Genomic DNA, 43007 nt, shown 5'->3' with positions numbered 1-43007 from the left:
GGGGGGGGGTGAGTGCCTTCTAGACCTAAATCCGCACAAGAAGATCAAGTGATCGACGTACAGCCAAACAATATTAAGCAAATCTTAAATGATCAATTGGTCAGTAAAGTCATCGATTGGGGCTTTAAAAATAGGGTAGATGAGGGTAACGTCGCCGAATTTCGCTGGAACCTTGAGGATAAGGCCTTACTAAAGAAGATATTTGATGACCCTAATCGGGTTGGTTTGGGCGAGCCCATGCGGGATACAAAGTTTCGTCGCTTTGTACACAGCATTATTGAAAACGGTTTGAACTCAACTGATGTTGCGCTGTTTCAGCGTTTTAAACATCGTTTGCCCCTGCGGTCGCTGGGACTCTCGCACGACCTCAATGACTTTACCTACAGTAAGCGCGATGGTCATGGGTTGTTTACGTCAAAAGCGCCTTTCCAGCACGGGTACTACATGCTTGAGGCAACAGTAGACCCACGCCACTTCAGCGCACGCATACAAGTCGACACGCGGGTCGATTACCTCAACACGCAAGGTTCGACGCGCCCAAGAGCGAGCAGCCACGAAGACTGCCCTTTGCGTGTGAAGAGCGCGACGATGGGTAAGCGCCTGCTTTGGCTAAAGCGGGATGGCGACTTAGCGATTGCGGTCAGCGCACCCGGTGCCACTCACGTACTCAAGGCGGAAGTGACGCATTTGCGCCTTGCCAGATTGACGCGCAATTTCTTTTTAAGCCGCCTGTATAAAAAGCTTGGATTAACGTTTGATATCAAGCGGGACAGTAAAATATCCAACGCGCAGGTTGCGGACTATTGGCAGCAGTATGAGCAACGTTTTGCACCGGAAGCGGCGCATAGACCTCATGGCGTACCACGACCCATTGCAGCAACACCTAGCGCCAACGAACAGTTGCAAGAAATCTTGCGTCTTCTAGCGGCACGACGTTGAGTAGAAAGCAATTACGCCCAACATTGACATACCTCTGGTCGCCTGAGCGGGTGGGCGAGCCGTTTGTTTGGGATGAGAAGTGTTTTTTGCAGACGCTTGATTCGGTCATGAACCAAAGTGTCCCGATGTGGCAGCTACAGATTTGTGTCACAGCGCAGCTAGCGCGCAAGATCCAAGCGCTTTTGAATGTCCATGCATCTGCGCAAAAAAGTAAAAATATCTCCGTCGTTGTTCGCTCTGAAAGAGGGGCGCTCAAGCGGCTAGCGGGCGCACTTGAAGGCATTGCGACGGAATGGGTCGCTGTGATCAACGGCTGCGATGTCCTAGCACCAACCGCCACGTACCTCTTATTAAAAGCGGCACTCGAAGGTCCGACCCCGAACGTTATTTATGGGGATCATGGCTTTGTATCCGGCACCACCAAACTGCCACTCGTGCATGCTAAACCGGCCTTCTCTGAAGATCTGCTTTGTAGTCAACAATATATAGGCGATTTTTTTGCTGTACGCGCCGAGGCGATCAAGGCCATTGGCGGCGTGAAGGCAGAATTTAGCTCTGCGTGGGCGCATGATTTGTTGTTGCGCCTCACGCAAGCTACGAACGCTGTGTCACAGCCCGTTATGCATGTACCAGAGATCTTGCACTATAGGCGACGGGCCAAGCTGAGTGCGACCCATCGGCGCGAGTGGAATGAACACACGGTCAGAGCAGTGCGGCGGCACTTCGCACGGCAACGACGACGAGTGCAAACAAGCGTATGTCGTTCTGACGTGCTGAGAAACAAATGGCCTGTTCCTTCTGCGCAGCCCAAGGTGAGTTTGATTATTCCTACGCGGGATGGCTACAAGATATTAAAGGCTTGCGTTGAGTCGATTTTGCAAGGCACGTCGTACACGAATTATGAAATTCTGATCGTCGACAACCAGTCAACAGAGCTGCAAACGCTGCGCTACTTGCGGCAACTCAGTAAAAGACATCCGCATATCCGGGTGCTGCCCTACGCCCACGCCTTTAATTATTCAGCTATTAACAACTACGCTGTCGAGCAGTGCTCGGGGTCAATTGTTGGTTTCATTAATAATGATGTCGAAGTACTCAATAACGATTGGCTGACCGAACTGGTGAGCCATGCGCTGCGGCCCGAGGTGGGGGTGGTCGGTGCGTTATTGTTATATCCGGACTACACCGTACAGCACGGAGGTGTGGTGGTTGGTATGCATGGTGTGGCGGATCACGCCTTCAAAGGTGTTCGACTCAATGACAAGCGGGCGGACCCCTTTGGGATGTTGCAGTCCGTGCATAATCCAGATGCCGTCACGGCAGCTGCGATGGTGATGCGCAAAGAGTTGTTTCAAGCAGCGGGTGGTTTTGATGCGCAACACCTTGTTGTTGCGTTTAATGATGTCGACTTATGTCTAAAACTGCGTCAACGGGGACAGCGTATTGTATTTACTCCCCACGCTCGGCTGATTCATCATGAGTCTAAGTCGCGCAACCTGGATCAGTCCAGCGCCTCTGACCAACGCGAGCGCTATGAGCACGCCATCATGAAGGCGCGCTGGGGTACCGACCGTGTCCCGAAAGCCAATCCCTTGTTGAGTGCCTACGCATGAAGAAAAAGAAAAAAAGTATCGAAGGCTTAGTGATTTTTTTGATCACTGTTGTGATCCCGACTGCGATCGCCGTCTTTTATTATGCAACCTACGCTTCTAATATTTATATTAGCGAGTCCCGTTTTGTGGTGCGTAGCCCGCAGAAGCAAGGCGGGTCGGTGACGGATTTTTTTAGCAAGGTGGGCATCTCTAAATCTGACGATGATTCTTACATTGTGCGTGACTATATTTTGTCGCGTGATGCGATGGATATTCTGATTAAAGAACTTGATATCAAAGAGCAGTACTCGAGCCCCACTATTGATATGCTTGCGCGTTTTCCTGGCTTACGCTATTGGGAAACCAGTGGTGAGTCGTTCTATCGCTATTATCAAAAGCAAGTAGGCGTGTTGGTTGAGGCTGGTTCGTCGATCGCGAGCTTAACGGTTCGATCCTTTGATCCCGAATCGGCAATGCGTATTAACAAGAAGCTGTTGGAATTGAGCGAAGGTTTTGTGAACAGGTTGAACGAACGCGCCCGAACCGATATCGTGAAAATGGCGCAAAAAGAAGTAGACCTGGCACAGACACGGCTAGAAGCTAAAGCATTACAGCTAACCGCGATGCGCACTGCCAAGCAAACGCTTGATGGCGATAGACAGGTTATCTTGGCACAACGTCTTTTATTAGAAAAAGAATTTGCGGATAAGCAGTTGGCAGCCGCCATGGCTGCACTTGAGCAAGCGCGCTCAGAGGCCTTGCGCCAGCAGTTATACATCGAACGTGTTGCGCAGCCCCAAGTCCCTGATAGCTCGCTTGAGCCTGATCGCGTGCGTGGGATTCTGACGACATTTGTGCTGGGTTTGCTCTTCTGGGGAATCGTTTCCCTGCTCGTTTCTGGTGTGCGTGAGCACAATGTCTGACAGCAGTCGCGTCCGGATTGGTCAGACTTCGTTTTTGCAAAGTCTAGCCATTCAGCGCCGCGTGATCCACGGCCTAGTATTACGCGAGATATTGACCCGTTATGGTCGCCATAATATTGGTTTTTTATGGCTGTTTATAGAGCCTATGCTGTTTTCGGTGGGTATCGCGATTCTTTGGACGTACACAGGGTTATCCAAAGGTTCCATCTCGGCCGCGGGCTTTGCACTGACGGGTTATTCATCACTTGTCTTGTGGCGTAATACGGTGAATAAGATGGCTGGTGCTGCATCGTCAAACAAAGGCTTGCTGTATCACCAGCAAGTCAAAATATTAGATATTGTGCTGGCCCGCAGTCTATTAGAGTTCGCGAGTGTCACGACGTCGTTGGTGATTCTGACGATTGTGTTTCAACAACTTGGGCTGATGGAAATGCCCTCAGCACCCTTGACGGCGGTGATAGGCTGGTTTTATCTGATGTGGTTTGTATTTGGTGTTGGAATGATAGCGGCATATCTTGGTGTGGTATCGGAACTCTTTGATCGGATTTGGCACGTAGCCCTTTATCTGACGATACCGTTTACGGGTGCACTTTCGATGACGGCGTGGTTGCCTCCAGAGGCGCAAGATATTTTGTTGTGGTCTCCCATGGTGAACGCCGTTGAGATGCTTCGAGAAGGCTATTTTGGTACTGAAATCCAGGTCGTGTATTCCATTCAATACCTCGTGAAAGCTAATGCTGGCGTGACTTTACTCGGGCTGTTACTGGTACGCAAAATACGTAGAGGCCTCGAAGATGAATAGGCTTCCGCGCTCTCAATGGACGATCCAGCGGTGATTCGTGTCGAAGGTGTATCCAAATCCTATGAGGTGCGTGGTGGCTGGCGCACCGTTCTTCACGGCATCAATTTGAACGTTGAGCAGGGTCAAAAAATTGGTGTCTTAGGTCTAAACGGAGCAGGCAAGTCGACACTAATCCGATTGTTAGGCGGCGTCAGCTTGCCCGATTCAGGCACGATCGAGCGTGGGATGAGTGTCTCGTGGCCCCTAGCTTTAGATGGTGGATTTCAAGGCTCGCTGACTGGGTATGACAACCTTAAGTTTATCTGCCGTATTTATGGCGCGGACATTGATTCAGTGCTGCCGTTTGTTGAAGACTTTGCGGAACTGGGCAAGTACCTCCACGAGCCCGCTAAATCTTATTCCGCGGGTATGCGATCGCGGCTTGGTTTTGCGATTTCGATGGCGATTGAGTTTGATTGCTATTTAATCGACGAGACCCTGGCGGTTGGTGACGAACGTTTTCGTGCGCGCTGCCATGAAGAATTGATTGTGAAGCGTGCGGATCGCTCTTTAGTGTTGGTGTCCCATCAAGCTGAAACGATTCGTGAACTCTGTGACAAAGCTTGTGTGCTGCACGAGCAGACCTTGCATCATTTTGACGATATTGATAGCGCGTATGCGTTTTACCGGAGTATTTTGCAATGAATGCCTTAGCAAAAATTTCGATTAGTGTATTGCTTCCCGTGCTAAGCGCGTGCTCGCACTGGTTGCCGGCCTCGGGTCCATCCACCATCAAAATGAACGAGGCCGCTGAGGCAGATACGTCAATAATCCAGCTGGTTGACATTACCCCAACGGTTACGCAACGGCTGGCTCTTAGCCAAAAGAAGCAGTCTTTCGCAGAGTCCTTCACAGAGCGTCGCGTGAATTCCTACCTTGTGAACCCGGGTGATGTTATTGAAGTTAGCATCTGGGAGGCAAGCCCCGCGATGCTGTTTGGTGTGGCGCCAGCCGCGGCCGCCTTCAGCGCAAGCTCTGGCAGCAAGGCAAGCACCTTGCCTGAGCAAATGGTGGGCGCAGATGGCTATATCAACGTACCGTTTGCAGGCCGTGTCAAGGTTGCGGGCAAAGACTTGCAGAAAATTGAAACCGATATAGCGAAGGCCTTGGAGGGTAAAGCCAATTATCCGCAAGTAATTGTGCGCATGACACGCAACACGACCTCAAACGTGACCGTAGTGGGCGAAGTCACGCAAAGTGCGCTCCTACCTATTACGCCCCGCGGTGAACGCTTGCTCGATGCGATTGCCGCCGCAGGCGGAGTGAGACAGCCTGTTAATAAAATCACACTGCAACTGTCCAGAGGCAGTGTCGTCAGAGACATTGCACTGGAAAAAGTCATTCAAGATCCCAAACAAAATATCCAGCTTTATCCTGGTGATGTCGTGACGGCGTACTATCAACCCCTTAGCTTTACCGCCTTGGGTGCCACCGGTAAAAATGACGAGATTAATTTTGAGGCACAAGGCGTCACGCTCGCACAAGCAATCGGCAGGGTCGGCGGTGTGCAAGACGCGCGCGCCAACGCGTCGGGTGTGTATGTTTTCCGTTTTGAAAGCAGAGATGCCGTTGGCGCAGAGTTCATTGCAAAAGTGGCGAATAGCGAAGGTAAGTTACCGATCGTTTATCGGCTCGACATGAGCGACCCCGCCGCTTTCTTTGTGGCGCAGAACTTTGAGATACGCAACCGGGATGTGCTGTACGTCTCCAATGCTTCAGCCGTTGAGCTACAGAAATTTTTGAACATCTTGGTTTCAGTGATCTATCCCATTGTTAATGTGGGGAATATTGTTAATGGCTTCTGATCTTGAGAAGACGACTCTCTTAATGAGTCTTGAATTGTTACCTACGACTGTACGCATCTTATGAAAACACTCTGCATTACTGGTGTGAATCCAGCCGAGCTATCGTTTATTGAGGGCATCTTCGTACAAGCTGGGATGGCTCTGCCCCGACCTGCGCAGCGTGACGAGACGCTCACGATAGGCCGTTGGCACGAGAAGATTCAGAGTCGAGTCAAAGAGATCGCTACCGAGCAAGGCCCTGCAGAGCTGGGGCGGGTGTGGGAGCAACTGGCCAGCGACTTGTTTGTATCTAACCTAGAACAGCCAGTGTGGGGATGGTCAAACGCGCAGTCAATCGCGCTGTTGGATTTTTGGCAGGCGTTTGATCCGCAATTGCGGTTTATCTTGGTGGCATGCTCGGCACAGCGGTTTATTGCCAGCGCCCTGGAGTCAGGTGAAGCTGTTCCAACGACCAGTGTTTTGCTTGAGCAGTGGGCCGCACAACACCTGCAGATGCTTCATTTTTATCATCGCTTTCCGCAAAAAGCTGTGCTGGTGGATATTGATCACTGTATTGACAACCCGGCCGGGCTGCTTAAAGTGTGCCAACAGTCCTGGCAACTGGGTTTAAGCAAAGTGCATTTTCCGAGCCAACCTGCACCGACTTTGTCGGTTATGTCGCGGTTTCTGGCGGAGAATCTGAGTCAAACAGATCCGCTGTGGCTGCCGCTACAAAATGAACTGTCATCGAGTGCAACAGCGATCGGCACCCTTTGGAAAAAACCATCGCGTATCGATATAGCCGACGCGGTACATGCCTATCGCGATGAAAAGTATCTAAAAATTGAGCCGAGCGTTTCTGCTAAAGAGATTGAACTGCTCAACGCTGCGCAACAGGCGCTGATCGAGTGGCAGACTAAGAATCAGGACCTTAACACCGAGTTAACGGAGACGCGAGCGAAACATGCAGCTGATTTGGAAGCGTTAACAGCTCAATTACACGACGCCAAAGAAGAAGCAAACTTGCTACTTGCACAGTTGCATCAAGTGCGAGAAGAGCTTGAAAATTATTTCCTTGAGCTGCAAAATTCTAAAAAGAATATTGAGATGGCGGAGCGCTCAGTCGGAGTTTTGAGTGAAGAAAACAATTCATTAAAAGAGCAGCTGGGTCGAAGCCTGGCAGATTTAGAAAAATCGAAATCCGCTTTACTGGCTGCCCAAGTACAATCGAACGAGGCACAAGAAAGGGTCGGGTTGTTGTTATCGCAACTGCCTCAAGTGCAAGAAGAGTTAAAAAATAATTTCCTTGAGCTGCAAAATTCTAAAAAGAATATTGAGATGGCGGAGCGCTCAGTCGGAGTTTCGAGTGAAGAAAACAATTCATTAAAAGAGCAGCTGGGCCGAAGCCTGGCAGATTCAGAAAAATCTGTATCTGCTCTTAGCATTGCACAACATCAGTTGACAGAGCAGCAGGCCGTAGAACAGGCGCTTAACACCCTCCTCAATGACGAACGCACACAACGGGAGGATGCGGCTGCTCGATTAAAGGGTACTCAGGCGCAACTTAAGGATACTCAGGAAGAGTCGGAGCTCTTGCTTGCGCAACTGCATCAAGTGCAAGAAGAGTTAGAACATTATTTCCTCAAGTACCAGGATTCTGAACAAGAGCTTGAGGCCGCAGCGTTGCGTTGGAAGCGCATGTTACAAAGAACGCCTGATTATTTCGACCTCGAGTCCATAGAGGTGCAGAGCATTGAAGGGGTCAGTGCTGAGACCTTAAGGTGGCATTTAAAGGGTTTAGAGGCGGCTGGACGCAAACTGCCAGAACTTGAATTGACCACCTTTGTCGTGGATGGCATTGCAGGGTTAGAGTTACCACGCAAAATGGGCGGACACAATATCATCCAGCGCTGGCCTGCTGTGGTTGCGTCTGACGAGACCCTCGTCGTTGCCTGGCTTGGCGATGCGAACGCAGATGAGAAGCTGACCCAAACACTCCGACAATTAGGGCGCAGCGATTGGGATTTGATCCAAGTGATCATCACAGCACTGCGTACCTCGCTGAATACTCCCGGAATATTAAAGCGTACTGGTGTCGTTGTTACGGAGAATACCCTCCCGGCGCTTGGTGCGTTGCAGTCCAAGCTGAGCCAAATGCCCAGAGTTTTCCGGTTTGACGAACTGACACTAATGCGCGAGCAAGTGAATCACGATTACGAACATTTGTGGCTAAATTTCCGGCATGTCGCGATTGGTGATAGACGGTTATTTGATTTTGATTTTAGGGTTTCGTGCGCGAATCTACGCCCGAATGTTTTTGGGAGGCATCCGAAACTAGAGTTTCCAGAAACAAGTGGCCGGGCGGCTTTCACTGAGTGGTTTGATGAATCGTATGATGATTTTGGCCCGAAGCTTGAGTTGCGATTTGCCCTGCCAGCTGCCATGGATATAGAGGTATGGGGACGACTTTCATTATCGGATAGAGCGTTTCTTGAGGAACTTGTGCAGAATATGCCTGCATTTCTATCTGAGCTAGAAATGTCTGGTGTAAAACTTAAGCGTGACTGGGAAGATTGGCGGCAGTTAGTGCGCGATGTTGCTCGCATCTTGAAGGGGGGCTCTGAAAGCCCTTTGTTACAAGTGTCTACACCGTTGACGCCAAAACGCACAGCATCCCGCGCTAAAAAAGGTGTGCGTAAATGAAACCACTTGTAGTGAGCTTACGCACCACCAGCCCTTTGGGTGGATCAGGGCAGTCTTTATCGGTATGGCTTAACGCTTTGGCAGTCGTTCAGCGACCGACACGGATTGTGCATATTGGGATCGGTGATGGCAAAGGCGAGTCCTGTGTTTGGACTGACTGGCCGTTAACCAAAGCGTTAGCGATTGACGCTGACCCTCAGACCCAAGAGGTCATTGAGGTGCAATCCCACGTGATCGGTGAAACTGAAGGTAGGGTTGCTTATTTTGTAGCAAGCAACCCCTCTGAGAATGGTTTGATTGATCCCAGTCTACTCAGAATGGTTTGGCCAAGCCTGACACTTTCGCATCAAGTTCAGCGGGATTCCAGCACGCTTGATCGTGCTGCAGCAGAAATGTTGGATACAGCTATTGATGTGGGCGCCGAGCCCTTGTGGTTAATTGTTGATGCGCTACCTGCGGTAAGCATCTTAAGTGGTGGTACGAAGTTGCTCGATGTGAGCAGTTTGGTGTGTGTGCGAGCGCTAGCCGAAGCCGGGTTTCGGGGTGAGCCAGCCGGGGCTGATCTTGCAGCAGTTGATCGTTTTCTGGAAGAAAAGGGATTTATACGAGTCATTTACCTTCCCGGCTTAAACCCAAAGGTTGGCCATGCGCTATATGCACGTAAACGAAGTATTCAGGTAAAAAGCCCGATTGAATCGGAGGCTTCACTTCAGCTTTCGCAGGTTCAACAAGCTGCCGAAGCGTTGACAGTATCCTTGCAGCAGACATCGGAAAGCCTGCAAGCTACACAAGCTAAGTTAGACGTAACACTTCAGGAGCGTGACGCAGCTCAAGCGGCGGCAGAGGCAACTTTTCAAGAGCGCGATTCAGTGAGAGCGAGCAGTGCTGCGTTAGGAGCCCAGCTACACGAACAAACGCAAGAAAAAGAGCAGGCATTGCAACAGCTTGAGGAGGCAAAACAATCTACGCACGCCTTAACCGCCTCTCTGCAGCAGTCCGCCGAAGGTCTGAAAGCTACACAAGCTAAGTTAGACGCCACACTTCAAGAGCGTGACGCAGCGCGCGCGACGTTGGACGTAACGCTTAAAGAGCGCGATGCAGCGCAAGCGACCAGTGCTGCGCTAGGAGCCCAGCTACACGAACAAACGCAAGAAAAAGAGCAGGCATTGCAACAGCTTGAGGAGGCAAAACAATCTATGCACGCCTTAACCGCCTCTCTGCAGCAGTCCGCCGAAGGTCTGAAAGCTACACAAGCTAAGTTAGACGTCACGCTTCAAGAGCGAGACGCATCGAGAGCGACTAGTGCTGCGCTAGACTTGCAGCTTCAAGAGCAAATAGAAGTGAAGGATGTAGCATTGAATGAGCTCGCGGAGATAAATAAATCTGCCGAAGCGTTAACTGCATGCCTACTAAAGGCATCCGAAGATCAGCAAGTGTTGCAAGCCAAGCTAGATACGACACAGTTGGAGCGTGATACTGTTCAGGCTAGTAGTGCTGCGCTAGGAGCCCAGCTAAAAGAACAAACGCAAGCAAAAGAGCAGGCCTTGCACCAGCTTGCGGATATGCGGCAGTCGTGCGATGCTTTAACGGCTACGCTTAAAGCCAAAGAAATAGCCCTTGAGTCAGAGCTCTTGCAAGTACAGCGCCTCACGGCGGAAAACAACGAGTTAACGCATCGACAAAAATTGATGAATGAAGAGCTTGTGAAGGCCGAGGGACAAATCACCCTGATTAAGGACCTGCTGCTAAGAGAGCAGGGTCTCTAAGTATATAAACGCTAAGAATGATTGATCCTCAAGATGTTGTTAACGCCTATCGACTCATTCTCGGTCGTGAGCCTGAAAGTCAGGAGTCAGTGAATCGATACGCAACAGAGCTCTCTGACCTGAATGCCTTACGCGATATGTTTTTGAGTTCGAATGAGTTTCGGCAAAAGTTTGAGCACATTCACGCCCCGAAACGTTCTCGCAGAGGCTTTTACGGCCCCGTCATGAAGGTAGAGCTCAAAGCAACGGACGAACAGTTGGCAATGCTCTATGTTAAGACAGCTGCTCAGTGGCATCATCTTGGAGAGACCGAGCCGTATTGGTCTGTCATCACGCAAGAAAGCTACTTGCAAAGTCATTTCCAACAAAGCAGGGAAGTCTTTTACGCCACTGGCGAGCAAGAAATTCAATTGCTAGACAGCACGCTTGAGCGCCATTTTCTTGAACATCGTCCGTTAGGGCGTTGTATCGAACTGGGTTGCGGCGTTGGGCGCGTTACTGCTGCGTTGGCGAAACGCTATCAAGAGGTGATTGCGGTTGATATCTCGGAACCACACTTGCGTCTTGCGGAACAAGAGCTATCTATGCGGGGTGTCAGTAACGTGACATACCAGCATTTGACATCTCTTGAGCAGACTGAAGGGTATGGTCCGATTGATCTTTTTTACTCAAAGATTGTTCTCCAGCATAACCCTCCGCCTGTGATGGACGTCTTGCTTAAAAACTTACTTACTGCTTTAAGACCAGGCGGAATCGGTTTTTTTCAGATCCCTGTTTTTAAAGCGGGGTATAAGTTTTTGCTCGAGTCGTATCTACAAGAAGATAATCAAACCGATATGGAGATGCACTTCTTCCCCCAGGCTGAACTTCTAAATTTGGTCGCAAACGCCGGGTGTCGAGTTTGTGAACTTTACGAAGACGACTCCATTGGCGCGTCTGCATCGATGGTTTCAAACACTTTACTCGTCCAAAAACTAGATTAAGCGCTATGTTTAATTGGTTACTACGTTTGTTCCGTAAAGCTCAGCCCTCTGAGGACTTGCAATCTTCGCTCGCAGAAAAAGGGATGCACTCCTCGGTAGACCCATCTCGCGAAGCTTCGGTTGTCAATAGAGAGGCTACGATAGATACGGAGGCAATCACTCCCGAGGGAGTATCTTGGGTTGCCTTCGACGAAAGCTTACTAGAGCGTGCCCGTACCCAATGGCAGTTCGGTGACTGGGAAAGCTTGGCGTCGATTTCCAGAGAATCTCTTCAGCACCACCCCGAGCGCGCAAGGCTTGCTGTATTAGTGGCCGCTGGGCACGGTCAGCGAGGTAATCAAGAAAAACTTCAGCAATTTATCCGCTTAGCTCAAGACTGGGGTTGTTCGCGTAAATTAATTAGCCAAGTGCTGATTTCAGGAGTGCAAAATAGCCTCGGGCTGGCATCTCTCGCAGCAGGGCAAACCGATCGGGCTAAATTGTTTTTCGAACAGTCAGTTCGGACGGGGATGCCGGGAGCAGACCTTAAATTGCTGTCCGGTGCCCGAGTACGCCAACAGCGTCAGCTTCTTGGACTTCATGTCAGCAACTGAATACCATTAACAGAATATCACCAAGCATTCTGAATCGCTACCAATTTACCAGACATTCGCTAGCCTCTGAATAAACTACTGATCGTATTTTATCGGTGACAAACCGTCGTTGTGACTGTGATAGTGAATAGAGTTGAAAAATTTCTATTTAGTCGAAGATGTTTTGACGGGCTTGATCTCGACTCGCCTATGTCTGACGTTTGATTTGCCCAAGCTTGGGAAACTGAAAAGCCTTCCACTAGCGCATTGTCATGACAGTTTCCACACCAGCCCATGCTTGCAACTATGTTTTGCTGTTCCGAGAATCCTTGCCACTCATAATCTGAGAGTTGACTGCCTTGGTCGGCGTGAACCATGACGGTTTGATTTGATGTACGCTCTCGAAAAGGATCTATAAAACGAGTAACGATTCAATTCAGAGATCCTACAGACAATGGAATTTGTGAAGCACTTAACGACAGAATGAGAGAGTAGTGTTTGAATGTTCATCCGTTTAAAACGATCGAGCACTTCGCCACTTTTTGCAATAGCCGCAGGAACGATTTTTACCGTCAACCGTTCTTAGATCTATATAGGCTTGTGTCATCGATTCGTTTCTTCGAGGGCTTTCATTTGGAGCATTGTTGGTATGTGCATACCGCTGCACTTTAATCGCAAATGATGGAATGGTGTACGACTTATGACAGGCTCTCGATGTAAATCAAGAGAGGTAATGCCCAGTTTTTTAAAGTACACATAAATGAATGAAAATGTTTTTTTCAAAAAATATATGAAGGTGCTATTGATGTGCCCGTGGTCTGTACGGAGATTTTTAAAATGAGGGTATTGGTTATTGGTGCAAATGGGATGCTTGGGAATGCGATTTTTAGATTGCTGAACGAAAATTCTCAGTGGGAGATATTCGGTACTGCCCGCTCGGAGAGCGTCAAGAAGTTATTTAATCCAGCACTTAGTAATCGTCTTATTTTCGGAATTGATCTTAACCAGCAAGATTCGCTTATTGACGTTCTCAGTCACATTCGTCCAGATGTCGTCGTTAATTGTGTGGGCTTAATTAAGCAACTGGCTGATGCAGAAGACCCACTACAAGCGATACCTATGAACGCGTTACTGCCGCACCGTCTTGCGCGCATATGCAAACTCATCAATTCGCGTCTGATTCATATTAGTACGGATTGCGTATTTTCAGGCGCTGTTGGCAATTATCGAGAATCTGATCGACCTGATGCCCAAGATTTATATGGACTCTCTAAACTGTTGGGCGAAGTTACTTACTCGCATGCTGTGACCCTACGCACATCAATTATCGGCCACGAACTGCAGAGTGCAAATGGATTGGTCGGATGGTTCTTGTCGCAGGAAGGACAATGCAACGGTTACACGAGGGCGATTTTTTCAGGTCTCCCCACTGTTGTTTTGGCACAAATTATTCGTGATTTTGTGATTCCCAATAAAGAATTGTCGGGACTTTATCACGTGGCGTCTGAACCTATTTCTAAATACGAACTGATTAAATTAATTGCTTCCGTATACAAAAAATCTATTGATGTTATCCCTGACGAGCGAGTGGTAATTAATAGATCACTCAATGCGGAGCGTTTCCGAAGTGAGACAGGCTATGCTGCTTCCAGCTGGTTGGAAATGATCAAAAGAATGCATGCTTTCGGTTAATAAAAAGAGATAGCTATGCTCAAAGATAAGATATTAATGATTACCGGAGGAACAGGTTCGTTCGGTAATGCCGTTCTTAAACGTGTTCTTTCAGGTGGAGTACGCGAAGTACGCATTTTCAGTCGGGATGAAAAAAAGCAGGAAGATATGCGTATCGCCTTAAACAATGACAAGGTCAAATTTTATATTGGTGATGTACGTATTTACGAGAGTATTGATGATGCCCTGCAGGGTGTGGATTACGTGTTTCATGCGGCTGCGCTCAAGCAAGTTCCTTCGTGCGAGTTCTACCCCATGGAGGCATTGCGGACCAATGTGCAGGGCGCTGAAAACGTAATGCGTGCAGCTATCGCCAACGGTGTAAAAAGTTGTGTAGTGCTAAGCACTGATAAAGCTGTCTACCCGATCAATGCAATGGGTATCTCCAAAGCAATGATGGAAAAGGTAATGGTCGCTAAGTCTCGTCTATGCGACCCTAGTAGAACTGTTTTAAGCGCCACGCGCTATGGGAATGTGATGGGGTCTCGTGGGTCGGTGATCCCACTTTTTCTGGATCAACTGCAGTCGGGTAAGCCCTTAACCATTACCGACCCAAATATGACTCGATTTTTGATGTCATTGGAAGAATCGGTTGACTTGGTTCTGTTCGCTTTTGAGCATGCTCAACCTGGCGACATCTTTGTGCAAAAGGCGCCCGCGTCGACAATTGGTGACCTCGCGCTAGCGATGAAGGGGTTGTTAAAAAGTAAAAGCGAAGTGCAGGTGATTGGTACCCGACACGGTGAAAAGCTTTATGAGTCGCTGTTGTCTCGTGAGGAAAGGGCTCGGGCCGATGACTTGGGTAATTACTACCGTATTCCAGCAGAGTCACGTGATCTCAAATACGCTCAGTACTTTGTGGAGGGGGAAGTGGCGATCCCCACTTTTGATGATTACAACTCCCACAACACGCACCGCCTAGATTTGGACGGTGTTAAACAGGTCTTGATGAAACTGGACATCATCCGGGCGGCTTTGAATGAATAATCTCAAGGTCATGACCATTGTTGGCACTCGGCCAGAGATCATTCGCCTGTCACGTTTGATTCCCAAGTTGGATCAGCACTGCGATCATGTTCTGGTGCACACTGGGCAAAACTACGACTATGAGTTGAATGAAGTTTTCTTCAATGACCTAAAAATTCGCAAGCCTGATTCATTTCTGGAAGCCGCAGGAGCAACCGCAGCCGAGACCATTGGGCAAGTCATCATGTCAGCGGATAAGGCGATGGAGCGCTACCATCCAGAGGCTTTGCTTCTGTTGGGAGACACCAACAGCGTATTGGCGGCCATTGCCGCCAAGCGCCGCAAGATTCCGATATTTCATATGGAGGCAGGCAACCGTTGCTTTGATTTCAGGGTACCCGAGGAAATCAACCGTCGCATTGTTGACCACATAGCAGACATCCATCTGCCATATAGCGATATCGCCCGTGAATACCTGTTGCGTGAGGGTTTGCCGCCAGACCAGGTGATCAAGACCGGTAGCCCTATGAGCGAGGTTATTGACTATTACATGTCGGGTATTGAGGCTTCAGACGTCTTGACGCAGCTTGGGCTAAAGGCACAGCAGTACTTTGTTGTGAGCTCGCATCGAGAAGAAAATGTCGACTCTCCTGAAAATTTGCAAAAGCTTTTCGCGATATTGAATGCTGTGGCCGAGCGTTACAGGGAACCTGTGATTTTTTCAACACACCCACGCACAAAAAAGCGTATGGATGCGATGGGTTTGACGGCGCATCCTCTGGTTAAATTCTTTAAGCCCTTTGGCTTTCTAGACTACGTAAAGCTGCAAACGAAAGCTCATGCAGTTTTGTCTGATAGCGGCACGATTACCGAGGAATCGTCTATTTTGAACTTTCCAGCGCTAAATCTGCGTGAAGTACATGAGCGGCCTGAGGGGTTTGAAGAGGGCGTTGTGATTTTTGTAGGTATGAGTATAGACCGCGTTATGCAGGGCTTAGGTATTTTGGAAACCCAGACTCGGGGTTCACAGCGTAGTTTACGCTTGGTAACCGACTACGCACCCAACAATGTATCTGAAAAGGTACTACGCATTATTCAGAGTTATACCGATTTTGTTAACCGCAAGGTTTGGCACAAAAATTGATGCTGACTGCGCGCATTGCAAGAAAACTTCGCTCCTCTACGCACAGATCTGGTCTGGCCAAACTGGACCGCCCAATAACTTATGAAAAGTCACTGGTCGTTTTGGCGCAGAGTGTCTAAGGTGGTATTGATGAGACGAATCGGAAGGAATCATACGGCCGACCGCTAGGCTAGGGTAGTGTTAGCAGCGCTGCGCGGGGACAGGACCTGACGGAGTTGGCGGTACAGTTTGAAGTATACGAGAACCAAATCTCGCAATGGCGTCAGCAAGCAATGGACAATATGGCTGCAAGCTCTGGCAAAGAATGCGTTAGCGCAGTGTTCGAGATTTCTATTGCTAGAGAGGCTCTTCAGCACCACCCCGAGCGCAAAAGGCTTGCTATGTTGGTGACCCCCGGGCACGGTCAGCTCGGCAACCAAGAAAAACTTCAGCAATTTATCCGCCTAGCTCAAGATTGGGGTTGTTCGCGTAAATTAATTAGTCAAGTGCTGATTTCGGGGGTGCAAAATAGCCCGGGGCTGGCATCGCTGGCAGCAGGCCAAACCGATCGCGTTAAATTGTTTTTTGAAAAAACAGTTCAGACCGAGATGCCGGGCACAGACCTTAAATTATTATCTCGTGCCCGAGTGCGCCAACAGCGCCAGTGCCTTGGCCTTGATGCCAGCAATTGAATACAATTAGTTGAATGTCACCAATCATTCAATCTGTGGATATAAGCATCATCATTCCGGTGTTTAACAAACTGACGCTGACGCAAAATATGCTCGCGTCTCTGGTTAAAACGCTACCCCAGAACCTTTCTGTAGAGGTCATCATCGTGGATGATGCCTCTACAGATGATACTGCCTCCTGGCTCGCTACGGTTAGTAAAGCAGACCTCGCATCCCCACAGATAAAATCGTTGTTAGTCTTGAGGAATGCTCATAACTTCGGCTATGCCAAAAGTAACAACCTGGCGGCTGAGCAAGCCCAGGGCGCAATCTTGGCGTTACTCAACAACGATCTTGTGCTCGAACAAGAGTGGTTAGAGCCGATGCTCTCCATGTTTGAACGGTACCCATCAAGGCCCATTATTGTTGGTAACCTTCAATTTCAGCCATGTACCAATAAACTAGATCACGCTGGTTTTGACGTGCGCTTTGATACTGAGTCAGACCGCCCGGTTATAGAGCACCGACGCGAATCCATCTCAACTGAGCCAGAGAAAGTTTTTGCTGTCACGGGAGCTTGTTGTTTAATTAAACGCCAGACTTTCGAGACATTGGGCGGCTTCGATGAGGTGTACATAAATGGTGGCGAAGACGTCGACCTATGCATGAAAGTGACCCAAGCGGGTGGAGCTTGCTGGATCGTGCCCACAAGTCGAGTGTGGCATCACGTGAGCCAGACGCGTGGGCTTCAAGAGGACCGAGATAAAAAAAATAGTTTGCGCCTTTTTCAACTATGGCACAAACAGATATCTCAGGCGCTGGAGAAAAGCTGTGCTGAACTTCTTGCTGGTGCATGCGACGAAGACTCACTAATTAAACGTATGGCATCAGAGTTTGTCGCCGGTAAGCGCAGCCTAGCGCCAGTAGCCGTCAAAGCTATGGCGCAAAAATATGTCCGAACGGAGATCGCCCGCTTGGGAGCTACGATAGATGAGTAAGCTTGATCTGCCTTGCATTAAGTACAGCACGCGAGTTGATCTCTCTGCCCATCAGTTTGTGGTGGGGGCTTGTAAGATAAATCGGGGAATATGAATCGATAAGATTCTCACGAAGCCTTTTTGCGTAAATCCCAAGAAATTCACCTCAGTTCAGGGGGGGGGGGCATGACATCGCTGTTGTTTTAGTTGATTTCATTACGGTTTGTTCCTAACAAACTTCCAACTGTGTCGTGTGAAAATGCTGTCTAATAACTATAAAAAAATTATCGGCAAAATCCACCACTTTTCGAGCGCAGGTTGCGTTTTTAGCTTCGACAGCTTGACTTAAGTGACCGAGCTTTTTTATTGCATTCGAATTAAGCTCTTCAAAGTGTTAATTGGTTCGGGTCCATTTTTATATATCGACGTACTTTAACCAAAGTAACGAATGTGTAAATATTTTAGCCACGATAGTTCAGATTTAGTTACTTAGACGCTCGATTGTTTATTATCCCAGCCCTGATTTTAAGGAGACCTAGACAGAACTTTATACACGTGGGTCATCGTTGATTGGCATCTGGATTCGCATCCGCATTATAGAACCACTCTTGTGCCGTCGACCTTACACATTAAAAATAATTACCGAATGCATCGGAATTCCATGAAAAGCGCTATGGATGATGCACTGCACGCTGTACTGTACAAGATAAAATCCCCTTTGCCACTTGAGAAGTGGGCGCTTCATTATGGAAGAATTTGGCAGCGACTAACGGCCTGGTTGACGGGGCTGAATTTTGTATCGCGACAAGCGCTTGGGTGAAGCATGATTTTCAGGGCTTACAACCAATACCCTTGCCGATCCGTCAATAAGACTAAAGACTCCTCTCTAGAAAATATTAGACGTAAGACTAACTGTTAGCAGTAGCAATTGAGGTAATCTTATGAATGAACTAAAAACTAAAGAAATTACAATCGTTATACCAACTATTGGTAGGGACATCCTCTATAACGCAGTAGAGTCAGCGCAAGCACAGAGAGGCAGCATTGTAAAAGAGATAATTATTGTACTTGACGCAAAATATAAAGATGTAAAGCTTAGTTTACCGCCACAAAATAAATCCATTCCTTATCGTGTCTTAATTAACGATATTGGCGGAGTTGGTGCGAATCTCAACTTTGCAATAAGTTCTTCAACTACTAAATTAATTTCTTGGTTGTCAGATGACGATATCTACTCCGAAATTAAATTATTAAGGCAGTATAATTTTTTGCAAAAAAAACATTGTACTGATGAAGAGCTAGATAAATTATTTCTCATAAGTAGTTTTGAGCTATTTAATCTTGAAACGCAGACAAGAGAAATACACGATATAAATTGGCTTGCAGAGTTCAATAGTAAATTTCTAGCAGAGTACTGCTTGAGCAAAGGGTTAATATCCGGGTGCACAGCTCTTTTTAGTAAGAAACTCTGGCATGATGTCGGTGGTTTTCCTCAGGAGTTTAGAACTACACAAGATTATGTATTTTGGACAAGATTAATAGGCCGGAAACCTCGTTTTTTTGTCGATTCGTTTGCCGGTATGACCTCCACCGTCCATCCACAGATGGAGTCAAAAACCTTATCAGAAATTCACGAGTTCGAAAAAAACACTTTGCAGGACTATATATTCTCAATTATTACTAGCGCAAAACAACTTACTAATTTATCAATTGCCGAGCAGCGTGAAGTATTTTATTTTCCTCCTAGTAATACTGGTCTGTATACTCCTTTTTCTTCTCATGAAAACTATAATCTAACACGACTTTGCGAGCATGAGCTCAACTTGCTTAAATATTGTTTGATCATCAATTCAAATGATCAAAAACTGAATAGTACTGATGCAGCAATGATCTGCCATCAAGTTGCTGTTGTGCTCAAAGAGGGAATTGAGAAAACAGCGAAATTTATCAACGAGATCCCCGACCCTGAATTAGGTTGGTTTCTAGATGGGTATAGCTACAGCACGGAGGGAATAGAAAAAATATGTGGCTTTCCATTTACATACAGCATCAAATTCGAGCAGTCAATTGACGATACCGTTAATTTTGCAATAAAAAGATACCGATATTTGATCATCGTAGACAGTGACTCGCTTTTGATTAATAACAATTTAAATTATTTCTTAGAGGACTTGCGAAAATTTGATCAATCAGATTCCGTTCAAGATGCACTTAAAACTAGCCATAGTTCAGTTATAAAATTAAACGATTTAGGTTATCAGTTTATTGCTCGCAATCCCTTTCTAGACTCCGAGATGACGTTAAATGCTACCGATTGAGATACCATTAGTTGCCCACTGCTTTTGGTATGGTCCTTATGGATTACCTTATTTAAGGTATTTAAGTATTGCATCTTTTGCCATACACAACCCTAATATACATTTAAATATTTATACAGCTAATGACTTACTCACCGGACGCGCATTCAATACGCACGAACAAAGTGTTGTACATATAACAAAGGATTTCTTTAGTGAAATTGAAGCCCTACATAATGTAACTATAAAAAAAGTTCCAGATGAGTTTATGTCTATCATTCCGTTCAAGATGCACACTGCCGTACATGTTTCAGATATTCTTCGTGTGTGGTTACTTTCAACCGTTGGTGGTTATTGGATGGATAGCGATATAATATTCACGAGCTCACTAGATAATTCTTTTCTTTCATTGCCAGAAAATAATAATGTAAACACAATAATCGCACAAACAAGCTTTGGTTCAATCTGTCCGTACCAATCGCATCGTATCGGTTTCCTTGCCGCATCAAAAAATAATAATTTTTTCAATGAAATTTTACAAAAAATATTGATGGTTGATCAAAGCTCTGATTATCAAGCGTATGGATCCATGTTGTATAACGCGACTTACCCTGAATTCCACAAAATATATGACCAGCATCCCCAGATAAAAATTCTCAACTTGCCGAATCATGCACTCTATTCGCTTCACTTGACTGAGCTTCTATCTGACAGGATCTCCACGAAAAATTTTATTAATAACTGTCATGTTCTAGGGTGTCATTGGTATGGCGGGGGAGATCAGCTTACTAAGCTTGTTGAAGCTCTAAACTGTGCAGATGATGTTGAGCACCTTCTTGAGGATCTTTGTGTAAAAGAGCCTAATTTTTTGTTGGAGCTATTTAACTATGCTCGTAAATTGAAGTCAGTAATCTTTTGAACTTTTTTGACCATTAAACTTTTGATCATAGTGAGACTTCAGAAAATTGAAATTTCACTGGAACGACAACCGATAGATAACACGGTACTTATTGCGAATTTCAGTGAACTTGCCCCTAAAACTTGGGGTAGTCAAAGCTATAGAAATGTCGTTTGTTATCAATTTAGCCAATAGTCAAAGCGTTGAAAAGTGAAAGCGATGAAATGATCGAAATTTACCGAAGCGCAAGTTGCCTACGCTCTTCGCCAGGCGGGGTACGGGACCGCGGTTGAAGATATTTGCCGCAGCATGGGTATCTGACAGGTGACCTTCTACAATTAGAAAAGAAGTATGGAAAGCCTGGCGCTACCGAAGTTCGACGGCTAGGGCAGTCGCGAGAGGAGAATCTCAGACTTAAACGATTAGTTGACGATCTGATCTTATAACTAAGCAATGAAAAAAATATTATTCATTTCCGAATTTGATTTAAATGCTCAATCGAGCGGATGTTTGCATTTTTTCGACATTTATACGAATGCAAAACTTTTTGCTGATTGTACATTTCTTAAAGTAAGTAACATTTATCGGCACACAAACGCATTTATAGATGGTGAAAAAGTCTCTGTACCCAAGGGACGCCCTTTACAATGCATTCAAGAAAATTATATATATTATAATTTTACAACGAGCACATACTACGATCATGAGTATAACTACCCGACCGATTTAGAGAGGTCTATAATAATCAATCAAATAAAATTTATTTCTTCTGTTGATTCGAAAATTATTCAAAAATGGATATTAGAAAAAGGTTACGAGAAAGTGGTGATTTTTGCACATGAGCCATATTCAATATTTCTCGCTAACTCATTAATATCTAAAGGTTTGACATTAGTACCAATAGTTATGGATTTGCCAGAAATGCGGGTATCTTTACTCAATATTTCAAAACAAACTACCAAAATAATTAATGATTCATTCATGGATTTAATCAAAAATGCACATGCGGTACTTTGCGCATCAGACAGTGGAATCGAAATTCTTAGTATTTTTACGAATAAGAGTAAATTATTCACTGCGTATTCAACATTTCGTAGAAAATTTAATCAAAGGCTAGCAAAAAAAATAGATATAAAAGCGAGAGTAAAAATAGCCCTAGCAGGACAAGTGTATGCCAAGGATTCATTACATAAATTTTTATATGAAATAAATGAGTATACAAAAAGCAGTGAGTTAAATATACAATTTGATCTATACGGCGATAGCAAGGCACAACAAACTTTCCTAGCAATACTTAAACCTATTAATATAGATAAAAAATTAAAAATTGGAATTTTTGATTATTTGCCACATAATGAATTGCAGAAAAGATTTGAAGAAAATTACCATATTGGGTATGTTCCATATCCAACAGATGCATCTCTTGTTAATACGGTAAAATACAGTTTTCCTAGTAAATTTGTCAGCTATATTGAAGCCGGTTTAATTCCGATATATCATGGGCCTCGAAATTCCTCTGTATATCGCTTACTTGATCAGTTTGATCTCACGGGTTTAGCTATTGTTTCAGATGAAAGCACATCGAGTTTTGCAAATCTAGTTAATTTCATTCAAAATATGCCTTCTGAATCATACATTGAAATGTCAAAAAAATTTAATCAGGAAAATTTATCAGTAAGTCTAAAAGCAGCCTTTCAATAGATCAGATTTTTTCAACTTAATATCGGCTATAACTAATATTTTAAAAATCAAATTTAAGTTAGCATTATTTAACAGACTAATTGTATATATTAAATGAATTTTTTTAAATCCAGTGTAGATGTAGTTCTGTGCCTTGTTGATTGCGACGCAGGTAGTATTTAAACAATATGATGGAATTTATCTCGCCTAATAAGTCGCCTTAAATTTTAGTGTTAGACACAACTTAATTAAATGAAATTAACACGATGAAATCAAAAATTTTATATTTGCATATTGGTACTGAAAAAACTGGAACAAAATCAATCCAAAATTTTCTATCAACTAATGCTGAATTACTACAAGAGGATGGTTTTTATGTGGCAGATTTTTTGGGGGAGGCTCATAGAAAAGTTACTGGAATTGCATTCAATCATTACAGTAAGGATGATTTATTTATTACCGAGTGCCAAGACTCTGAAAGCACTCAAGAGAAAGTTGAATATATTGAGAAAGTACGCGCTGAGTTTTCTAACCATGCAATCAGTACGACATATCCCAAGTGGATAATTTCAAGCGAATTTTTGCAAGCAAGGCTTCAAACAAAGGAAGAAGTTGAACGGCTAAGAACTTTTCTATCGGCATTTTTTAATAAAATTTATGTCGTCCTCTATATTAGAAATCAGGCTGATGCAGCATGCTCTCTTTGGTCTACAGCTGTGTCCTCTGGGCTTGCATGGACTCTTTTCCCTGAGCCTAGCGAGGTTTCGTACGCCTTTGATCATAGGCGAACAATTCAGCTGTGGTCATCAATTTTTTCCGAAGATGTTTGCGTGAGATTATTCGATAGCGATCAGTTTGTTGGAGGAGCATTGATAAATGATTTTTGTTATGCCACATCTATAAATTTAAACGACAAGTATGCTATTCCACCAAGACAAAATGAATCACTTCCTTACTTGGGAATCAAAACGCTTGCTTATATAAATAAAAATATTCCGTATTTTATAGATGGAAAAATAAACCCTTTGCGACATAAATTAATAGAACAAGTATCTGAATACTTTCGTAAAATCGATCCTTCTCCCACCATTATTGAAAATTCAATTAGAAAAAAATACTACGATTTTTATAATAAGTCCAACGAGTGGGTAAAGGAAAATTACTTTAAAGATAAAACTCAGCTATTTAATTATTTTCCTGTATGTGCGGCTGATTTAAATAATTTCTATTCATCCGAACGGCTTTATCAAATATACTCGGACCTTATATCGTTAATCTATAAACGAGATAGCGCTTAAGTTTTCTTTACATCCCCAAACCAGATTTCTGTTCGATTGGCCGATAGCTCAGCGTCGGCTATTGTTATGGATAGGTTGAAAGTTTTGTTGGCGCATTACAATCAAAAACACTCTCACAGTGGATTGAAATAGCTTTCGCCAAGGAAGCGTCGGGAAAGACAGGCAATTAACTAGCTGAGAAACGTGGCCCGGTAATACGAGGGTAAATCTGTTAACAATGAGAGCGGTAAGGCGCGCATTCGAGACTGTTGGTTTGTAATGATCACGCTTTACCTCAAAAATACATAACGCAAATTGATCGAGGGCGAGCTAGTTGAAGTTGCGATCAACACAACCTGAATTATAAAAAAAATTCAAACAAATGGTAATAGAAAAATGAATGATGATCAGCTTGAAATGTTACAAAACATACAATATCGTTTCAATATCGCATGCGGTAGAACTCAACAATCAGATATAATAGTGAATGAACTAAATATAATCGATTCAATAAAACGAACCATTTCAGGAACGACACTTCTTGAGCGATTAGATGGGTATGAAATACTTACTGAAATCGATAATTTGCCGGATTGGTTTAATGAAAATAATAATAAAGTTTTCCTACCTAAAGCCATAAGTAAAAAAAATATCCCCAGTATCAATCTGCATCCAGGTGTGCCTCCTGCGCGAGACTCAATCCTTTATTTGAATGGTGCGACAAACTATAATATTGTGCTTTGGAATTCTGGTAATTTTCTATACATCTCGCCTAGATCTTCGCTTCCAAGTGCGACCATAGCGGTTGGGTCTGGATTGGTGTATGTTGGCGACGGCGTTACATCTGCTGGTCAAACCATTATAAATGTAAGGAACTCCGGATCGGTTATTCTCAATGACGATATATTAATATCAAACGGGTGTAAGATAATGAGTGATGATTGTCATAGCATAATAGATATTCAAACTCGAAAACGCATTAATCCATTCGGAGGAGCTGTTACGATTCAAAAGCATGTTTGGATGGGGAGTCAATCGACTATTATGGGTAATTCAATAATCGCTCACGATAATATAATAGGTGAAAGAGCATTTGTAAGAAATATATATTCACAAGAAAATAGTATTATAGCGGGCGTGCCTGCCAAGGTGGTACGAACAGGTGTGACCTGGAATCGCGCGGACATCAAATAGAATTAGCCTCAAATATGAACATAGATGCAATAAATCACTTCAGTAATGAAATTGGGAAATTCATAATTTTGTATATTGGTTGATGTTGAAGTTGACCTTGTCCCAAAAAACTTGAGGTATTGTTAATTAGGCTGCTACTTCTAGGGGAGAGTTACCGGCATTCGGTGGGTTCTTTTCTATCTGAGTTTTGGCTAAACTCCTACTATGACCAGTCTTACGATTTTCAGTCCAAGTGAGGTTGCAGCAGAGGGCTCCCGTGAGAGCAAGTGGGATTGATGAAAAAAGCACATTTTACCGCCGAAAAAAACGTTCGCATATTACTAGAAGCTGATCAGGACCCAATTGCAGCGGTAGCCAAGCGTAATGGTGTGAGTGAATTTTCAAGAAAATATTTGAAGCACAATATGACGAATCGAAGTGGAAGGTTATGTTTACATAATGCAAATATGGCATACAGGAGCGGTGACTATACAGAGGCCCTGAGGCTTTATGTTGAATATTTAGATCTATCCACTTATTTAAATAAAAGCATATTGATCAATATCAAATTAACAATTAAAAAATTAAAATCAAGTAAAATAAAAAATGTTTGTCATGCAGAAAGCCATATTTCAGCATTGGATTATTTTTATAATCATTTAAAAGAAAGTGTTAAAAATGAATTTGATGTAGATTATTATCTTAAAAATAATAGTGATGTAAAACAATCAGGCGTTGACCCCCTGGATCATTACTGCAATCATGGTTGGTGTGAGAGCAGGAATCCAAATGGAGAGTTTGATACCGCCTGGTATTTAGATACAAATTCAGATGTAAAAAAAATTAGTATCAATCCGTTTTATCACTGGATTAAATTCGGAAAAACAGAAGGTAGGTTAGGTAAACCAATAAATCAACTGGTGTTGCATGCGCGAGCAAAAAAAAATCTTCATAGAGTTAAAAATAATATTGATGTAAATATAAATTTAATAAACAAAGTCGATATAATAATTCCCGTTTACAATGCGTTTGAAGACTTGGTAGAGTGTTTGACGCGTTTTGATTTGCATACTCCTGAATATTCAAAATTAATTATAATCAATGATGGATCAACAGATTTTAGAGTCAGTAAATATTTAAGCGAGTATGCGAAAAATAATGAATCTTCAGTCTACATTAATAATTTCGATAATCTAGGCTTTATAAAAACCGTTAACCAAGGAATGGAATTATCTAATAATGATATAGTGGTATTGAACACTGATGCATTTGTACCTAATAATTGGTTAAAGAGGTTAATGGCCCCTATTTATAACGATAGAGATATCGCGTCTGTAACACCTATGAGTAATAATGGCGAGTTATCAAATATCCCATTGATGTGTGTTCCGGTAAGCCTGCAGAAAGGTACTGCAGATTACATTGATGAAATTGCGGCTCAGTTTGACCCTATAGAAAATACTATGCTTGTACCCACTGGAACCGGGTTTTGCATGGCGTTTGCAAGACGTTGGTTAAATAAAGTGCCTAAATTTGATCTTATATTTGGAAGAGGATACGGTGAAGAGGTTGACTGGTGCCAAAAAATAATCAAGTTGAAAGGAAAAAATGTTCTGACAGGTGCATTATTTGTTGAGCATCGCGGGGGTGCGTCGTTCGGAAGCGAAAAACAAAGTAGGATTTTTGAAAATTCTAAAATTATTTTGAATAGATATCCTAAATATGATCTAGACGTGCAGGCAACATTAAAAGCGGATTCACTTTTCGGGATTCGTGTTTCATTATATTTCGCAAGATTGGTTAAAGAGCAAAGTAACGTTAATATATATCTTGCCCACACTTTAGGTGGAGGGGCTGATATTTGGCTTAGTAATCAAATTAAAAACCTAACAAATTCAAATCAATCTGCAGTTGTAGTTAGGCAATCAAGTGATAGTTCTCATGTCAATCTTGAACTGTATGGTGATCACGGCGTAACGATCGGAAGTATTCTAATAGATGAGATTTATGACTATTTTAGCCTTCTACGCAATAAAAGAATTATTTATTCATGCCTTGTGGGAGCCTATGACCGTTTTGCAATAATTGACGGACTACTCAAATCTATAGTTCATAAAAATGAAAAATTTGAGATGTTGATTCACGATTACTATATCATTTGCAAATCATATACACTTTGTGATACCAATGGAAGGTTTTGCAGCATTCCAAACATAAAATCTTGTGAAAAGTGTTACGAAGGGTTGAGCCCTTCTTTCGATGGTCTATATGAAACATCAGTCACTAGCTGGAGAGCTGAATGGAAAAAAAGGATTGATCAGGCAGACTGTATTACTGTTTTCTCAGACTCAAGTCGTAGCATTTTATTAAAAGTTTGGCCTGATTTAAAAGAAAAAATATCGATCAAGCCCCACGAGGTTGTGATCTTGCCGCGAAAGATTGAGTTCCAAAATAATGATCTGCCGACCATCGGTATTCTGGGAAATATTGGATATCATAAAGGTGCTGGTGTTTTACAAAACATAGCTAAAATTTCAAATGGAAGAGTAAAAATAATTGTTTTAGGGGAGCTTGACCCAAAGTTTTCAAATGAGAATATATTAGTGCATGGAAAATATGCGATCGAAGAGGTTTCAGACTTAGCAAAAAAATACAAAATTGACAGATGGTTTCATCCTTCGATAATTCCTGAGACCTTCTCCTTTACGGTTAGAGAATGTTTTGCTACTGGACTGCCTGTGTTTGCATTTAATATAGGTGGACAAGCAGAATTTTTAACAAATTATTCGAGCGGTAGATTAATAGAAATAAATTCAACTGATGAAGAAATTATCAATTGTTTATTGACCATTGCTTAAATAAATCAAGTTTAGTACTTAGTGTAGATTGATATTTTCCGATCATACCAAAAATCGGGTATTTAATTTTTTGAAGAATATTATGTGAGTTGTATCTTTGCCAAGAGTTCTCCATGGGAACTCTTGCACTTCGTATTATGTGAAGCTCTAGTTATAGTGTTTATAATACTGGCAGTAAGCGATATGGGCGAGCTCAAAAAAATGGAAGCGCAGCACTATCGCTGAGGTGCTGTGTTGCGATTAAAAACAAATATATAAGTCTTTAATTGTAAAGAGCGAACTTTGATTCAATTGAATCTTGAGCAAGGACCTACCATTCGGACAGCGGCTGGAAGCTTGGATCGATGGCCCAGCTCCGTGAGTTGAGAGCTGGCGCGTTGCGTATGGTGTATTCCAAAATCCCTGCGCTTTGGTGCTGGTCGACTCGCTTCCGCGGTCGGCACGCTCCTTGAACACACAAGTTTGTTTGCGACCTTGACTAAGTTCGTGGGTGTCTTTGCATGAGAAGTTCTCTGAACGTACGGGTCTGAGTGTGCGTTGCAGACCAACACAGCCCTTGGCAGTGAGTCATCAACGAGATGACTAACGGATTACTAAGACAGTATTCACTCAAAGGAATCGGCCTATCCGTGTTTAACTAAGTTGAACTAGATACTGTTGCTTGAGCATTAAATACCAAGCCTCGTAGAAGTCTCGGTTTTAAATGCCCTAGGCCGCTATTTTTACCTGATACATTTAATGCTGACGGTTATTATCGACGGTTGTTTGTAAGCCATACTTGAAGCTGCACAGGTAATCGGGTAATTCTCCCCTTTTTAGTTGGAGAAGGTCAATAGGCCCAAAATTTCTATCAGATTAGGGGCAGTCAAGTTTTGCTTTTTTCTATATCCCTATATGATTGACTGGTGAAATCACATGGCAATCTCATCATAAATCGCTCAACAGTGCAGTTTAGAACTAAATCTGGCCTCTCGTCCTCTATAACTTCATAGTCCACCCAAGGGTGCCATAGATAGACGACACGTGAAAAGCTCTCGGCAAAAAGACTCGTTAAATTAGTAAAAAAAGAGTCTCTGAACACTACAGCTGTCGGTAAACTTCGATTTGAGTTCTCCCAGATTTCAATCGATCCCATATTTTGCAATTCATTTTTTTTTACGAGGCGGGACTTTGGTTCTTTTGGCCGAATTCCTAAGATCGGTTCAGTGTAACTCTGGGAAATCTTAGATCCAAGATCAAACCGAAGCTCCTGCTTACTATATTGCATAAGCTGTGTTTGAGCGAGGGGATTAAAGACGGTGCCCAACAATGCACGTTTTATATATTCATACGCAAACCCGTCATTCCAATGTGTTTCTCCTTTAGGATAAAAACCATGTGATGGATCAACTTGTGGGAAATCGTCTCGATTTGAATTGTAATATATGTATTTAGAATAATGTTTAACCTCTGATAAGATTTGTGTGATCGGCCTTAGACTGGAAAATTTAATATTATCTGGCAATAAATCGTAATAAATTGATTCTTTATTAGGTGGAACTATAAATCTATAGTCGATACCCATTTCTCTAAATAATAAAATCCTCGACTTGATTAAACTTATCCACATTATAAGTTGACGGCGATCAAACAGCAACTTACCTTCGGTTTGTTTAATCACATTATTATTGTCACCGTCAAGGAATAAAAAGTCATTCCGCCCAGTTATCGCTCGGATCGAAATTGAATTTTTCATGGATATAATCGTCTTTTTAGATGTTGATTATTTGGATAAAATCAATCAGAAACATCAACTTTGGGCCAAGGCTCAGAAAAAAATGTGGTACCGCAAAAAAAACCGTAGTTGGTAGCAATCCAATTATAAGAATCAATGTGTTCGGTAAGAATTTTTATTTTCAACTCGTTAGAAAAGTCAAATTTCTTTTCATTCTTGTTATCTTCTGATTGACTTAAAAGATACGAACGTAGCATTTTTTTTCTGTCCACTGATAAGTTTGTTCTGTTTATATAATCTATCGCAAAAAGCGTTCTTTCAGGAATACTTTCATTTAATCTATGAGCGGCACTAAAATCTATTGATTGCGGTATCTTTGCAATTTCATGAAAGTCTTCAAATAAGCTTTTCTCACGAAACTTCGGTTCATAAGGTATACAAAATACATTACTCTCGCCAAACTCCTTCGCCCATCGGGATACTAACCATCTGTAGTTTATGTATGCTACTTGTTTTGCAATGTTAGGCGTGGAGAGATATTGTAGGTAGCCGTTAATACCGCGAGGCCAACTTGGGTTATAGCTTGTCTTTACTGCCTGGTTATACAAGGATCTCAACCAATGATCATGGCGTCGTAAATACAGTACTATTTTGACATCAAAATCACAAAAAAAACGTTTTACTGCTTTTGGATCTCCAGGCAAAACAAACGATTCACTACTTACAATGACGGTGTGTGGTGTGTGCAAATTCACCTCTTTGTTAAATTGAGTGTGTATCTCTGCAAGATTTATGTCCGCCAATGTTTTTAATTCTGGGTCACTGGTAAATCCAAGTTTCGCGGAAATACCAAGGTGGCTATCGCCAATACAGCCTACTCGTGGGTATAGAAAACCCTCTTCTAAGAGCTTTAAATAATTTGAGTTTAAAAAAAACTGTAGCGCAGTCGATCCTGTTTTATTTGCACCAATATGTAAAAATAATTTTCTCATTTTTATCTTTCGTTATTAGGTTATAGACTAAAAAATTTCAAATGTTAACTGTATAAATTTCTGAAAATTAGCGAAACAACAATAACCTGTGATTTTACATTTTAATTTGTGTTGAAGCGCTTGAACTACTGACCTGTCTGGTTTTATCGGACCATTTTCATTTAGAAACGAAGGCTCCGGTTGTTGAACTGCTGTTCCATCCAGACACATATTCAAGCGGCGTTTGATAATCCAAACTTGAATGCGGTCTGATCGTATTGTAATGTTCCCGCCACTGCTCGATTAAAACCTTCGCATGCTTTCGGCTATGAAACCAGTTCATTGCTAAACATTCGTCTCTAAACTTGCCGTTAAAACTTTCGTTCGTACCATTTTGCCAAGGCTTGCCTGGCTCAATCAGCATATTCGTCATGCCATTTGTACTGGCCCACTCCAGCAGCACCGTACTCACAAACTCCGGGCCATTATCGCTTCGTAGATAGGTCGGATATCCGCGTTCTGCTGCAACAGCCTGCAGTACCTCGACAACCCTTTTACCTCGGATCGAACCTGCAACATCAATGAATAAACTTTCCTTCGTAAACTCGTCGATCATCGTCAGACATTTCAATTTCTGCCCGTTTGCACAAGCATCAAAGACAAAGTCATAGCTCCACACTTCATTCGGTCGGCTAGATGCGCCGATTTGCGTACGTTCAGGGCGATAACGCTTCTTTGGCTTCTTTGCTGGCACCTGAAGCCCGTGCTTTGCCCAAATCCTAGCAGTACGATCTCGTCCGAGCGCTATGCCATCACGCCGTAAAAAGATTCTCACCCGTCTAGCCCCAAACCGAGGGTACTTGCCAGAATAGTGACGCATGGCCTGAACAATCGGTGCATCCTTGATCGGCATCTTGCACGCATAGGTCAAACCAGATCTTGCAACTTGAAGCAGCGCACAGGCCCGTCTTTGGCTGACTCCGCGCTCGATGGCATAACGAGCCTGAGCCAATCGAGCCTGCACGCTCACCACTTTTTTGCAGTGATCTCCTTCATGACCTCGATCTCCAGATCCCGTTCAGCCAAAATCTTCTTTAGCCGGCTGTTCTCCTGCTCCAAGTTGCGCAGCCGTTTAACGTCGTCCGTACGCATATCACCAAATCGCTTGCTCCAGACATAAATTGAGGCCTCACTGACGCCATGCCGCTTGGCGACAGCTGGAATTGGATCTCGATCAGCTTCCTGCAATATGCGAACTATCTGCTCGTCTGTAAATCGTGCTTTCCTCATCATGGCTCCTCGACGTCAAGGACTCATTGTCTCTAATTTTGCTTGGTCTGAAAATCCCGAGGCAGGTCAAGAGCACTACTCTTCGTCTGCAGGGTGTTTTTTGAACCTAGGCTTGGTTAAGCTTGTGAATGATTACTGTTGTTGTCGATTTGACGCCATCTACCTTCAGGAGGACTTGATGTGGTAGCACCGATTGACTCATTTTTCCTCATTGCTAATACAGCTCTTCGCAACGAAAACGTCGACGATGCGATTAGGCACTATCAATTATCTCTAGCCACCACGAAAGGACCACTAGTTAAATGTATTCGGTTTAACTTAGAATTCGCCTTGAGGAGGAAAAGACTAAAGAATGATATCAAAGAAAAAAAATTCGTCGATAGAGTATTTAAAACTAGGTATTAATTTGATAGAAAAAAAATGGATTTAATTGGTCCTAGTTTTGATCCAATCTATTATCTTAAAAATATTAGAGATGTCGCAGATGCGGGAGAGGGGCCTGCTGAGCATTTCTGTCGTGCTGGCTGGAGAGAAGGTAGCGATCCTAATCCTGAATTTTCCACCCAAGAATACTTGAGGTCGAACACCGATGTGTTAGGTTCAAACGTAAATCCATTTTTACATTTTATTTTAACGAAAAATCAGAGCGACGAACGTGACGGCTAAGCTTTCCGCAAGCGAAACGTAGTTTGAAGTGCACATTGTGTCTTTGCTATCACCTTATTTGGATCACGTTCGTTTTTGTGCTGTACGAAGAGTCTGTTTTTCAAAAAACTAAGCGAGCACGACGAGTCTAGCTACGTTGTATATAACATCCTTGACAGACATTTTGGCGGTGTCGGCAACAAACTCCGGATTTTTGGGTAATTCATAAGGGCTGCTAATCCCCGTCATATTCGGTATCTTCCCCGATCGCGCTTGCTTATAGAGCCCTTTCACATCTCGCTGTTCGCAAACCTCTAACGAGGTGCTGACATAGACCTCTACAAAGCTCTCAGCGCCAATTAGCTCGCGTGCCATTTCACGCTCACGCTTAAACGGTGAAATGAATGCAGTCATCACAATGATCCCTGCATCCATCATCAGTTTGGCGACTTCTGCGATGCGTCTGATGTTTTCAACACGATCGGCATCGGTAAAACCCAAATCCTTATTCAATCCATGGCGGATGTTGTCGCCATCTAAGATATACGTGCGCATCCCGCGGGTGTGAAGCTCCACCTCAAGCGCATTGGCCAGTGTTGATTTCCCAGAGCCTGATAGCCCAGTAAACCAAATGACTTTACCTTTGTGGCCGTTGAGTCTCTCACGGTCAGGGCGGGTGATGGATAGTGCTTGTTTATGAATGTTTTGCGCTCGGCGCAGGTTATGTCTGATCATGCCCGCTGCGACAGTCGCATGCGTGAAGCGATCAACAAGAATGAAGCCACCTAAAGTAGGTGACGTGGTGTAGGGCGCAAACACAATCGGTTTCGCCATTGAGAGGGTGCAGACGGAGATGTCGTTCAGCTTTAGGCTTTTGCTCGCAACCTGTGCCAAGGTATTGATATCGATCCGGTATTTGATATTGGTGATGGACGCACCGGCCCACTGACTAGATAGCTTCAGGTCGTAATTGCGACCCGGCATCCCGTGGTCTTGATGCATCCAAACGATCGTTGCTTCAAATTGATCGGTCATCTCGAGCGGGATACTCGCCAGTGACAGAACATCCCCCTGGGAGGCATCGATCTCGCGGTCCAGGCAAAGTGTGATGGCGTCTCCGGCATTCGCGGAGGCTAACGATCCATCCATGGTCACAATGTCGGCAACAATAGCCGTCTGCCCTGAGGCGGTCACGCGGATCTCGTTCCCTACGTTGATTCGGCCTTGCGCGAGCGTCCCGCTAAATCCCCGAAAATCTGAGTTCGGTCTATTCACCCATTGCACTGGGAAAGCGGCTTTGTCATTTTTACTTGTGTTGATTTCAACAGTATCTAGGTATCCCATCAGTGTTGGGCCTTGATACCAAGGTGTTTGCGCCGACCTTTCTGTAATGTTGTCGCCTTTGAGCGCGCTAATGGGAATAGCGGTGATGGTTTCAAAGCCAAGCGTCAGGGCGAATGATTCAAAGCTCTCTTTGATCTGCGCAAAGGTCTTTGTGCTGTAACCCACCAAATCCATTTTGTTTACCGCTAGGACAACCTTTTTAATCCCCATCAGTGACGTTAAAAAGGCATGTCGGCGCGTTTGTACAAGAAGTCCCGCGCGTGCGTCGACTAGCAATATCGCGACGTCTGCTGTGGATGCCCCAGTCACCATGTTTCTGGTGTATTGCTCGTGGCCTGGTGTGTCAGCCACGATAAATTTACGTTTGGATGTCGCAAAAAATCTGTACGCCACATCAATCGTGATGCCTTGCTCGCGTTCGGCTGCGAGACCATCAACTAGAAGTGCAAAATCGATGTCTTCGCCTTGGGTGCCGTGCTTTTTTGAATCTGCTTGAAGTGCGGCTAGCTGATCATCAAACAGTTGTTGTGCCTCCCACAGCAAGCGTCCGATGAGGGTACTTTTGCCATCGTCGACGCTGCCGCAGGTAATAAAACGCAGTAGGTCTTGTCCTTTCTGCTGTGCTAAAAATGCCTCGATGGTGGCTGGCTGCTCGAGGTGCCTAGCCGCAAGGCGCTTTTCTGTATCTAAGGACTGGCTTGCGCGTTTTTTAGCGTGCTGACCCATTAGAAGTACCCCTCTTGTTTCTTCTTTTCCATACTGGCTGATGCGTCACTATCGATAGCTCTGCCTTGGCGCTCAGAGCTGCGTGCGTTAATGATCTCGAGAATGATTTCTGGTAGGTTGGTAGCGGTGGATTCGATCGCACCGCTTAAGGGATAGCAACCTAGCGTTCGGAAGCGAACGACTTTTTCAAGAATCTCTTCGTCTGGTAGAAGACGAAAGCGACTGTCATCCACCATCAAGATCATGCCATCCCGGATAACGACAGGGCGCTTTTTAGCGAAGTACAGAGGCACGACTGGAATATGTTCTTGGTAGATGTATTGCCAGATGTCGAGCTCCGTCCAGTTGGAGATCGGAAAGACTCGGATGCTTTCTCCGGGGTTCTTTTTTGTATTGAACAGATTCCATAACTCGGGGCGTTGTTGTTTGGGATCCCACCGGTGTGTCTGACTCCGGAAGGAAAATATACGTTCTTTGGCGCGGGACTTTTCCTCGTCTCGGCGTGCACCCCCAAAAACGACATCAAACTTGTTTTGATCCAAAGCTTGCTTGAGGCCCTCGGTCTTAGTGATATCGGTATGCATGGCCGAGCCATGATCAAACGGGTTAATGTCCTTTGCGATCGCATCCGGATTGATGTGTACGAGTAAATCCATACCGCTCTCTTTAGCCATGTGATCGCGAAAGAGATACATTTCTTGAAACTTCCAGCGTGTATCGACGTGAAGTAATGGAAAGGGCGGGGGGGCTGGGTAAAAAGCCTTGCGTGCTAAGTGCAGCATCACAGAGCTATCTTTGCCCACTGAATAGAGCATGACAGGGTTTTCAGCCTCTGCGACAGCCTCGCGAAGAATGTGGATACTTTCCGCTTCAAGCCGTCTGAGGTGTGGGGTGGTTTCCCCTCTTTGCTTATTCGTTACGGGTAAGTTTAGTGTGGGGAGATAACTCGACGGGGAGAGGCTAATATTTTCTATTGATTGTTGGTCTCTGAGCAAGCCCGCTAAGTTGCCATGCGGGAAGACGGCAATGTCTTTGCCGAGGTGTTGTTGTAGTTTGCGAAGGCCGTCTAGTATTGCGTTGGTCGTTAGATCTTGCGTGGTGTCACTCAACGGGACCCAGTAACGTCCGCTTCTGGCGTCGTTCGCATGCAAACATGCCTGGCCCGTTGGAAGCGGAAACAGTTGAATAAAGAGTACGAGTTTGCGCTGGCTTCTGGCTTTTGCGAGGGCGGCATGCAGCACTATTTTGTTTGCCGGGCGACCGAGCTCGTCTTCGATTAAGTTTTCGTTGAGCTCAGTTGGCAACAGCTGTAATTCAGTCAGACGGCGTTCTGCGGTGCGCTTTGTATCTGCTTTGCCAAGTGACTGAAGGTGTTCAAACGCTCGTTGTGTATCCCAAACCTCAGGCGAGTCTAGCCCCCAGAGCTGAGTCGGTTGAGGTGTGTTTCGATCGGTTGTCGCATTTTGCATTTTATTTATAAATATTTAACTATATTTAATATGTTATAAATATTAACACTTATTTTTATGAATAATACAAAATGCGACATAAGGTATTTGAGCTAGAACACGAACTTTGCCAGATCGCACAGGATGCCGGCTCTGCAGTGATGCGTATTTATGAAGGTCAAAGCCCAAGCGATGCCGCGCTGGCGAACAAGGCTGACGACAGTCCACTCACCAAGGCAGATCTGGCCTCACATCACTTGATCGTTGAGCAGTTAACCCGTTTGCAGCCGACCATGCCCGTCGTGTCGGAAGAAGATGCAGATTCCATCGCCCAGTCAATGGCGGAGGGGTCCTATTGGTTGATTGACCCCTTGGATGGCACGAAAGAATTCTTGGCGCGCAATGGCGAGTTCACAATCAATATTGCGTTGATTGCGAACTCGGAGCCAGTGTGGGGAGTTGTGTACGCCCCAGCTTTAGATCAAATGTTTTGGGGTGGTCTTGACTATGGCAGCTACCGTAAGCACAAGGGCAAGGTTGATTCAATTCGGGTTGCAGCGCCAGTTGAGTTTGGTCAATCGTATCGAGTGGTTGCAAGTAAGAGCCATTTAAATGCTGCGACCTCGGGTTTCATCGAGCAGCTAGGCGCGACTGAGTTGGTTCAAGTTGGTAGCTCTCTAAAGCTTTGCACGATCGCTGAAGGGCGTGCGGATGTTTACCCGCGTCTTGCTCCGACGTGTGAGTGGGATACTGCGGCGGCCCACGCAGTTTTAGAGGGCGCAGGCGGGTGTGTTTATGACACTTCAGGGACTCGTTTGCGCTACGGTAAGCCGAACTGTCTTAATCCCAGTTTCATTGCTGCTTCGGTAGCCCTCAGTGCGCTACGGAGCGGGTCATGAGCGATGTCGCTCGCGATGCCAATGAGGCATTGATTGGTTCATTGCATAAAAATAGTTTGGCTGGGACAAAGGCAATAGCAATCGTCGGGGGTGGTTACAGTGGGTTGATGGCAATTGAATCTTCAAGATCACCTGTGAACTTGACCTGCCTGCATAGCGAGGCCGTTGCTGGGATCACTACAATATGGGTTAGTTTCTATAAGGCCTGTCAAACTAAAAACCGCCGTGCATGAATCTCCCGACTTTAGCCTCAGTTGAATTGAAGAGTGACGATCATTTCGTTGCAAGGTATGTCGCGTCATCTGAGCATCATCTTCCTAAATTACCTACGTTTGCTAACAGCATTGATGTCTTCAAACAAAGCGAGGGTATTGCAACAGTATTCGAGTCTTTGCCCAAAGATGTCTCATGCCTTTTTCAGGGCTATACGGCTCCTTACAACAGCCTGACCCTCGAACATTTTTTAAATAATTTCGGTATCAAACTAAAGAGCACACTTGCGATCGATCTCTTGGATATCCCAGGCATTTACAAGCGCCTAGGTGTCTCCATGCCGGAAATGAAGTTTGTTCAAGGGGATGCCGGTGACTTGACCAATTGTGCTGACACGAGCTCAATAGACATCGTGATTCAAGATTTCATACTTAACTGTTCACCAACAGTTTTTGCACATCGGCTGCTCAAAGAAGCGCGGCGGGTTTTAAAGCCTGATGGTATTGCCATGGTTAGCTTTACGGATTCGTCCTGCCTCCGGTCGAGCATTTCTATACGAGAGGCCGTGAATCGCCTTGGCGTGACCTGGAAGCCGAATGCTTCAGGACTTACCGAGCTTGCAGATACTCCTGCGCAATTGAAACAGCTGGTGTTGAATCTAATCGGATCGACTCTTCAAGGCGATCTGGAGGATCATCTAATTTTTATTACTCCACCAGAGGGGAGATTTGAATTCTTTCAACCGCTATCGAATACGATCGATTTAATAAGAGATGCGGGATTTGATGTCGTGGATCTGCAGCGAAGTGTCGGGCGCGACGCCGCCGATCTATTATGCATGCGTAACCGGTGCTTGCTCAGACCAAAATAATTTGTAATCTAGACAGTCTGCTTTAATATCAATCGAATTTTGTCGGCCAAGCTATCAACATTATTTGGATTGAAAAAAGTCCCATGGCTGCCCGAAATAAAGTGTAAAGAATAGCCTGCAGGGTAGGCCTTTTCTAAGACAACTGATGGATGACTCACGCGATGGGTTGGGTTGAAAGTACTTTCATAACCAAACAATAGGTCAACATACTGGTCGTAAGGCCAATAAGTGCTTTGTTCCATCATAATCAGCCTCCCAACAATTCTTCCTTGTTTTTTTAGAGCATTCGCAGTGGCACGAGCGATCAGCCCCCCCTGACAATTACCTCCAATGATGATGTCGCCATCGGGTTGGAGGAGCATAATTTCACGAGCGTAAGCAACTGCAAGTGCATCAATTGTCTCCGGTTCATATTCAAAAGCTAAGTGCCCAGAGCGCATGCCGTGGATAACCTGAGACTCGCCCATTGCCTGCGCGAGAGAAAGCAACTCAGTGAATGACTGACAACACCAGAAAAAACCATTTTGTGTGTTGGAGTGATTAAGTGTCACAATAAAAGAGTCAGGTTTAAGGCGTGCACCTTTCCATGCGGCGATGAAATTTCGGATATTTGCAAATGCCACCTCGGCTTTCTCTCGTCCACCAAGAGGCAACATTAATGCCTTGCGCAGATATGTTGCCATGACGGCAACGGTTGATAGGTTCTCTAACGCCTCTGCGGGCATTCTTAAATCAAAAAAATCTTCAACATCGAGTACGAGCTTAGAGGAAGACAGTGAGTCTCCACCAGCACTAAAGAAGTCCTCGTCAACACCGAGGCCTGCGAGTCTTAGATTTTTTTGCCAAATAACCATCAGATCTCGCTCAATCTGATCCCGCGGTGGAGCATTGGGACGCAGCATATCCGCGAGGGGGACTATTTCCGCAATCCTGCTGCGATCAAGCTTGCCATGAACGGAGAGGGGCAGGTCTTCAGCCCGCAAAATAAGGCCTGGTATGAGAGGCTTAGGTAATTTAGACTTAAGCCAATCTCGAACCAACGCTAGGTCCAAGTTGCTTTTTGCAGTCACATAGGCAACGAGTTGTGGCCTCAAGTCATCGGATGCTGAGATAACAACCGCAGCGCGCTCGATGCCCGGAAATGTCTCAAGGGCGTTCTCCACCTCGATAGGTTCGAATCGCACTCCGTGTATCTTTAATTGGTCATCCTTACGTCCAATGAACTGTAACGTTCCATCTGGGAGTCTCCTACCGAGATCTCCGGTACGATAGAAACGTACAGTTAACGACTCGGTAAGAGCTTCTTCTCCAAACCGCTTACGTGTTAGCGTCGGATCGTCAAGATAGCCTCTGCATACGCCGTCTCCAAAGATCGTTATTTCACCTTCGACACTGTCTTCAACTGTGCCACCCAGTTCGTTGATGATCGAGACACGCGTGTTACGAATGGGATTTCCAATATACCGCCCTTGCAACAGATCGCTTTCTCCGGTCCTCACAAGCGCCGCGTCAAAAATCATAGCAACTGTGGAGTAAATTGTTGTCTCAGTCGGCCCATAAAGGTTTAATACCTGTCGCAAATGAGTGACTTGGCGTAAACGTTCAATAAGTGCATTAGGTACCACTTCGCCGCCGAGCATGATGATCCTGAGTGTTTCAGGTAGGTTTGTAGACTCAGCCAAGCGAGATATAACGGACGGGGTTCCGCCAAGCGCAGTCACTCTTGCAAAGTGGGGTGATCGCACAAGACTCTGCAAGTCTTGTGTGATAAGAAGGGTCCCACCATGGCCAAACGTGGCAAATATTTGGTGGATACTTGCATCGAAACCGATAGAGTCGATAAACGGCACAAATTCAAGATCTGACGGCTCTGTGAGTTCTTGAACTGCATGCTCAATAACATTCACAACATTTCGATGCTCGACACCAACCAGTTTTGGCTCCCCAGTTGAGCCCGAAGTGAAAATCGCATAGGCAAGATTACTGCTCGAAGCCAGGCATTGCACCACCGCAGTGCTAGGAGTTGAATCGAAAAAATTGTTAGCGTTTATGCAGGGGATGCCTAAACCCGACGCGTTCCACGCATTTTCATCGGTCACAACAATTTTGACTCTGACGCGTAAAAGAGAATTGCGAATACCTGCTCTTTCCAAGTAGGGATCAATCGGTATGAATGCACAACCTGCTTTTAGCACTCCCAAAATCAAAGCAATCAAATATGCAGATTTTTTAAGCCTTAGAACCACAAGATCTTCTGGAGCTAGACCACGATTGCATAACTGGACAGCCACGTGATCGGCCATCATTGAAATTTCGTGATAAGTCCACTCCCGATCGCCATCGAGCACACAGGTGGCATTGGGATGACGTAACACCATCTGCTCAAATCTCGACTGCAGTCGCTCTTGCTCATGCGCCGGACCGTCAAGCTTGATCGATTCTTTTGGCTCAAGAACTTGTATGGAGTCCTCGTTATTAGGTTTAACTAAGGCCATTAATGCCGCGCGCGCGCACAGACTGGCTTTGTCTGCGCCCATTGTCACCACAACATCGCCCTTTCGCGCAACGGAGGCCAGAATCAGTGCTGCCTGATCCACATCGCTACAAACACGGAAAGAGCGACCGTGCTGCCTCAATGCTGCATGTAAAAGCCAATCTGATAATTCGCCAGGGACAGGCTCACCGCTACCATTTACTGGGAGAACAATGCATTCATCTGCGCCTGCCAGGGCGGTGGCAAATTCTTGTGCAAGACGGTTAACGCGAGAATGTAATAGTGGCTCAATCAGCGCAATCACTCTAGCTGTATCGGCTGCGGCTAACCGTGCAGTCGCCAAAGTCGCAGCGATCTCGGTGGGATGATGAGCAAAATCATCGAATATTTCAATATCATTTGGACGGCCAAGTCGTTGCCAACGACGCTCTGCGGATTGGTAGCATTCCAAAGCACTGGCAATAACTTCAAGCGGGACCTCGTGCGCGTGGGCCATAGCGAGTGCACCAAGTGCATTCATAACATTGTGTTTGCCGGGGACTCTTAACCGCAAAGAAACGGAGTAGCCATTTTGATGAACAGCCCTAAATATTGAGGAATCGTGCTCTAGTGTTAGGTCGTCAGCATGCCATGTTGAATTTTTATTGAATCCATATGTGATCGCAGGTTGCGCAATCTTTTTCGATATATTGATGAGTCGAATATCTTCGCCGTACAGCACTACACAGCCCTTTTTGGATACGCGATCAATAAAATCCGCATAGGCATGTTCTAGACGCTCGTGTCCGCCATAATGATCACTATGCTCATCATCGATGTTAGTAACAATGCAGTGTGTTGGAGAAAAGTAATCAAGTGCACGAAATGCCTCGCAGGTTTCAGCAACAAAAATCGCCCCATCCTTCCATTGGGCATTTCTATTCTCTAAATTTGGTATTGGGGCACCGAGCATAAAGCCTGGCGACAGGCCTGCGCGATCAAAAATACTTGCCAGCATTGCAGAGGTAGTAGTTTTGCCATGACTGCCAGCAACGCTCACATAATCGCGAGCCTTTAGTAGATTGGCAAGTGCACTCCCGCGTGAGCGCAATTGAATTCCGCGCTCGCGAGCATAGCAAAGCTCAATATTGTCTCTGGCTACAGCAGGACTAAATACGACGAGGTCTGGGCTTCCAACGTTGTCCGGGGAGTGTCTATCATGGACTTTGACGCCGATATGACGTAGCTCTTGCAAGCGTTCTAAACCGGCATGATCACTTCCTGAGACACTAACACCCATTTCGACAAATAATCTAGCGAGTGCACTCATCCCTGATCCAGCAACACCGACCATATGTACTTGGTTAAATGGCGGGGGTATCTTAATCAAGCGAAAGATCACCTTTCTGCGCATACTCTCCGATACGGGTCACTTCCCCCATGACCCGATCTCGACCATGCGCAGTGCTCCACCAGTCATCCGCTTGAATATCATCTGGGTGTTTGGGTGGGGTCATCAGTAGATTCACATGCCTAGGTAAATGTTGCCGCGCCGTCATGAGTGCGCGGCGACTATGTAGCGGCTTACAACATATTGCAACTGACTTAACTGAATGCCATCCAATCAATTGTTCAATTAGTTGTGAAGAGAAAACAAAATTTTCTAATGTGTTTCGAGCACTAGGCTCAAGATAAATTGCCGAAGCAGGCACCCCCGCTGCGAGCGCATAGTCATTGTAAACACTCCATTCTGGGGTATGTTGATCGTCGGGTCCGTGGCCACTAATGACGATGCGGTTTGTGTTGCCTTGTAAATAAAGCGATATCGCGGGCAGTATATTGCTGATCGAAGGCGATCCTAGTACAAGTGCAATGTCTACCTTCGCAGGTTGATGACTGACAAATACGAATTGTGTAATTGCATCGCGAGAGTTGTCAGCCTGCATCAGTGTTCACCTTAGTATTAAACGAAGTCAATAAAACTAAACCTTTCCATCTATCTCTTTATCGGTAAGCAGCAGACCCTTCAAGAGAGCTAGTTGACTCTCAGCAAGAACCGGATCTTCTAGGCGTTGCTCGAAACTGACATAAAGCTGGTCTAGCGCTGCTTTCATTTGTGTGAGTTGCCTCTGCGCAATACCAAATTGTTTCATGACGGTGGGTAAGCCCTCGACTGGTAGTTTGGCTTCCCAATCGGTGCACATAGCCCAACCTGGCTGGATTCGACTTAATACGGCCTCAGGGATGCTCAATACGCAGCTTGGGTCAAAACCTAGCGCCAATATTTGTAGGTAGCCGTTGTCTTTCTCGGCAACAACGTTGGACTCTGCACCGTTTTGAGTAAAAAGGGAGGTGTTTAGTTCAGCAACCCAGTGGACCTCACCCAATATGTCCTCAAGCCATATTTTTTTGATGATACAAAACGCTGGTCTATCTGTGATGTCCCACCTAAGTGCTCTGAGGGGTTGTGTAAGGGTGGGGATAATAAAGCGTTGGCAATTTCTTTGGCTAAACGACCAACCAGCCAACACTTTGCGAGCCTGTGTAAACTCCTCCCCATCGCAGGCCCAGAACATCTCAGATATGGCGTTCAAACTGTGCAGTAGTACAAGTTCTTTTGATGGAGTGATATAGGCACTAGTTAAATTATTGGTGATCT

33 protein-coding genes (1 of these 33 running past the window's edge) are annotated in these 43007 nt (G+C 45.0%); 25 read left to right on the top strand and 8 right to left on the bottom strand.

Annotated features, from left to right (window positions below):
* Positions 1–12 precede the first annotated feature (12 nt).
* The 21 genes from KZZ10_RS10405 to KZZ10_RS10305 all read left to right on the top strand — a co-directional run bounded on the left by KZZ10_RS10405 (position 13) and on the right by KZZ10_RS10305 (position 27754).
* Positions 13–939: a hypothetical protein gene (locus KZZ10_RS10405; RefSeq protein ID WP_259661449.1), complete on the top strand. Its 927-nt coding sequence runs from the start codon at positions 13–15 to the stop codon at positions 937–939.
* A gap of 107 nt (positions 940–1046) precedes the next feature.
* Positions 1047–2552: a glycosyltransferase family 2 protein gene (locus KZZ10_RS10400; protein WP_259661448.1), complete on the top strand. Its 1506-nt coding sequence runs from the start codon at positions 1047–1049 to the stop codon at positions 2550–2552.
* On the top strand, positions 2549–3454 hold the full coding sequence (locus KZZ10_RS10395; protein ID WP_259661447.1) for a KpsE/RkpR family capsule polysaccharide export protein: 906 nt from the start codon (positions 2549–2551) through the stop codon (positions 3452–3454). Before KZZ10_RS10400 ends, KZZ10_RS10395 begins: the two co-directional genes overlap by 4 nt.
* On the top strand, positions 3447–4256 hold the full coding sequence (locus KZZ10_RS10390) for an ABC transporter permease (RefSeq protein WP_259661446.1): 810 nt from the start codon (positions 3447–3449) through the stop codon (positions 4254–4256). The genes KZZ10_RS10395 and KZZ10_RS10390 overlap by 8 nt, the downstream gene beginning before the upstream one ends.
* A gap of 30 nt (positions 4257–4286) precedes the next feature.
* A complete protein-coding gene (locus tag KZZ10_RS10385; protein WP_311133554.1) occupies positions 4287–4940 on the top strand; it encodes an ABC transporter ATP-binding protein in 654 nt (217 codons plus the stop codon).
* Positions 4937–6100, top strand: a complete 1164-nt coding sequence (locus KZZ10_RS10380) for a polysaccharide biosynthesis/export family protein (protein ID WP_259661444.1) — start codon at positions 4937–4939, stop codon at positions 6098–6100. The genes KZZ10_RS10385 and KZZ10_RS10380 overlap by 4 nt, the downstream gene beginning before the upstream one ends.
* Positions 6101–6355: 255 nt before the next feature.
* Positions 6356–8782 carry a coiled-coil domain-containing protein gene (locus tag KZZ10_RS10375; protein ID WP_259661443.1) on the top strand — a complete coding sequence of 809 codons (2427 nt, stop codon included), beginning with the start codon at positions 6356–6358 and terminating at the stop codon, positions 8780–8782.
* Positions 8779–10548 carry a coiled-coil domain-containing protein gene (locus KZZ10_RS10370; protein WP_259661442.1) on the top strand — a complete coding sequence of 590 codons (1770 nt, stop codon included), beginning with the start codon at positions 8779–8781 and terminating at the stop codon, positions 10546–10548. The genes KZZ10_RS10375 and KZZ10_RS10370 overlap by 4 nt, the downstream gene beginning before the upstream one ends.
* A 17-nt stretch (positions 10549–10565) precedes the next feature.
* Positions 10566–11531, top strand: coding sequence for a class I SAM-dependent methyltransferase (locus KZZ10_RS10365; protein WP_259661441.1), 966 nt, complete (start codon positions 10566–10568; stop codon positions 11529–11531).
* A 5-nt stretch (positions 11532–11536) separates the two neighbouring features.
* Positions 11537–12124, top strand: a complete 588-nt coding sequence (locus tag KZZ10_RS10360; protein WP_259661440.1) for a hypothetical protein — start codon at positions 11537–11539, stop codon at positions 12122–12124.
* Between the two features lie 816 nt (positions 12125–12940).
* The gene (locus tag KZZ10_RS10355) at positions 12941–13795 is read left to right on the top strand and encodes a dTDP-4-dehydrorhamnose reductase family protein (protein WP_259661439.1); all 855 of its coding nucleotides are present in this window, start codon (positions 12941–12943) and stop codon (positions 13793–13795) included.
* A 15-nt stretch (positions 13796–13810) separates the two neighbouring features.
* Positions 13811–14821, top strand: a complete 1011-nt coding sequence (locus KZZ10_RS10350; RefSeq protein WP_259661438.1) for a polysaccharide biosynthesis protein — start codon at positions 13811–13813, stop codon at positions 14819–14821.
* The gene (gene wecB, locus KZZ10_RS10345; RefSeq protein WP_259661437.1) at positions 14814–15944 is read left to right on the top strand and encodes a non-hydrolyzing UDP-N-acetylglucosamine 2-epimerase; all 1131 of its coding nucleotides are present in this window, start codon (positions 14814–14816) and stop codon (positions 15942–15944) included. Before KZZ10_RS10350 ends, wecB begins: the two co-directional genes overlap by 8 nt.
* A gap of 281 nt (positions 15945–16225) precedes the next feature.
* Complete coding sequence (locus KZZ10_RS10340; protein ID WP_259661436.1) at positions 16226–16615, top strand: hypothetical protein; 390 nt, start codon at positions 16226–16228, stop codon at positions 16613–16615.
* A 14-nt stretch (positions 16616–16629) separates the two neighbouring features.
* Complete coding sequence (locus tag KZZ10_RS10335) at positions 16630–17592, top strand: glycosyltransferase family 2 protein (RefSeq protein WP_259661435.1); 963 nt, start codon at positions 16630–16632, stop codon at positions 17590–17592.
* Positions 17593–18512: 920 nt separating this feature from the next.
* Positions 18513–19889, top strand: a complete 1377-nt coding sequence (locus KZZ10_RS10330) for a glycosyltransferase (protein ID WP_259661434.1) — start codon at positions 18513–18515, stop codon at positions 19887–19889.
* Positions 19876–20787 (top strand): capsular polysaccharide synthesis protein, encoded by a 912-nt coding sequence (locus tag KZZ10_RS10325; RefSeq protein ID WP_259661433.1) that lies wholly within the window; start codon positions 19876–19878, stop codon positions 20785–20787. The genes KZZ10_RS10330 and KZZ10_RS10325 overlap by 14 nt, the downstream gene beginning before the upstream one ends.
* A 432-nt stretch (positions 20788–21219) precedes the next feature.
* Positions 21220–22467 (top strand): glycosyltransferase family protein, encoded by a 1248-nt coding sequence (locus tag KZZ10_RS10320; protein ID WP_259661432.1) that lies wholly within the window; start codon positions 21220–21222, stop codon positions 22465–22467.
* 245 nt (positions 22468–22712) lie between these two features.
* Positions 22713–23744 carry a hypothetical protein gene (locus tag KZZ10_RS10315; protein WP_259661431.1) on the top strand — a complete coding sequence of 344 codons (1032 nt, stop codon included), beginning with the start codon at positions 22713–22715 and terminating at the stop codon, positions 23742–23744.
* A gap of 375 nt (positions 23745–24119) precedes the next feature.
* Positions 24120–24917: an acyltransferase gene (locus tag KZZ10_RS10310; RefSeq protein WP_259661430.1), complete on the top strand. Its 798-nt coding sequence runs from the start codon at positions 24120–24122 to the stop codon at positions 24915–24917.
* 275 nt (positions 24918–25192) lie between these two features.
* Positions 25193–27754, top strand: a complete 2562-nt coding sequence (locus KZZ10_RS10305; protein ID WP_259661429.1) for a glycosyltransferase — start codon at positions 25193–25195, stop codon at positions 27752–27754.
* Between the two features lie 865 nt (positions 27755–28619).
* Here KZZ10_RS10305 and KZZ10_RS10300 read toward each other — a convergent pair.
* The 3 genes from KZZ10_RS10300 to KZZ10_RS10290 form a co-directional block, all read right to left on the bottom strand.
* Entirely contained in the window at positions 28620–29489 is an 870-nt protein-coding gene (locus KZZ10_RS10300) for an alginate O-acetyltransferase AlgX-related protein (RefSeq protein WP_259661428.1), read from the bottom strand.
* A gap of 41 nt (positions 29490–29530) precedes the next feature.
* The gene (locus KZZ10_RS10295; protein WP_259661427.1) at positions 29531–30460 is read right to left on the bottom strand and encodes a hypothetical protein; all 930 of its coding nucleotides are present in this window, start codon (positions 30458–30460) and stop codon (positions 29531–29533) included.
* 157 nt (positions 30461–30617) lie between these two features.
* Positions 30618–31729, bottom strand: a protein-coding gene (locus KZZ10_RS10290) for an IS3 family transposase (RefSeq protein ID WP_259661511.1) whose coding sequence is annotated in 2 segments (ribosomal slippage) — positions 30618–31483 and positions 31483–31729 — 1113 coding nt in all. Because the reading frame shifts where the segments join, the coding sequence is not laid out codon by codon here.
* Positions 31730–32149: 420 nt separating this feature from the next.
* On the opposite strand from KZZ10_RS10290, the gene KZZ10_RS10285 reads away from it, so the two are divergent.
* Positions 32150–32395 (top strand): hypothetical protein, encoded by a 246-nt coding sequence (locus KZZ10_RS10285; protein ID WP_259661426.1) that lies wholly within the window; start codon positions 32150–32152, stop codon positions 32393–32395.
* Between the two features lie 108 nt (positions 32396–32503).
* On the opposite strand, the gene cysN is transcribed toward KZZ10_RS10285, so the two are convergent.
* Positions 32504–34444 (bottom strand): sulfate adenylyltransferase subunit CysN, encoded by a 1941-nt coding sequence (gene cysN / locus KZZ10_RS10280; protein WP_259661425.1) that lies wholly within the window; start codon positions 34442–34444, stop codon positions 32504–32506.
* Positions 34444–35913, bottom strand: coding sequence for a sulfate adenylyltransferase subunit CysD (gene cysD / locus KZZ10_RS10275; protein WP_259661424.1), 1470 nt, complete (start codon positions 35911–35913; stop codon positions 34444–34446). Before cysD ends, cysN begins: the two co-directional genes overlap by 1 nt.
* Before the next feature lie 71 nt (positions 35914–35984).
* Between cysD and cysQ the strand changes: the two genes are divergently transcribed.
* The 3 genes from cysQ to KZZ10_RS10260 are packed head-to-tail and all read left to right on the top strand — an operon-like array spanning position 35985 to position 37875.
* Entirely contained in the window at positions 35985–36791 is an 807-nt protein-coding gene (cysQ, locus tag KZZ10_RS10270) for a 3'(2'),5'-bisphosphate nucleotidase CysQ (protein WP_259661423.1), read from the top strand.
* Entirely contained in the window at positions 36788–37024 is a 237-nt protein-coding gene (locus tag KZZ10_RS10265; protein WP_259661422.1) for a hypothetical protein, read from the top strand. Before cysQ ends, KZZ10_RS10265 begins: the two co-directional genes overlap by 4 nt.
* On the top strand, positions 37021–37875 hold the full coding sequence (locus tag KZZ10_RS10260; RefSeq protein WP_259661421.1) for a class I SAM-dependent methyltransferase: 855 nt from the start codon (positions 37021–37023) through the stop codon (positions 37873–37875). Before KZZ10_RS10265 ends, KZZ10_RS10260 begins: the two co-directional genes overlap by 4 nt.
* An 8-nt stretch (positions 37876–37883) precedes the next feature.
* Here KZZ10_RS10260 and murC read toward each other — a convergent pair whose 3' ends face one another.
* The 3 genes in view from murC to KZZ10_RS10245 are tightly spaced (at most 36 nt apart) and all read right to left on the bottom strand, a layout consistent with a single transcriptional unit that may run on beyond the window.
* The gene (murC, locus tag KZZ10_RS10255; protein ID WP_259661420.1) at positions 37884–41738 is read right to left on the bottom strand and encodes a UDP-N-acetylmuramate--L-alanine ligase; all 3855 of its coding nucleotides are present in this window, start codon (positions 41736–41738) and stop codon (positions 37884–37886) included.
* Positions 41731–42294, bottom strand: coding sequence for a YdcF family protein (locus KZZ10_RS10250; protein WP_259661419.1), 564 nt, complete (start codon positions 42292–42294; stop codon positions 41731–41733). The genes murC and KZZ10_RS10250 overlap by 8 nt, the downstream gene beginning before the upstream one ends.
* A 36-nt stretch (positions 42295–42330) precedes the next feature.
* Positions 42331–43007: the final stretch of a sulfotransferase family protein gene (locus KZZ10_RS10245; protein ID WP_259661418.1), read on the bottom strand. Its footprint extends 853 nt past the window's final position; 677 of the gene's 1530 nt are visible here — the last part of the coding sequence; its start codon lies off the right edge, out of view; it ends in the stop codon at positions 42331–42333.

This window comes from Zwartia hollandica, assembly GCF_019923725.1.
Lineage (GTDB): Bacteria > Pseudomonadota > Gammaproteobacteria > Burkholderiales > Burkholderiaceae_B > Zwartia > Zwartia hollandica.
Note: the sequence above shows the minus strand (reverse complement) of the source record. Positions and strands in the feature narration are given on the sequence as shown.

Excerpts from the sequence above, each read along its gene's own strand:
- KZZ10_RS10315 (WP_259661431.1), top strand. The coding sequence starts at position 22,713 with ATGAAATCAAAAATTTTATATTTGCATATTGGTACTGAAAAAACTGGA.
- KZZ10_RS10390 (WP_259661446.1), top strand. The coding sequence starts at position 3,447 with ATGTCTGACAGCAGTCGCGTCCGGATTGGTCAGACTTCGTTTTTGCAA.
- KZZ10_RS10320 (WP_259661432.1), top strand. The coding sequence starts at position 21,220 with ATGAAAAAAATATTATTCATTTCCGAATTTGATTTAAATGCTCAATCG.
- KZZ10_RS10265 (WP_259661422.1), top strand. The coding sequence starts at position 36,788 with ATGAGCGATGTCGCTCGCGATGCCAATGAGGCATTGATTGGTTCATTG.
- KZZ10_RS10340 (WP_259661436.1), top strand. The coding sequence starts at position 16,226 with ATGGCTGCAAGCTCTGGCAAAGAATGCGTTAGCGCAGTGTTCGAGATT.
- KZZ10_RS10380 (WP_259661444.1), top strand. The coding sequence starts at position 4,937 with ATGAATGCCTTAGCAAAAATTTCGATTAGTGTATTGCTTCCCGTGCTA.
- KZZ10_RS10300 (WP_259661428.1), bottom strand. The coding sequence starts at position 29,489 with ATGAAAAATTCAATTTCGATCCGAGCGATAACTGGGCGGAATGACTTT.
- KZZ10_RS10335 (WP_259661435.1), top strand. The coding sequence starts at position 16,630 with ATGTCACCAATCATTCAATCTGTGGATATAAGCATCATCATTCCGGTG.
- KZZ10_RS10370 (WP_259661442.1), top strand. The coding sequence starts at position 8,779 with ATGAAACCACTTGTAGTGAGCTTACGCACCACCAGCCCTTTGGGTGGA.
- KZZ10_RS10305 (WP_259661429.1), top strand. The coding sequence starts at position 25,193 with ATGAAAAAAGCACATTTTACCGCCGAAAAAAACGTTCGCATATTACTA.
- KZZ10_RS10325 (WP_259661433.1), top strand. The coding sequence starts at position 19,876 with ATGCTACCGATTGAGATACCATTAGTTGCCCACTGCTTTTGGTATGGT.
- KZZ10_RS10350 (WP_259661438.1), top strand. The coding sequence starts at position 13,811 with ATGCTCAAAGATAAGATATTAATGATTACCGGAGGAACAGGTTCGTTC.
- KZZ10_RS10250 (WP_259661419.1), bottom strand. The coding sequence starts at position 42,294 with ATGCAGGCTGACAACTCTCGCGATGCAATTACACAATTCGTATTTGTC.
- KZZ10_RS10310 (WP_259661430.1), top strand. The coding sequence starts at position 24,120 with ATGAATGATGATCAGCTTGAAATGTTACAAAACATACAATATCGTTTC.
- KZZ10_RS10355 (WP_259661439.1), top strand. The coding sequence starts at position 12,941 with ATGAGGGTATTGGTTATTGGTGCAAATGGGATGCTTGGGAATGCGATT.
- KZZ10_RS10285 (WP_259661426.1), top strand. The coding sequence starts at position 32,150 with ATGGATTTAATTGGTCCTAGTTTTGATCCAATCTATTATCTTAAAAAT.
- cysD (WP_259661424.1), bottom strand. The coding sequence starts at position 35,913 with ATGCAAAATGCGACAACCGATCGAAACACACCTCAACCGACTCAGCTC.
- KZZ10_RS10400 (WP_259661448.1), top strand. The coding sequence starts at position 1,047 with ATGAACCAAAGTGTCCCGATGTGGCAGCTACAGATTTGTGTCACAGCG.
- KZZ10_RS10360 (WP_259661440.1), top strand. The coding sequence starts at position 11,537 with ATGTTTAATTGGTTACTACGTTTGTTCCGTAAAGCTCAGCCCTCTGAG.
- KZZ10_RS10365 (WP_259661441.1), top strand. The coding sequence starts at position 10,566 with ATGATTGATCCTCAAGATGTTGTTAACGCCTATCGACTCATTCTCGGT.
- KZZ10_RS10295 (WP_259661427.1), bottom strand. The coding sequence starts at position 30,460 with ATGAGAAAATTATTTTTACATATTGGTGCAAATAAAACAGGATCGACT.
- cysN (WP_259661425.1), bottom strand. The coding sequence starts at position 34,444 with ATGGGTCAGCACGCTAAAAAACGCGCAAGCCAGTCCTTAGATACAGAA.
- wecB (WP_259661437.1), top strand. The coding sequence starts at position 14,814 with ATGAATAATCTCAAGGTCATGACCATTGTTGGCACTCGGCCAGAGATC.
- KZZ10_RS10330 (WP_259661434.1), top strand. The coding sequence starts at position 18,513 with ATGAATGAACTAAAAACTAAAGAAATTACAATCGTTATACCAACTATT.
- KZZ10_RS10395 (WP_259661447.1), top strand. The coding sequence starts at position 2,549 with ATGAAGAAAAAGAAAAAAAGTATCGAAGGCTTAGTGATTTTTTTGATC.
- KZZ10_RS10260 (WP_259661421.1), top strand. The coding sequence starts at position 37,021 with ATGAATCTCCCGACTTTAGCCTCAGTTGAATTGAAGAGTGACGATCAT.
- cysQ (WP_259661423.1), top strand. The coding sequence starts at position 35,985 with ATGCGACATAAGGTATTTGAGCTAGAACACGAACTTTGCCAGATCGCA.